Here is a 56,099-nt window from a genome sequence, read left to right as displayed (position 1 = left end):
CTGAATGGTGCAACCTCAGCCGTGCTCAGCAGTGAAGTCAGTTACCTGGCGATGCACCTTGCGGCGTTTTGTACACACGCGGCTTCCGTATCGGCGGCGAATCCTGATGACGACGTCGCCGAACTGACGATCATGAACCATTTTCTCAGCTACGTCAGCGCATCCTGGTTTTGCGATGTTTTCTACGACGATGTATCCCGCGCCAGCCTGCTGAGCCATATTAAAGCGATGCGCATTCGGGTAAACCACGGAATTACGATTATCAACCCGCTCATCGAGCAGATAAAGCGCCACTACCCGCTGATGTACGAAATGACCCTGGCGGTTTTCAGCGAGCTGGAACATTTTTTCTCTGGCCCCATAAGCGATGATGAAATTGGGTATCTGGTCATGCACATTGGCGCCATTCTGGAAGAGACACATCTCAAGAACGCCGATTGTACCCTGAGCGCGCTGGTGGTCAGTGAGCAGGGCGGTGCACCGGCCAGGTTGGTATGCCAGAAAATAATCCGCATGTATCCACAGTTGGCGATTGCGCGCTGTATCTCGGTGGAGCAGTACAATGCCGCCGAGTATATTGACGAAAATCTGGTCATTAGCCTGGTGGCGGTGACGGAGAAAAACCGGCGGGTGATTCATCTGCCGCCTTTACCCGAACGCTGGCAGTTGGAAAATATGAAGTATTTTCTGAACGCACAATCGCCGCCGCCGCCGACCATGGCGAACTATTTCTCTGCCGAACACTTTTTTATATTTACCGACTGCCCCCATGATAAAGCGTCGCTGATGCAGTTTCTCTGCGCCGGGCTCGTGCGTCAGGGGCGGGTGGATGAACACTATCTGCCATCCGTGCTGGAGCGGGAGAGCCGGGCTTCAACGCTGCTGGATGACAAAATGGCTATCCCGCATCCGCTGGGGCTAGTGGCGTTGAGCACCATGGTGACCGTTGCGGTATTTCCGCAGGGGATTGAGTGGGATGAGGGAAAAACGGTGAAGCTGGTATTTATGCTGGCCATCAGCGAGGATGCCTTCGTCGATAGTATGCTGATATATGACTATCTGACCAACATTCTTGATGATGATGTGATTGACGCGTTGAGCCAGTGCACAAGCTATGCGGCGTTTATGGCGCTGTCGCAGAAGTATTTTTTGTAGTATTTATCCTGAATCATGCCTTTCCCCTGCGGGGAAAGGCATGCTGAAATTACACCCGGCAGCCCCACAGGTCGTATTCGTCGGCGTTTTCTACCTTCACACGCACGACGTCGCCCGGCTTCACGTTGCTTTCGCCGTTCAGGTATACCGCGCCATCGATTTCCGGAGCGTCGGCCATGCTGCGGCCAATCGCGCCTTCTTCGTCGACTTCGTCAATCATAACCAGAATTTCGCGGCCGACTTTCTCCTGCAAACGCTCAGCAGAGATCTGCTGCTGCAGCTGCATGAAGCGGTTCCAGCGTTCTTCCTTAATGTCATCCGGTACCTGGTCCGGCAGATCGTTGGCGGAGGCGCCGTCAACCGGGCTGTACTGGAAGCAGCCGACGCGGTCGAGACGGGCTTCCTTCAGGAAGTCGAGCAGCATCTGGAAATCTTCTTCCGTCTCGCCCGGGAAGCCGACGATAAAGGTCGAACGCAGGGTCAGCTCTGGGCAAACTTCGCGCCACTGCTTAATACGTGCTAGCTGGCGGTCAACGGCACCCGGGCGTTTCATCAGCTTCAGGATACGCGGGCTGGCGTGCTGCAGCGGGATGTCGAGATACGGCAGGATTTTGCCTTCTGCCATCAGCGGGATGACATCATCAACGTGCGGATACGGATAAACGTAGTGCAGACGGACCCAAACGCCCAGTTTAGCCAGCTGTTCGCACAGGCTGGCCATGCTGGTTTTCACCGGTTCACCGTTGTGGAAGCCGGTGCGGTGCTTCACGTCAACGCCATAGGCGGAGGTATCCTGAGAAATCACCAGCAGCTCTTTCACGCCGGCATCAACCAGACGTTTCGCTTCGGCAAGCACTTCACCAATGGGACGGCTTACCAGATCGCCGCGCATAGATGGGATGATGCAGAATGCGCAGCGGTGGTTACAGCCTTCAGAAATTTTCAGATAGGCGTAATGACGCGGCGTCAGCTTAACGCCCTGTTCTGGCACCAGGCTCAGGAACGGGTTGTGCTGAGGCTTCGGTGCGTAGTGGTGTACGTGTTCCAGCACCTGCTCGTAGCTGTGCGGACCGGTAATTTCCAGTACCTTCGGGTGCACTTCGCGAATTTGATCTTCTTTAGCACCGAGGCAGCCGGTCACAATCACCTTGCCGTTTTCTTTCAGCGCTTCGCCGATAGCTTCCAGGGATTCCTGGACTGCGCTGTCGATAAAGCCGCAGGTGTTGACGATAACCATGTCGGCGTCATCGTAGCTGGGCACGACGTCATAGCCTTCAGTACGCAGTTCGGTCAGGATGCGTTCGGAATCCACGAGGTTTTTCGGGCAGCCTAAAGATACAAAGCCAATTGTGGGCTGGCGATGAGGTGATTTGTCTGACATATGTACATTGCTCAAAAGTTGGGGCCAGGAAAAGCGGGGATTCTACCATGATGGTAGGAAAACTATACGTCAATAATACGCGATGAACGCTGATGATGCAGGCGAAGAAAATCGCCAGCAGCATCAGCGGAGAAGGGCCGCCGACCTGGATAGGACTACGGTTTTGTCACCGTGTCTCCCCGGACAATAAAGGGGACGGAGTCGCGAAGCGACGGGTTGACGGTACCGCTGTGATCAAGCCCTTCATAAATATGCACTTCCGTTTGGGTACCTGCGGCTTTAACGGCGTCGGAGAAGCGCATCTGCATGGCGGTGGGGACATTGATATCGACGCTGCCAATGCCAATAAATACCGGATGCTGAATATGCATCGTTGGATACAGCATGGTGTTGATACCCGCACTCAGCAGGGATTCAATGGCCGGTTTCAGCGTATTGCCGGCGTTAAGACCGGCCTGCATGGTTTTTTCCGTCAGCGGCGTAATACACAGATTTTTCGCCTGTTCCAGCAGGGGGAGCGCGCTGTCCTGGAAATAATCTGACGGCTTCAGCGACGGGTCTGCGTCGGCGGCCGCAAGGTAGATATAGAAAATATAGGGGATTTTAGGATCACCGGCCTGCGCATTGCCTGCACTCGCAGGTGGCAGAATATCCGCTGCGGTGGTGTTGGCGGCAAAATACGGCGTGCCGGTCAGCACCGTTGAACGGATGTTCAGCTCAGGTGCGTACTGCGGCTGAAAACCTGCGCTTGAAAATGCCGCATGTGCGCCCTGCGATTGGCCTACAAGAATGAGTTCATTTTTCAGTGGAAACTGGTGCAGCGCGGCCCGAACGCCGTCCAGTATGCTCCACGCTTCCCCACGGGCATTCAGATAATGGTGCACGCCCTCCGAGCCGAGCCCGGCGTAGTCCGGCGCCACGATGGCGTAGCCCAGAGAAAGCCAGGTGTTGAGATACTGCTTGTCTCTTGCCGCGCGTTCATTGAGCGAGGGGGCGCACTGATTGGCGACGCCAACGGTACCATGCGCCCAAACAACCACCGGCCATCCGCCTTCTGGCGTTTTCCCTTTGGGAAGAAATACCGCCGCAGAGTCGATGCGTGACGAATGCCCGTCCACGCCGCTGCGCGAAGGGTAGTGCATCAGATATTGCTGGGCGGCTTCGCTCAGCCCGTGATTGGCGCTCAGCGTGGTAATACTTTCACGGCTTTTGGTGTCCGTCGGCGCCGCAATGGCGGGAGCGACGCTAACCGACAAGAGCAGTAATGCGGACGCGCCAGCCCGCAGCTTTTCCTGAAATAACATTCATTACATCCTTTTCTGTAGCCTGAATAGTCACAGTGTAGTCGGCGATGCGTGAACGCAGGGTCAATCAAATCAGGATAGTACGGGAAGGCGCAGGGGCCGCTTTTCTGCTGTCAGTCGCGTCGTGAAGTTGTTTCATTGTTAAATATGTTGCAAATAATGAATTGTTGATGTCGCGCAGTATTTTGTACGTTAAGTAATCACATAATGAAAATGCCAATGGGTGGCAAGGGAGGTAAATGCATGACGGAAAGCAAACTGAAACGCAAGCTGGTGAGGCGGCTCATTAGCGCGCGGATTGACCTTGATGCCTATTTGCAGCTGCGGAAGGCTAAAGGGTATATGTCAGTCGGTGAAAACGATCATCTGCGTACTAACCTGCTCGAACTGTGTGGCGAACTGCGCGAAAACGCGGTGGCTTTGAAATTGTGCACTTCGCTAAATGAACTTGAAACAATGCGGCAGGCGGGCGAGGCAATGGCTTCCGCTGCGGTCTGTCTGATGAGCGGGCGCTATGACTGCCCCGCCTATATTGCGGTTAACGTCGAAACGCTGGAACGCTGCCTGACTGCGTTGACAAAAAGTATCCATAAACTGGAGGCCGAGTCTCACGCAGTGCAGGTCTGAAATCAGGGGGAGGTGACTCCCCCTGTATTGTGATGGTTAGCACGGGAATTCGGCATAGGGCGCGAGATAACCGTGTGGATCCGTTTTCCGGCAGTAGGCCTTAATGGGTAATGGATCTTCGGCACGCATCTGCCAGATAGCGAGCCATTGCAGCATTGTTGAGCGCACGTCGCTCAGCGTCGGGTCGTTCCAACGGTTATGTAGCTCAAAGGGATCGTCAGCAATGTTAAACAGGCGAAACTCGCCGGTCATGCTGGCGAACAGTGACCAGTCGCCGCTGCGAATTTTGCGATGTCGACCGCTTTGCGTGATGGCATTCAGTTCATCAAGCCGCGGTATGTTCTCGCCATCATCCCACATAATGCCCGGATGCGAGTGCATTGGAATATCGTCGGCGGTGTAGGGCAGCCCGCCAAATCCCTGCTCGATATAGACGCTGGCAAACTCGGCTTCCGGCCATGACTCACCGCGCAGCATCGGCAGCAGGCTGCGTCCCTGCACGCTCAGCGGCAGCGGCTGGGCCATAGCTTCGCAGAAGGTGGGCATCATATCCGCTAATGAGACAAAAGCGTGTTGTCGCTGCTGTACGATGCCGTCACCGCTCACGATCAGCGGAATGCGGGCAAGCATCTCCGGTATCTCCGCGCCTTTACGCAACAGACCAAATGCGCCGACATAATCGCCGTGATCGGCGGTTATGGCCAATAAGCGCGCACGTTGCTGGTGGCGGTGAGCCAATCCTTCATGCAGCCGTTTTACCTGATCGTCAATCAGTCGCAGCATACCGCAGTAGTTAGCGCGCGCCCGTGCGATGTGATGATCGTAATTTGGGTCCGACTCAACGCCAATGTCATGCAGGTAGTGCCAGGCAAAAGATTGGTTGGCCCGATCGTTGGCGTCTGGGAAAAGCGGCGGCAGGCTGTCGGGGGGAAACAGCGAAAACCACGGTTCCGGCACCTGGTAAGGGTTGTGCGGTTCGGGGAAGGAGACAACCAGCAGCAGCGGTTTATCCGCCGGTTGCTGGTTGGCCCACGCCAGCGCCCGTGACACGATACGGAATTGGTTTTGCTCTTCGACCGGGAACGGCGTGGCCTGGATGGCAGTGCGGTGGCGCAGGTCGTGCAGCCACTGTTCAAAAGCGGTCCATTCACTCTCGGGCACCACGCGGCCTTCGTGTGAAAACTCATCCCAATAGTCGACGTCGCTGGCCGACAGCCAGGTATGGTTTTTCCCGACCATCGCGGTGGCGTAGCCCGCGCGACGCGCGACGGCAAACAGGTTTTCACCCGGCACCGCCAGCTCCGCCGCCGAGTTTTCTACCACCCGATGCGCCGATGGATAGCGGCCAGTAAACAGGCTGGTGCGCGCCGGGCAGCACAGCGGGGCGGTAGTGTAGGCGCGGTCAAAACAGGCACCGTCCTGCGCCAGCGCATCCATAAACGGGGTGGTGTCGAGGGGGAAACCTTCTCGCGCGCAGTGATCGGCACGCTGCTGATCGGTGATGACCAGCACAATATCAGGACGTTCATTATGCGCCATGGTGGCTCCTTTGGTAGTCGGTGGCGGTATCGCGACGCACGCTGGGACGCATGGCAATGCCGCACAGTGCGGAAAGTGCGCAGACAACGGTGAGTACCAGCGCCAGCACGTAAGCATTACCGTCGGCCCAGATAAGAAGGGTCAGGCAGGCGGCCGGGGTCAGGCCGCCGATAATGGCAGACACCTGATATACCAACGAGACGCCGGTATAGCGCACCTCTACCGGAAAAATATCGGCGAGGAACGCCGACTGAACGGCAAACGGCATCATGTTGCAGATGCGCATGACGATGACGCCGAGCACCATGACCGGCACGAATTTGGTATTGAGCATGGCGAACATAGGCAGCATCGACAGCGCAACCAGCACCATGCCCAGAACGAAAATACGTTTGCGCCCCACGCGGTCAGAAATTTTGCCCGTAATCAGCATGAGCGGGATGGCAATCAACGTGGGGACCAGCGTGGCGACAAGGCCAATGGAGTTACTCATGTGCAAATAGGTGGCGACGTAGGCGATGACTACTGAACCGGCCACGTTGCCGGAAATGGCATCGGAGGCGCGGGCGCCAAGCCCTAGCAGCAGCGCTTTCCAGTGATGGCGTAGCACCGCCATGACCGGGCTTTTTTCGACCTTATTTTCTTTAACCAGCCGGGAAAAATCACCGGTTTCCTCCATGCGGACGCGGACAACCATCGCGTACACCAGCAGGATAGCGGACAGCAAAAACGGCACGCGCCACAGCCAGGCGGCGAACAATTCGTCACCGGCGAAGTAGGTGCAGCAGAGTACCAGGATGGTTCCTAACGCGCCGCCGACCGGGTTGCCCAGTTGGGGGATCGCGCCATAGAAGCCGCGCTGCGATTCCGGCACCGATTCTATGGTGGCCAGCGCCGCCCCGGCGTATTCACCGCCGAGGCCAACACCCTGCAGGATTCGGCAGATAATCAGGATAACCGGCGCGGCGGTGCCGATTTGCGCGTAGCTCGGCAGGCAGCCGATAATCAGCGTCGGAATGCCCATAATCAGCATGGTGGCGACCAACAGCTTTTTACGCCCGACGCGGTCGCCGAAATGGCCGAAGATTACCGCGCCCAGCGGGCGCGCAACGTAGCCCATCGCCACCGTTACCAGCGAGGAGAGCGTGCCGACGGCGGCGCTTTGTTCCGGGAAAAACACCTGATTAAAGACCAGCGTCGACACGGTGGTATACAGCACGAAGTCATACCATTCAAAGGTTGAACCAAGAAAGCTCGCCAGCACGGTGCGTTTTGCGGCAGCGGACAGACGGCCTGAAGCAGCGGAATTCATAATCAATCCTTTCGTCCCCGATGGGGGCGCGGTGAGAAAAGCAAAATGAATGAAGCGGTGATTCAGATGTTGGGAAGGATGTTGTGTAGGCCCGATAAGGCGCAGTGCCCCCGGTAAATCGGCGCAAGATTCGCGGATGGCGGTTTTGCCTTACCAGGCCTACGACAACAAGGGTTTTGGGCGGATGACGTGCATCCGCCCCGTCGCGCTTAACGCATAATGCGGCGCAAAATGCGGTTAGCCTGTTCCTCAAAGTTGCTGGCGGCCTGATCGATCGTCGCCTTACCGTAGTCGATGCTTTGCAGCGCGGCGCTGAACTGCGCGCCAAACTGCGGATCTTCCAGATAAGGCAGCGCTTTCGATTTGTTTGGCAACGATGCGGACTGAAGCAGGCCCGAAATCACCGGGTCGTCGTCGGTCAGCAGGCCCGCTTCACGCAGAATCGTTTCGCCAGCCTTGCTCAGCGGCACGCCACGCTCCAGCGCCACGGGGATGACGCCGTCTTTTTCGCTCATCAGGAAGTTAATCAACATGGCCGCTTCCTGGGGATGGCGGGTGTTTTTGCTCACCGAGAACATCAGCGCCGTTTTATGGAACTGACCGGCATCTTTGGCACCTTCACGCATTGGGTAGGGCCCCATCACCAGATCCGACGGATTCGGCAAATTCTGCGACTCGGCGGTATACAGCACGTTCCAGTTGTAGACGCCGCCCCACTCTCCGTTAATCCACGGTTTCATCTCGTAGGCTACGCCTTTACCAAACGAGGCCATGGTGCGGGCATCCGGCACCGCGTGGGCGTCAACCAGCTTACGGTAGAAGGTGAACGCTTCAACCAGATCGGCGTGGCTCCAGCCGAGCTTGCGGGTTTTTTCATCCACCATCGGTTTCTGATTACCCTGATAAACGTAGGAGTTCAGCAGCAGCAGCGCGTCCTGTTCGGTCAGAATGAGCGGGAAGTAGTTATCGCCCAGCTTCTCTTTGAATACCGGACCGGCTTTCAGCAGCTCGTCCCAGGTTTGCGGGAGCGCAACGCCGGCTTTTTTCCAGGTGGCGGCGTTGTAGTAAAAGAGCATCACGTTAGCGGAAATCGGAATCGCGTTTACCTTGCCGTCGACCGTGGTGCTGGCCAGTGACTCGGGGGAAAACTGGTCAAGGCCGATGGGTTTACTGAGCTTATTCAGATCGTAAAAGCCGTCGCCGGTTTTCGACAGCAGCGTCAGCCAGTTCCAGTTGGTCTGGATAACGTCGGCTTCGGTATTGCTGTTGATCTGCGTTGTCAGACGCGAGTAGAAACCGTCCCAGCCGGTGTATTCCGCCTTCACTTTGATGTTGGGATATTGGGCTTCAAAGGCTTCCAGCGCTTTTAAGGTTGCCTGGTTACGGGCTTTGCCGCCCCACCAGGCAAAACGGAGTTCCACCTGATCGGCGCTGTGCGCAATCGGCATCGCGGCGAAACTGCAGCAGGCAAGCAGGAACAAAACAGACTTTTTCATGGATGAATCCTCCGTGTTCAACGAGTTAGTGTTGCTGCCGACGCCAGGTTGTTAAGCCTTTTACCAGCCGCATCTCCTGTTCGCACCACGGCTTACCTTCTGGCGTCAGCACGTCGTGGAACCAGAGCGACTGCGGGTCCGGGTGGTTTTTATTGACGCTGGTCCACGGGATCCAGGTCTGGGTGCGGCCCTGTACCAGACCCCACTGATAGCAGCCAGCAGCAAAGGCGCAAAACAGCGGTAGCTGTTCGCTGAAGACGCAGTCCATATGGCGAGCCAGCCACTCTGTGCACAGGATGGGACGATTGCGCGCCGTCAGGCTTTCCAGCACGCTGAGCTGACGAGCGGCGGTGTTGTAGTTGTGGTAGGTGATGATGTCTGACAAATCCATGGCGGCCGCGTCGATCGGGTGTTCCAGCGTGCCGTATTTTTCATGGTCGATGTGCCATGCGCCGACGGTCAGCGGCTGAGTCGGGCCGACTTCACGCGCCCAGCCGAAAGTCGCGGTCATTAGCTCCAGCGCGAAGGTTTCCAGCGCTTCGTCATACTCCATCGATTCCGTCGGCGACAGGTTGATGCCGCGGTTGCCCGGTTCGTTGTAAAGATCCCAAATGGTGATGCGGTCATCGTCTTTGAAGCGGGTCAGGACGTCGCGCACGTAGGCTTCTACGCGCGGCCACTGGGCGGGGTCTATCACAATAGCGCGCCCCGGGCTGGCGGCCGCCTGGCTGTTATGTACGCCGTCACGCGGCTGTTTTTGCGGCCCGAGGTACGGCTCGTCGCCGGAAAAACCACAGTCGTCCATCAGCGTTAGCATCACCTGAATATTGTGCTTTGCCGCCACGCTGAGGAAGGTGTCGATGCGCGCCAGTAGGCCGTCGCGATCGGCCTCCCAGACGATAAACGGCAGGTTGGTGCGTAGCGCGTTGTAGCCATAGTCATGCGCCCAGCCCAGTTCCTGGTCGATCGTGGCAATATCAAAGGTCTCCGCCTGCCACATTTCGGTCCAGTTTACCGCGCTGCGCGGGAGGTAGTTGAAGCCACAGGCCCAGCCATGCTGTTGAAACCATGCTTGCGCCTGAGATTCGGTCCATTGCGAATGCATTTCTGTATCTCCATCACTAATAATTATTAGCTAATATTTATTAACTGACGAGAGATACGCAATCCCAAAGCTGCCAATATGCTGGGGCGTTCACAAAAAAACCGTTGGATAACTGTGCTATAGTCGGCGACGTCAAGGAGTAATCATGCAGAAAAAAAATAAGATAACGATGAGTGATATCGCCAGGGAAGCCGGTGTCTCGCAGGCGACCGTTTCGCTGGTGCTCAACAATAGCCGCGCCATTCGCCTGAGCGATGCCACGCGCGAGCGGGTATATGCCGCCGCGCAGGCGCTGGGCTATCAGAAGATTATCGTGCCGCACCGTCAGGACGGGCAGGAAGAGATAGCCATGCTGCTGTGCGGGATGCCGAACTATGACCCGTTCGTTGACGCCATTAGCGAAGCCAGCAGCACCGCCTGGCAGCGGGATACGCTGCTGAGCGTGTACGACTATGGCGACGATATGGAGCTGGCTGCGCAGATTCTGCGCCAGCTTGATCGACGCAACTGCGCAGGTGTGATCCTGGCCAGCTCCGTGACGCGCGCGTTTGATTTTTCACCCTTTGAACCGTTGCTGAATAAGCCGGTGGTGCTGCTGAATCAGTACGATCCTCATCGTCCGCTGCTGCCGACCTTTTTGCCGGACGATCGGGCTAACGCCTGCCAGACGGTCAACCATCTGCTGGCGCAGGGTGTGACGCGTATCGCCCACATCATGGGCGATGAGTGGATGGACGCCAGCGTGCTGCGTCTGGAAGGCTATCGTCAAACGCTGGAACAGGCGGGGATCGCGGTCGATGAGGCGCTCATCAAACAAACCGACTGGTCGCTGGACGCGACCTTTAAAGCCACGCTGGAGCTGATGCGTCTGCCGCAGCCGCCGCAGGCGATTTTCTGCGCCAGCGACTGGATGACGCTGGGCTGCTACCAGGCGCTGGCCACCTTAAACGTGTCGATTCCGGGAGACGTGCTGGTGTGCGGTTATGACGATCAGCGCATTGCGCACCAGCTGACGCCAGCGTTAACCAGCGTGCAGCTGGCTTATAATGAACTGGGCAGAATGGCGGTGAGTTACCTGTGCGAGGGCGACGATACCGCCGCGCACATCCGGCTGGTGGGGAAATTACAGGTGCGTGGCAGCAGCCAGCGCACCTGAGGGGCTAGCTGACCGGAATCATCACCACCTCGCGGAACGCCGGGCGCTCGGCGAGCTGCTGATACCAGCGGGTGAGATGCGGGCGCGGCTGCCAGGTGTTGACCGTTTCCAGCAGGTTATAGACGAACGGCGCGACGGCAATATCGCCCACGCCAAAGCGGTCGCCAGACAGCCAGCGCTGCCCGGCTAGCGTGTTGTCGAGTATCGCTAGCAGCGGCTCGCAGGCGACGATCGCGCCCTCAATCTCCGCCATGTTGCGCTGCTCGGCGGGGGTTCTCACCAGCCCGATGAGAATCTTACGGTGCACCGGCGACAGCGTCTCGTTGGCCCAGTCCATCCATTTTTCGCTTTTGGCGCGCGCGATCGGTTTGCTCTGCCACAGCCTGTCCGCGCCATACTGTGCCGCCAGATAACGCACGATGGAATTGGACTCCCACAGCACGTCTTCGCCGTCCTTTAGCATCGGCACCAGGCCGTTCGGGTTGAGCGCCAGGTAGGCCGCGTCGCGGTTCACGCCAAAGCCCTGGCCCGCCATAATCTGCTCGTAGGGCAGGTCGAGCTCGGCCAGCGTCCAGCGTACTTTCTTCACGTTTGTTGAATTATTTCTTCCCCACAGCGTAACCATAGTCACTCCCGTTTTTTTCGCGAAAGTTCAATGTGAGCCAAAGTTAACGCTTACGCAATCTTGATCAAAAAAAATGTCAGGTTTTAAGCACAAGCCGGGGATCTTGCGTAAACTTAAAAAACTTTACCAACTCACTGTTTCTTTGAGAGAGTTTCTACGCTATTACTCACGGCCTGGTGCAACACGGTACTGTCGTGGCGTGTTTTTGGGAATGGATACTTGGGTGGCTTCTATGATGTGTAACGCTAACGCCTTTCGCAGCCTGATGGCAGGCTCTGTGCTTTTACTTTTGGTCGCGCCGATAGCGCAGGCGGCAGAGCAGCTTCCTGATGCTCCGGCCATCGATGCCAGGGCGTGGATTTTAATGGATTACGCCAGCGGTAAGGTGCTGACGGAAGGCAATGCCGATGAAAAACTGGATCCGGCCAGTCTGACAAAAATCATGACCAGCTACGTCGTCGGCCAGGCGCTGAAGGCGAATAAAATCAAGCTGACCGATATGGTGACCGTGGGCCGCGACGCATGGGCCACCGGCAACCCGGCGCTGCGCGGGTCATCGGTGATGTTCCTCAAGCCCGGTGAACAGGTTTCCGTTGAGAACCTGAATAAAGGGGTGATCATTCAGTCGGGTAACGATGCCAGTATTGCCATCGCTGACTACGTCGCCGGCAGTCAGGACTCTTTCGTTAGCCTGATGAACGGCTATGCGCAAAAAATCGGCCTGACCAATACCACCTTTAAAACCGTGCATGGCCTGGATGCCCCGGGGCAGTACAGTACGGCGCGTGATATGGCATTGCTGACCAAAGCGATGATTCACGATGTGCCGGAAGAGTACGCGGTACACAAAGAGAAAGAGTTCACCTTTAACAATATCCGCCAGCCGAACCGCAACCGCCTGTTGTGGAGCAGCAACCTTAACGTCGACGGGGTGAAAACCGGCACGACGGCCGGGGCAGGGTATAACCTGGTCTCGTCGGCTACTCAGGGCGATATGCGGCTGATTGCCGTGGTGCTGGGCACCAAGAGCGATCGCGTGCGCTTTAACGAATCGGAAAAACTGCTGACCTGGGGCTTCCGCTTCTATGAAACCGTCACCCCAATTAAACCAGATGCCACGTTCGTCAGCCAGCGCGTGTGGTTTGGCGATAAGAGCGAAGTGAATCTGGGCGCCGGTGAAGGCGGGTCAGTGACCATTCCGAAAGGCCAGTTGAAAAACCTGAAGGCCAGCTTTGCGTTGACCCAGCCTCAGTTGACGGCGCCGTTAACCAAAGGTCAGGTGGTCGGGACCATTGACTTTAAACTCAACGACAAAACCATCGAGCAGCGCCCGCTGATCGTGATGGAAGCCGTCGAAGAGGGTGGTTTCTTCAGTCGTATGGTGGATTTCGTGTTGATGAAATTCCACGACTGGTTTGGCAGTTGGTTCGCTTAATCGCCGACTAATACAGCAGCGAGATTTGCTGCTGTTTCGCCAGCGTCACCAGCTCGTCGTCCGGGCAGATGTCGCTGGCAATCACATCAAAGCGCGTCAGGTCGCCCATGCGGGCAGGGCGCACTTTGCCAAATTTGCTGTGATCCGCCACCAGCACGTGATAGCGCGACTGGCGCATCGCCCAGTGCTTCACCGGCAGCTCTTCAAGGTTAAAACAGGTTGCCCCCATCTCAACGTCGATACCCGCCGCAGAGTAGTAGGCGATGTCCGGACACAGGTGCGACAGCGTATCTTGCTCGCTGATCGGTTTGAAAATGGCGTTGCTGGCGTGAAACTCACCGCCGCAGAGAATCGGCCGGCAGTGAGGTTTATCCTGTAGCGCAAGGAACGTGTTCAGCGAGTAGCACACGGCGGTAAAGGGTAGGTCATTATCAATGGCGTCGATGATCCACGGCGTGGTTGTACCGCAGTCAAAAAACGCCATCTGGTGCGCTTTTAACAGCTTTGCCGCATGACGCGCCGCCAGCTTCTTTTCTTCGACCAACCGCGTTTTCTGGTCGCTGAGCAGGTAGTGCGGCACGCTGCGTGGTTCCAGCACCACGTAACCACCCAGCAGAACCACCGGGCCGCTCTCGCTGTTCAGATCGCGACGAATGGTCATTTCCGACACGCCAAGCAGTGCCGCCGCTTCTTTAAGATGCAGCTTGTCGCTACGTTTCAGTGCCTGAATCAGTTGACCAATTCGCTCGTCGCGTCGTGTTTCCATAGTGCCTCTGATGGACGTGTCCCGGCAAAAAGGCCGGGGTTCAGCGCGCTATTTTACCTGCGTGCGCGGTGCTAGTCACGTACCCAGCCTTTACGAATTGGCAGGGAGAACACCAGACGATAAATCTGCTGCAAACGCGGGTAAACCGCCGCGCCGATGTACTGCCAGAGCATTTGTGCCACCAGGCAGCCAACGAGGCCGCTGAGGAAACCGCCCAGCATATCCATTGGCCAGTGCACGCCGAGGTAGACGCGAGACCAGGCAATGGCCACGCCAATGGCCATCAGCACCAGGCCAGACCACAGTCGATGCCAGAACAGGAACGCCAGCGCGAAGGTGAAAATGACCGTGCCGTGATCGCTGGGGAAAGAGTTGTCGGGCGCATGATGCAGGAACGTGTGGCCGACGTTCGCCACAAAAGGACGGGCGTGCGGGAACAACTGCCCCATTGTCCAGGACAGCGTCAGGCTGACGGCAATAGCCAGTGCTACCTTGACCACCAGGTGCCGCTGGGCGTGGACCTGCTTACGTTCTCCCCACAGCCACATGGCGGCGGCGAGCAGCGGGACAATCAGAATCAGATCCTGTGCGATAAAGGTCGCTAATGCTATCTCCCAAGCCGCAGAGGCGGGCGTGGCGTTGATCAGCAAAAACAGCGTGTTATTCAGGTTTTCCAGCATAACGTTCCGGCTTTATAGATGACGGTTTGATGACAGCTACCTTAAAAATCCTTTTCCGGACGGTAAAGCGGCATTGTCTGAATCGCGCTACCGTCGTGCAAGTGACTGATATTAAGGTGGCGTATGGCGTGGGTACAGTATAGCGTGCGCTACCTTAAGCCAATCTTAACAACATCAATTTGTGCGAAATCGTTAATTGACGTGATAATTAACTATCACCACTACTGTGCATTGATTAAACTTGCGCGTTTTTATAATGGTTACGAGTCATCTATGGATACTTCCTCTCCTTCCCGGAAACGCTTAGGGCGCAAGGCGATTCTGTTTCCGCTTTGCCTCGTGCTCTATGAATTTTCCACTTATATCGCTAACGATATGATTCAGCCCGGAATGCTGGCGGTGGTGAAAGAATTCAACGCCGGCGACGAGTGGGTGCCGACGTCCATGACCGCCTATCTCGCGGGCGGCATGTTTCTGCAATGGCTGCTGGGGCCGCTGTCCGACAGGATTGGCCGCCGCCCGGTGATGTTGACCGGGGTCATCTGGTTTATCGTGACTTGCCTGGCCACCCTGATGGTGCAAAATATTGAACAGTTCACCTTCCTGCGTTTTTTACAGGGCGTCAGCCTGTGCTTTATTGGCGCGGTAGGGTATGCAGCGATTCAGGAATCTTTTGACGAAGCCACCTGTATAAAAATCACCGCGCTGATGGCTAACGTTGCGCTGATTGCGCCTCTGCTGGGGCCGCTGGTGGGGGCCGCATGGATTCACGTAGCGCGCTGGGAGAGCATGTTTGTGCTCTTCGCGGTACTGGCGGTCATCGCCTACGTGGGGTTGCATAAAGAGATGCCGGAAACGGCGACCCGCATTGGTGAGAAGCTGTCGATTAAAGAACTGGGGCGCGACTATCGCGAAGTGCTCAAAAACGGCCGTTTCGTGGCCGGAGCGCTGGCAACGGGGTTTGTCAGCCTGCCGCTGCTGGCGTGGATTGCGCAATCTCCGGTTATTATTATCAGTGGCGAACAGGCCAGCAGCTATGAATACGGGCTGCTGCAGGTGCCGATTTTTGGCGCGCTGATCCTGGGCAATCTGGTGCTGGCACGGTTGACCTCACGCCGTACGGTACGTGCGTTGATCATCGCCGGTGGCTACCCGATTATGTTTGGCCTGCTGTTGGCCTCCGTTGCGACGGCGGCGTCGTCCCACGCTTACCTGTGGATGACCGCCGGGCTGAGCTTCTACGCCTTCGGGATTGGCCTCGCTAACGCCGGGCTAGTGCGTCTGACGCTATTTGCCAGTGAGATGAGTAAAGGAACGGTGTCGGCGGCAATGGGCATGCTGCAAATGCTGATCTTTACCGTAGGGATTGAGCTGAGTAAGCATTGCTATCTGCTGGGCGGCATTGGCTTATTCAGCCTGTTTAATCTGGCGGGTGGCATACTGTGGCTAGTGTTGATGGTGATGTTCCTGCGGGATAAAACCGTCGGCAGCGGCTTACAGCCAGGATAATAGTCCGGCCGGATAAAGCAACGCCGCCATCCGGCAGCCGGAATGAAATGGCCCGATAGCGCTTTGCTTATCGGGCCTGGCGTTGGGTCAGGCAAACGGCGCTTCGCCTTTCAGTACCTTATCGATAATGGCCAGTACGCCTTCCTCGTTATTGTGCGGTGCAGCATAACCGGCAACGGCCTTCACCGCGTCGGCCGCGTTGGCCATCGCGAACCCGAAGCCGGCCTGGCTTACCATCTCGATATCGTTGCAGCTGTCGCCAAACGCCACGACTTCATCGTCACGGATCCCCCAGCGCGCCTGCAGCAGGCTCAGGCCGTGGGCTTTATGTACGCCCGGCATGATCAGATCGATACTACCGTGGCCGGTGGTGACCGCGGTGAGCATATGGCCGAGCTGGTTATCAAGCAGCACCTGCATTTGCGGCACCTTGTCGTCCGGAATATTGAGGGCGAACTTGAGGATGGTGTCATTAAGGCTATCGAAATTCTCCACCCGTTCCAGACGGTGATAGTAGTGGGCCGCGATATCATGAAAGCGCGCATCATACTGTTTCAGCGTGTAGGCACTCTGTTTTCCGCAGGCGATAATCTCGATTTCCGGACGCGTTTGCAGGAACGCTACGATCTGCTGGAAACAATCGCGCGGCATGTCGCAGTTAAAGATATCTTCACCGGCATCCCGTACCCAGCCGCCGTTCTCAGCGACGAACGCGATCTCACCGGCGATCTCCGGGAAGAACGACGCTAATTGATAGTACTGGTTGCCGCTCGCGACCACGAAGCGAATCTGCTGCGCTTTCATCTGCGCATACTGCTGAAGAAAACGCGCGCGGTTATAGGTTTTTTTGTCGCTTAAAAACGTGCCATCCATGTCGACAGCGATCAGTTTAACGCTCATCAATGACTCTCCATTACAACGCGGGGCTCGGGTTTGGCCACCGCTTTCGCCACCAGAGCGGCAATCAGAACCAGCGACAGTACGGCCAGCATGGCGCTACGCAGGCCGTAATGTTCGCCAAGGAAGCCGAGCAGCGGCGGCCCGACCAGGAACGCCAGATAGCCGGTGGTGGCGACCACGCTGACGCGGGTAGGCGCATCCGGGCCGGTATCGCTGGCGGCGGAAATGGTTAGCGGGAAGCCAAGCGAGGCGCCCAGCCCCCAGAGGATCACCGAGACGCCGGCAACCCAGGCGCTGTCGACAAAGATAATCAGCGCGATGCCCAGCGCTCCCATCAGCGCGCTGGCGCGCACGACGGTGACGCGGCTGTAGCGGTCGATAAACCAGCCGCCGGTAAAGCGTCCCACGGTCATCCCCAGCGTGAAGCCCGCGTAAATCAGCGAGCCGGAGGCAGGGCTAAAGCCGTGACCGTCAACCATCAGCAGCGGCAGCCAGTCGTTGGCCGAACCTTCGGCGAAGGCCATTGCCAGCACCACCACGCCAATCAACATCAGCTGCATATCGCGCCAGAAAGGCACGCCTTTTTCCTGATGCTGCGCGTCTTCAGCGACGTTTTTGCCGGTGCCGTCGGGAATGGCCTTGATGGCGATAGCGATGGGGGCGATTCCCACCAGCGCTGCCAGCAATATATGCCACATTGCCGGCAACCCGAAGGCGGTAACCGCCATGCCGACGCCCGCGCCGACCAGCGTACCGAAGCTGTAAAAGCCGTGCATCATGGGGAGCACGGTTTTTTTCATCTCGCGCTCGACGGCCGCGCCTTCCACGTTGATGGCCACCTCCGCCGAACCGAAGCTGGCGCCAAAAATGGCGAGCCCCACGGCGAAGATCCACGCTGAAGCTTCATGTAGCGCCAGGCTTAAAATCATCATTCCGAAGATAGCGCATGACATGGTGGTACGAATAACCGCCCGGGTCCCGAATCGTTTCACTAAAAACGCCGAACAAAGGATGCCGCTCATTGAACCAATCGACAGGCCAAACAGCACGATGCCCATTTCGGCGGTAGAAACGGACAAAATATCGCGGATCGCCGGCGTACGCGTGGCCCACGAGGCCATTAATAAACCGGGTAAAAAGAAGAACATAAACAGCGCCCACATGCGCAGCTGCAGGGTTTTACGGGAGGTTAAGGTTGTCATCCATTCGCGTCGGGTCGGAAAGTGTGCAGACAACACTAACAAGGTTGTGTACATTTGTACATAATCAGAAAGAGGAGAATTATGGCTCGCCGACCGAATGACCCGCAGCGCCGGGAGCGCATCCTTGACGCCACGCTTGAGACCATCGCAACCCATGGGATCAGTGCGGTTACGCACCGAAAAATCGCGACCTGTGCCGACGTGCCGCTGGGCTCGATGACCTATTATTTTGACGGCATCGATGCGCTGCTGGGCGAAGCATTCCGCACGTTTACCGAGCGAATGTCAGAAGAGTACAGCGCCTTTTTTGCCCGCGTAGAGACGCCCGCCGATGCCTGTGATGCCGTGGCCGAGCTGATTTTCACCAGCCAGGTGACCACCCCCAGAAATATGACCCTGATGTACCAGCTTTACGCGCTGGCAAGCAGTACGCCATCGATGAAAGCGATTATGCAAAACTGGATGCAGCGCAGCCAGCAGACGCTGGCGCAGTGGTTCGATCCGGTAACCGCCCGCGCGCTGGACGCATTTATTGAAGGGATGACGTTGCATCTGGTCACCGACCGCCAGCCGCTGGCGCGCGAGGATATTCGCAAAATGGTCGGGCGTATTGCCGGAGAGAGTTAAGGCGCGCCGTCGGCAGCAAAATGTGAGCATCGTGCCCTGTGCGGCATCAACCTGCAACATAAGACAACGCGTGATTGTGACGCTCTTAATCCGTATGAATTAAGGGAAAGAGGATCCGCGCGATGGGCGAAGGGGTGTTTTTAACTTATTGATAGTTAGATTGTTGGTGAAGTTCAGGCAACAAAAAACCCATCAACCTTGAACCAAAGATGGCGGGGTTGATGGGCTCCACAAAATGGGGACATCAAAGAAAAGCAGTGGCACTAATTAAGACTCACACCCTGATAAAAAGTTCTGCATTGCGCAAAAATATTTTTCTTTTCTTTGTTTTTGTGGTCAGGGCTAGCCCCCAAGCCCTGGCCAGATAATGATGATAAGCGTACCGGCAAGCGTTAATAACACGTTGGCTATCGCGTAAGTGCCCGCGTAGCCGAGCGCCGGGATGTTGCTGCGCGCGGTGTCGCTGATGATTTCCATCGCCGGGGCGCAGGTGCGCGCGCCCATGATGGCACCGAACAGCAGCGCGCGGTTCATGCGCAGCACGTAGGCGCCAAACAGGAAGCAGATAACGACCGGGATCAGGCTGACAAACAGACCCGCCACCAGCATCTGGCCGCCAACGACGCCGAGACTTTTGCCAATGCCGCCGCCTGCGCTCAGGCCAACGCCCGCCATAAACACCATCAGGCCGAACTCTTTGACCATGTTCAGCGCGCCCTGCGGAATGTAGCCGAAGGTCGGGTGGTTGGCGCGCAGGAAACCGAGCATGATACCTGCGAACAGCAGCCCGGCGGCGTTACCGATGCCGAAGTTAAAGTTGCTGAACTGGAAGGTGATCATGCCGATCATCAGGCCGACGATAAAGAAGGCACAGAAGGCCAGCAGATCGGTCACCTGGCTGTGGATGGACACAAAGCCGATGCGATCGGCAACGGTTTTCACGCGGCGCGCGTCGCCGCTCACCTGCAGCACGTCACCTTTGTTGAGCACGATGTTGTCGTCGATTGGCATTTCAATCTGGCTGCGAATCACGCGGTTAAGGAAGCAGCCGTGGTCGGTCAGCTTCAGCTGCGCCAGGCGACGGCCCACCACATTGTGGTTTTTCACCACGATCTCTTCGGTAACGATGCGCATATCCAGCAGGTCGCGGTCGAAGACCTCTTTACCGTTACGGAAGCTGGGGTCCAGGCGCGCGTGCGCGTCCGGGTAGCCCACCAGCGAAATTTCATCGCCCATTTGCAGCACCGCATCGCCGTCGGGGTTGGCGAGAATGCCGTTGCGGCGGATACGTTCGATATAGCAGCCGGTCTGGCGATAGATGCCCAGCTCGCGCAGATTTTTACCGTCAGCCCACGCCACCAGCTCCGGCCCCACGCGGTAGGCGCGGATGACCGGCAGATACACTTTACGATTGGTGTCGGTGTCCAGGCCGCGCTCGCGGGCGATTTGCTGGGCGCTGGTCTGCAGATCCTGATGCTGGAACTTCGGCATATAGCGGGCGGCAACGATCAGGCTGACTAGGCCAATCAGGTAGGTCAGCGCATAGCCAAGGCTCAGGTGATCCTGTGCCTGAGCCAGCAGAGTACCTTCCATGCCGGAGTGGCGTAGGGTATCGCCCGCGCCCACCAGTACCGGGGTTGAGGTCATTGAACCGGCGAGCAGACCCGCCGTCAGGCCGATATCCCAGCCGAAGAGTTTACCCAGCCCCAGCGCAATCAGCAGCGCGCTGCCGACCATCACCAGGCCCAGCATCAGATAATTTTTGCCGTCGCGGAAGAAAATAGAAAAAAAGTTCGGTCCGGCTTCGACGCCGACGCAGAAAATAAACAGCATAAAGCCCAGATTCAGCGCGTCGGTGTTAATACTGAAATGCTGCTGCCCTAATAACAGCGAGACCACTAAAACGCCAATGGAATTACCAAGTTGGATGGAGCCAAGACGTAATTTGCCAAGACAAAGCCCCAGCGCTAATACCACGAATAATAACAGGATGTAATTCCCATTTAACAAATCTGCGACGTTTATATTCACGGAATCTAACTTATCGTTTACCAGTAACGTGTTGAAAGAAATGGCTATTTGGTCTACCTTTGGACCAAGGGCGGTGGTAGGCTTGCTGCTATCCTGTACCCAAAAATAACCAGAAAATAGCGTTCAGTAGTTTAATCGTTCCTGATCGTTACGGCTAGCAACAATCGCTTTTAGCACCGAAGTGTTTTGGCAAGGAAAGCCAGAAACTTTATCTGACTGGGCGTCCGTAAGGGCGATAAATGGAGTTTGATAGAGAATTTTTCAGGAGATGCGTGTGAGGAATGAACGCGGTTGGGCAGGTATAATCTGCTGCTTTTTACTCTTTATAGTGGTTTTCTTTTCACTGGTTCTGCACGTGAAGGGTGCCTTTCGCGCATCCGGAAATCCTGAACTGGGCCTGCTGTTTTTTATTATTCCTGGCGCCGTGTCGAGCTTTATCTCTCCGCGTCAGCGGGTAATGCTTCCGCTGGTGGGGGCCATTCTGGCAGCACCCATTTGTCTGGTGTTGACGCGGCTGTTTTTCGATAACGGCGGGTCGTTCTGGCAGGAGCTGGCGTGGCTTTTCAGCGCTGTTTTCTGGTGTGCGCTTGGCGCGCTGTGCTATCTGTTTGTCAGCTCAATGCTGCACGACAAGCGACGGGAAAACAAACGCCCGCTGTAGGCGCGGGCGTCGTGGTGTTATCGGCAGAGCGACTCAGGCAAACAGGCCAAGATTCTCTTTCGCCCAGGCTTCAAAATCCGTGCAGCCGCCGATGTGTTTCTGGTCGACGAAAATCTGTGGCACGGTTTCCACCGGTTTACCCACGGTTTTTTCCAGATCGGCTTTGGTGATGCCTTCCGCGTGAATGTCTACGTAACGGTAGTTAAAATCGTCGCGTTCCTGAGTCAATTTCTCCGCCAGCTCTTTTGCACGAACGCAGTAAGGGCAGCCCGGACGACCAAAAATTACGGTAAACATAGTGTCTCTCCTCAAACGAGCGGAATAATCAACGTGCCTGTCGGCGAATGGCGCTTATGATGCCGCGCTCAGCAGCGGAGGGAAAGAAGGTTCTGCCTGTTACTCTGATTCATCCAGGCTATGTTTGGCTAATTATTTTTCCCCGGCTTGCCGTTATACTCGACGTAAATTGGCAAGATAAAAACGCGAAAGGTTCACAGGAGAAGAGGCATGCGTACGCTGGGAGCACTACCGAAAAGCGTATTGATACTGGAGGCCATCGGGATGGTGGTACTGGCGGTGGCCTGGCTATCGCTCAATCAGTACATTACGCTGCCGACGCCGTTGGCCAGCCCGCTGGCGGCGGTGATCATGATCTTCATTGGCATTGCGCTGATGCTGCCCGCCGCTGGCGTTCTGTTTTTGGGGATTGCCCGTGCCGCAGCGCCGCAGCTGATGAATCCTGGTTCCGCGCGAAAAAAGGAAAAAAATGATGACACCGACGATTGAAGTTCTGCTCAACCACCGCTCTATCCGTCAGTTTACCGACGAGCCCATCAGCGATGAACAGCGTGCGGCGATTATCGACAGCGCGCGGGCAACGTCCAGCTCCAGCTTTTTGCAGTGCACTTCTATTATCCGCATTACGGATAAAGCGATGCGCGAGCAGCTGGTTGGCCTAACCGGCGGGCAGGCGCACGTGGCGCAGGCGGCCGAGTTTTGGGTGTTCTGCGCCGACTTTAACCGCCATTTGCAGATTTTACCTGACGCACAGCTGGGCCTGGCTGAGCAGCTGCTGCTGGGCGTTGTTGATACCGCGCTGATGGCGCAAAACGCGCTTACTGCGGCGGAGTCCCTGGGGCTGGGCGGCGTGTACATCGGCGGCCTGCGCAACAATATTGAAACGGTTACCGCGCTGCTTAAGCTGCCAAAACATGTGCTGCCGCTGTTTGGTCTGTGCCTGGGCTGGCCGGCCAGCAACCCGGATCTCAAGCCGCGCCTGCCTGCCGCGCTGCTGGTGCATGAAAATCACTATCAGCCGATGGACCGTGAGGTGTTGGCGCAGTACGACGAAGATCTTGCCCGGTACTATTTGTCCCGCAGCACCAATGCCCGCCGCGACACCTGGAGCGACCATATTCGCCGTACGCTTATCAAAGAGAGCCGCCCGTTTATTCTGGATTATCTGCACCAGCAGGGGTTTGCTACGCGCTGATTTATCCTGCCCGATGGCGCTTCGTTTTTCGGGCCTGCAAGAGAAGGCACGGCCGGGTATGCACTGTGCTACCCGGTGGCGCAAATGCCAGAATCTGTGTCTGGACGCAAGCATCCATCGATGTGAAAGCGGTATGATACGCTGATTTTTAAGCGGCTTTTTTTGGAGAGGTAAAGGGTGAAAATCGCCATTTTGTCCCGGGATGGAACGCTCTACTCGTGCAAGCGTCTGCGTGAGGCCGCCCAGCGTCGCGGCCATATTGTTGACATCCTCGACCCGCTGTCGTGCTACATGAACATCAACCCGTCGGCGTCGTCGATTCATTACAAAGGCCGCCAACTGCCGCATTACGATGCGGTGATCCCCCGTATTGGCTCGGCGATTACCTACTACGGTATGGCGGCGCTGCGGCAGTTTGAAATGCTGGGCAGCTATCCGCTCAACGAATCGGTGGCGATTACCCGCGCCCGCGATAAGCTGCGATCGTTGCAGCTGCTGGCGCGCCAGGGGATCGATCTTCCCGTCACTGGCATCGCCCATTCGCCGGACGACACCAGCGATCTGATCGACATGGTCGGCGGCGCGCCGCTGGTGGTGAAGCTGGTCGAGGGGACGCAGGGCATCGGCGTCGTGCTGGCCGAAACCCGTCAGGCGGCGGAGAGCGTGATCGACGCCTTTCGCGGTCTGAATGCGCATATCCTGGTGCAGGAGTACATCAAAGAAGCCAAAGGGCGTGATATCCGCTGCCTGGTGGTGGGCGATCGGGTCGTTGCCGCGATTGAGCGCCGGGCGAAGGAGGGCGATTTCCGCTCTAACCTGCACCGCGGCGGCGTGGCGACGGTCGCCGACATTACGCCTGCCGAGCGCGAGGTGGCCATTAAAGCCGCTCAGACGCTTGGCCTCGACGTGGCTGGGGTGGATATCCTGCGGGCGAAACGCGGGCCGCTGGTGATGGAGGTTAACGCGTCGCCGGGGCTGGAAGGGGTGGAAACCACGACCGGTATTGATGTCGCCGGTAAGATGATCGACTGGATCGAGCGTCAGGCCCACCCCGGTTTTTGCCTGAAAATCGGCGGCTAGTGCGGCTTTCGTAGTATGTAACGCTTTTTTTGCGTAAGCTATACATCATCTCGTCTGATACCGGGCGCTGCCCGGTAGCATGTTTTTTCTGGAATGTTACTTTACCGCATGAGGTCATAGGCAATATGGATTCTCTCGTCGTCCCGAGTCTGGATAAGTTACGTCAGTGGCTCGACGAAATGGGCATGAGCTTTTTTGAGTGCGACACCTGCCAGGCGCTGCACCTGCCGCATATGCAAAATTTTGATGGTGTCTTTGATGCCAAAATTGACCTCATTGATAACGTCGTGCTTTTCTCGGCGCTGGCCGAGGTCAAACCGTCGGCGCTGCTGGCGCTGGGGGCCGATCTCTCTGCCATCAATGCCAGCTCGCTGACCGTCAAAGCGTTTCTGGATATGCAGGATGATAATCTGCCGAAGCTGGTCGTTTGCCAGTCGTTGTCCGCCTCGGTGGGCGTGAGCTTTGAGCAGTTTGCGGCCTTTGTGCAGCAAAGCGAAGAGCAGGTTTCGATGGTGATTCTTGAGGCTTCCGCCCAACAGCTACTGTATAAGCCGGAAGAGGAAGAGCTGCCGCCGGAAGATATCCAATACCATTTTCTTCACTAATCCTCCCCGCTAAATAGCGCAGTCACTGCCACGGTGGCTGCGTATTACATGCATTTATTCTACTCTTAACCTCTTTTTAAAGATTCTTTCACTACCTGATTGGCGCTTTTGGCTTATCGGATAGAGTGATCTTGCATAAAAAATTGATAAAAGGCGTTTTTTACACTGACCTATAGCCTCCGGGCCGGGCTACAGTTATTCTTGCGACATATCGGTGCACCCCCTAATTATTGCCAGTGATAATCATAGTTGGCGAGAATTTTGCATCGATAGCGCGAGCAATGACTGCAGGGGAGCCCGGTCTCTTCTCTTTCATGCAGTACGAAAAAATATGCATGATTTCTGCATACTCTAAATTGCGTATATTTAGTCCGTTTGTTAACGGGCGCTGAGAAGGATAAGAGATATGGCCGCCTTAAATAAAAAATGGTTAACAGGTCTGGTGACGGGTGCGCTGATGGCTGCCTCGGCAAGCGTGCTCGCTGCAGAACAAAAAACGCTGCATGTCTATAACTGGTCCGACTATATCGCGCCGGATACCGTGGCGAATTTTGAAAAAGAGACCGGGATTAAAGTCGTATACGACGTCTTCGACTCCAACGAAGTACTGGAAGGTAAACTGATGGCGGGTAGCACCGGTTTTGATCTGGTGGTGCCGTCGGCAAGCTTCCTGGAACGCCAGCTCACCGCCGGCGTGTTCCAGCCGCTGGATAAGAGCAAGCTGCCAAACTGGAAAAACCTCGATCCGGACGTGCTGAAGCTGGTGGCGAAGCATGACCCGGACAACAAATATGCGATGCCTTACCTGTGGGCGACCACCGGTATTGGCTACAACGTCGATAAAGTCAAAGCCGTGCTCGGCAAAGACGCGCCGCTGAATAGCTGGGATCTGGTGATGAAGCCGGAAAACCTGGAAAAACTGAAGAGCTGCGGCGTCTCCTTCCTCGATGCGCCGGAAGAAATTTTTGCCACCGTGCTGAACTACCTGGGCAAAGATCCTAACAGCATGAAGGCCGATGATTACACCGGCCCGGCGACCGACCTGCTGCTGAAGCTGCGCCCGAACATTCGCTACTTCCACTCCTCACAGTACATTAACGATCTGGCCAACGGTGATATTTGCGTGGCGATCGGCTGGGCGGGCGACGTCTGGCAAGCAGCGAACCGCGCGAAAGAAGCGAAGAACGGCGTCAACGTTTCTTACTTCATTCCAAAAGAAGGGGCACTGGCGTTCTTCGATGTCTTCGCGATGCCTGCTGATGCGAAAAACAAAGACGAAGCCTATCAGTTCCTCAACTATCTGATGCGTCCGGACGTGATTGCCCACATCAGCGACCATGTGTTCTATGCCAACGGCAACAAAGCATCAACGCCGCTGGTCAGCGCCGAAATTCGCGATAATCCGGCGATTTATCCGCCGGCTGACGTCTTCGCCAAGCTGTTCACGCTGAAAGTCCAGGATCCTAAAATCGACCGCGTCAGAACGCGTGCGTGGACCAAAGTGAAAAGCGGGAAATAATCCTTCACCTTGCTGGTGAGGGTATTGCACCGGGGCAGTGCAGCTGCCCCAATCTGGACGCCTGCCGGACGGCGGGTGTCCAGGGGTTGATATGACAACCGGGTCATATTGATATTCGTATTTTGCCGGAGAGCACCAGATTGAACGACGCTATTCCCCGCCCACAGGCGAAAACCCGCAAAGCGCTGACCCCGCTGCTGGAAATCCGTAATCTGACCAAATCCTTCGACGGCCAGCACGCCGTAGACGACGTTAACCTCACGATTTATAAAGGCGAAATTTTTGCGCTGCTGGGCGCATCTGGCTGCGGCAAGTCAACCCTGCTGCGCATGCTGGCGGGTTTTGAGCAGCCGACCGCCGGGCAGATTATGCTCGATGGCGTCGATCTGGCGCAGGTGCCGCCGTATCTGCGGCCAATTAACATGATGTTCCAGTCCTACGCGCTGTTTCCGCACATGACCGTTGAGCAGAACATCGCCTTTGGCCTGAAGCAGGATAAGCTGCCGAAAGCGGAAATTAACGCCCGCGTCGCCGAAATGCTGGCGCTGGTGCATATGCAGGAATTTGCGAAGCGCAAGCCGCATCAGCTTTCCGGCGGCCAGCGTCAGCGCGTGGCGCTGGCGCGAAGCCTCGCTAAGCGTCCGAAGCTGCTGCTGCTGGATGAACCGATGGGCGCGTTGGACAAAAAGCTGCGCGACCGGATGCAGCTGGAAGTGGTGGATATTCTTGAACGCGTGGGCGTGACCTGCGTGATGGTGACCCACGACCAGGAAGAAGCCATGACCATGGCCGGACGTATCGCCATTATGAACCGCGGCAAGTTTGTCCAGATTGGTGAACCGGAAGAGATTTACGAACACCCGACGACCCGCTACAGCGCGGAGTTTATCGGCTCGGTCAACGTCTTTGAAGGGCTGCTTAAACGGCGCGACGAAGATGGTCTGATCATTGAGTCGCCGGGGCTGGTGCATCCGCTGAAGGTTGACCCTGACGCTTCCGTAGTGGACAACGTACCGGTGTACGTCGCCCTGCGCCCGGAAAAAATCATGCTCTGCGAAGACCCGCCGGCGGACGGCTACAACTTTGCCGTCGGGGAAGTTGAGCACATTGCCTACCTCGGCGATCTCTCCATTTATCATGTCCGCCTGAAAAGCGGCCAGATGATCAGCGCGCAGCTGCAAAACGCCCACCGTTACCAGAAAGGCTTACCGACCTGGGGCGATGAGGTACGTTTGTGCTGGGATGCTGACAGCTGCGTGGTATTGACGGTTTAGGAGGGGCTATGAGTACATATGAACCACCGGCCCGCCCGCATAAACCGGGCGGCTTCGCCCTGTGGCTGGCGCGGGTCAATATGAAACACGGGCGCAAGTTTGTCATTGCGATGCCGTATCTATGGCTGATCCTGCTGTTTTTACTGCCGTTCCTGATCGTCTTCAAAATCAGCCTTGCGGAGATGGCGCGCGCGATCCCGCCGTATACCAACCTGATGGAATGGGCCGACGGCCAGCTGACGGTTGCGCTCAACTTTGGCAACTTCCTGCAGCTGACCGACGATCCGCTCTATTTTGAGGCTTATTTGCAGTCGCTGCAGGTGGCGGCAATCTCGACGATTTGCTGTCTGCTGCTGGGCTATCCGCTGGCCTGGGCGGTGGCGCACAGTAAACCATCAACGCGCAACATCCTGCTGCTGCTGGTGATCCTGCCATCGTGGACGTCGTTTCTGATTCGTGTCTACGCATGGATGGGGATCCTGAAAAATAACGGCGTGCTGAACAACTTTCTGATGTGGCTGGGGGTGATTGACCAGCCGCTGACGATTCTGCATACCAACCTCGCGGTCTATATCGGGATTGTGTACGCCTATCTGCCGTTTATGGTGCTGCCTATCTACACTGCGCTGACCCGCATTGACTACTCGCTGGTTGAGGCGTCGCTGGATCTCGGCGCACGTCCGCTGAAGACCTTTTTCAGCGTCATCGTACCGTTAACCAAAGGCGGGATTATCGCGGGCTCCATGCTGGTCTTTATCCCGGCGGTAGGGGAGTTTGTGATCCCGGAACTGCTCGGTGGCCCGGACAGCATCATGATTGGGCGCGTGCTGTGGCAGGAGTTCTTTAACAACCGCGACTGGCCGGTAGCCTCGGCGGTGGCGATCGTCATGCTGCTGCTGCTGATCGTGCCGATCATGTGGTTCCATAAATATCAGCAAAAACAGATGGGGGAACACGGATGAACAACCTACCGGTCGTACGATCGCCGTGGCGAATCCTGATTCTGGTGATTGGCTTTACGTTCCTGTATGCGCCAATGCTGATGCTGGTGGTCTATTCGTTTAACAGCTCAAAGCTGGTGACCGTCTGGGCGGGCTGGTCAACGCGCTGGTACGGCGAACTGTTCCGCGATGATGCGATGATGAGCGCGGTGGGGCTAAGCCTGACCATCGCGGCGGCGGCTGCCACGATGGCGGCCATTCTTGGCACCATTGCCGCGGTGGTGATGGTGCGCTTTGGCCGCTTCCGCGGTGCCAACGGCTTTGCCTTTATGATCACCGCGCCGCTGGTTATGCCGGACGTCATTACCGGGCTGTCTCTGCTGCTGCTGTTCGTTGCTTTGGCACATGCCATCGGCTGGCCGGCGGATCGCGGTATGCTGACCATCTGGTTGGCGCACGTCACCTTCTGTACTGCCTACGTGGCGGTGGTTATCTCCTCGCGTCTGCGCGAGCTGGACCGCTCGATCGAAGAGGCGGCGATGGATCTGGGCGCGACGCCGCTGAAGGTCTTCTTCGTGATTACGCTGCCGATGATTATGCCGGCGGTCATTTCCGGCTGGCTGCTGGGCTTTACGCTGTCGCTGGATGACCTGGTCATCGCCAGCTTCGTATCCGGCCCGGGCGCGACGACGCTACCGATGCTGGTCTTCTCCAGCGTGCGCATGGGGGTGAACCCGGAGATTAACGCGCTGGCGTCTCTGATCCTTGGCGTAGTCGGAATTGTCGGATTTATCGCCTGGTATTTGATGGCGCGCGCGGAAAAACAGCGGGTGCGCGATATCCAACGTGCAAGACGCGGATAATCCTCTTAAAATCGATACGGATGTGCAGTCGATGCCGCGAATGTTCGCGGCATCGTTTTCATGGAAGGCAACACATTGGAACTGTTTACTCGAAGCCGTCGGTCGCATGCCCGTCTGAACGTTCCTGCTTTGGTGCAGGTGGCGGCGCTCGCCATTATTTTAATCCGCTGTCTCGACCTGTTGATGATTATCAATCTGCTCGGGCTGAATGGGATTGGCGAATTTATTCATCGCAGCGTTCAGACCTGGACGCTGACGCTGGTGTTTCTCTCCAGCCTGGTGCTGGTGTTCGTTGAAATCGCCTGCGCCTTTTCGTTGGTCAAAGGGCGTAACTGGGCGCGCTGGGTGTACCTGCTGACGCAGGTGATTGCCGCCAGCTACCTGTGGGCTGCATCGCTTGGCTACGGTTACCCGGAGCTGTTTAGCATCGCGGGCGAGTCGAAGCGGGAGATTTTCCGTTCGTTGGTGATGCAAAAAATGCCGGATCTGCTGGTGTTATGCCTGCTTTTTGTACCCGCAGCCTCCCGGCGATTTTTCCGCTTACAATAACGGTGATACAATCCACGCCCCTCTTTGTCTCAAGGTTTTTCTATGCAGTGCGCACTCTATGATGCCGATCGTTGCCGTTCATGTCAGTGGATTGAGCAGCCCGTCGCCGAACAGCTGGCCGCCAAAATGGCCGACCTCCAGACGCTGCTGGCGGCGTTTCCCGTGGCGGGATGGTGCGCACCCGTGTCTGGCCCCGAGCAGGGGTTTCGCAATAAAGCCAAAATGGTGGTCAGCGGTAGCGTAGAACGTCCGCTGCTGGGCATGCTGCATCGCGACGGGACGCCGGAAGATCTGACCGACTGTCCGCTGTATCCGGCCTCGTTTGCCCCGGTATTTGCTGCGCTCAAACCGTTTATCGCCCGCGCCGGGCTGACGCCCTACAACGTGGCGCGCAGGCGCGGCGAGCTGAAGTACCTGCTGCTGACGGAAAGCCAGCTCGACGGCGGCATGATGCTGCGCTTTGTGCTGCGTTCGGACAGTAAGCTCGCGCAGCTGCGCGCCGCATTACCCTGGCTTCAGGCCCAGCTGCCGCAGCTTAAGGTGATCACCGCCAACATTCAGCCGGTACACATGGCGATTATGGAAGGCGAACAGGAGATTTTCTTTACCGAGCAGCAGGCGCTGGCGGAGCGGTTTAATGACGTTCCGCTGTGGATTCGCCCGCAGAGCTTCTTCCAGACCAACCCCGCTGTCGCCAGCGCCCTGTACGCCACGGCGCGCGACTGGGTGCGGGCGCTGCCGGTCGATCATATGTGGGATCTGTTTTGCGGCGTCGGCGGCTTTGGGCTGCACTGCGCGACGCCGGACATGACCCTGACCGGCATTGAGATTGCCCCGGAGGCTATTGCCTGTGCGAAGCAGTCGGCGGCAGAGCTGGGGCTGGGCAAGCTGCATTTCCAGGCGCTGGATTCGACCCAGTTTGCCACCGCCCAGGCCGCTACTCCGCAACTGGTGCTGGTCAACCCGCCGCGCCGCGGCATTGGCAAAGCGCTGTGCGACTACCTCAGCGCGATGGCGCCGCAGTACCTCGTCTACTCCAGCTGTAATGCGCAGACCATGGCCAAAGATTTTGCCCATCTGCCGGGGTACCGTATCGAGAAAGTACAGCTGTTTGATATGTTCCCGCACACCGCCCATTACGAGGTGTTGACGCTGCTGGTTCGCTGCTAGCGTGCCCAAGCCCGGCAGGTGCAGCGCTGCCGGGCGGTTACAATGGCTAGTGGCTCATGGTCTGAGGCGACATATTGCCTTGCTTCATCTTCTCTCCTTTCATGGCCTCTTTTTTCATGCCGTCTTTTTGCATACCGTCTTTGGCCATCTTCTCTTTGCACATCGTGTCCTGGCACATTTTATCGTGGGGTTTGGCCATGCCGTCATGCATTGGCTCGGCGGCGTGCACGCTCGCCATCAGCAGGGCGCCGAGCGCGGCGGTAGCAATCATTATCTTTTTCATCGTCTGTCCTCATGGTTGATGTTGTGCACCGACAGCATCGCGCGCAGCTCATCACCATGTCCTCACGGAAGTTTAAATAAAATGTGATAACTCACGGCGCCCGGCTGGGTTAAGCTTGAAAAAAAGCGTGGGTGGAATGTTATGAATAGCGCAAAGAAAATCTTGCTGGTGGAAGACGACCAGGACATCGCAACTCTGCTGCGGCTCAATTTGCAGGATGAAGGATACCAAATCGTTCACGAGGCGGACGGCACGCGCGCGCTGGCGCAGCTTGAGGCATCGGTCTGGGACGCGGTGATCCTTGATTTAATGCTGCCCGGCGTCGACGGGCTGGAGATCTGCCGCCGCATCCGGCAAATGACGCGCTATTTACCGGTGATCATTATCAGCGCCCGCACCAGTGAAACGCACCGTGTCCTGGGGCTGGAGATGGGGGCCGACGACTACCTGCCGAAACCTTTTTCGCTGCTGGAGTTGATTGCCCGCGTTAAAGCGCTGTTTCGCCGTCAGGAAGCGATGGGGCAGAGCATCCGCCTGGAGAGCGGGGCGATTGCCTGCCACGGTCTGACCATCGATCCGCTCTCCCGTGAAGTGCGGCTGCACGGCGAGTCCGTTGAGCTAACCCCGCGTGAATTTGATCTGCTGTACTGGTTTGCTCGCCATCCGGGAGAGGTCTTTTCGCGTCTGTCGTTGCTCGATAGCGTGTGGGGCTATCAGCATGAAGGGTATGAACACACGGTCAATACCCATATCAACCGCCTGCGGGTGAAAATAGAGAAAGACCCCGCCGAGCCGGAAATCATTCTCACCGTCTGGGGAAAAGGCTATAAGTTTGCCACCGACAAAAGGAAACCTGCACCATGAGCCGACGGTTGAGCCTGAGCCAGCGGCTGACGCTGGTGTTTACCGCCATTTTGCTGCTGTGCGCGATTGCGGCGTGCAGCGTGCAGCTTTACAACAGCAGCCAGTTCGGTAATGCGATGGTTCAGCGGCTGTCGGCGGGCCTGGCGCAGCAAATCGTCAATCGCGAGCCGCTGCTGGATGCGCAGGGTGGCGTTAATCGCCAGACCCTGAAAACGTTGTTTGACCGCCTGATGACGCTTAACCCGAGCGTAGAGCTGTACCTTATCTCGCACGACGGTACGATTGTCGCCGATGCTGCACCGCCTGGCCACATCAAGCGCCAGCAGATTGACCTCGCGCCGCTGCGGGCCTTCCTCGACGGCGCGGCGTGGCCGGTGTACGGCGACGACCCGCGCAGCCAGGATAAACAGAAAGTCTTCAGCGTGGCACCGGTTTTGCTCAACGGCAACCTGCACGGTTATCTCTACATCATTCTTGAGGGGGAAAACCTCAATGCGCTGGCGGAGAGCGCGTGGCACAAGGCGCTGTGGAGCACCTTCCTTTGGTCGCTGCTGCTGGTGGCGCTGTTTGGCCTGCTGGCGGGAACGCTGGTGTGGTACTGGGTCGCCCGTCCGGTGCGCCAGCTTACCGCCCATGTGCAAGGGGTGGATCAGGACAGCATCAGCGCAATCAGGCAGCTGGCGCAGCAGCCGCTGCAGGCCGATGGCTCTAATGAAGTGGCAATATTGCGTAATACCTATATTGAGCTGGCGCGCAAAATTGCCAGCCAGTGGGATCAGCTTTCCGATAGCGATCGTCAGCGCCGCGAGTTTATTGCCAATATTTCCCATGATTTGCGCACTCCGTTAACCTCACTGCTGGGCTATCTGGAGACGCTATCGATGAAAGCCGACACGCTCTCACCGGAGGATAACCGGCAGTACTTGGCCGTGGCGCTACGCCAGGGGCACAAGGTTCGTCATCTCTCACAGCAGCTGTTTGAGCTGGCGAAGCTGGAGCACGGCGGGATCAAGCCACAGCTCGAACCGTTTGCGATAGGTGAATTAATTCAGGATGTGGCACAGAAATTCGATCTGGCGATTGAGACCCGGCGCTTAACCCTCAAGGTCGAGATCCCGCGCGCGCTGCCGCTGCTGAACGCCGATGTTTCGATGATTGAGCGGGTGGTCACTAACCTGCTGGATAACGCCGTGCGTCACACGCCGCCCGGTGGCACGGTGATGCTGCGCGTCTGGCAGGAAAATGAACGTCTTCAGGTGGAGGTTGCTGACAGCGGGCCTGGCGTCGATGAAGCGCTGCGTGAGGCGTTATTCCAGCGTCCTTCCGCGCTGAGTGCGCAAAGCGTGAGAGAAAATCGCGGTGGCCTGGGGCTGCTGATTGTGCGGCGTATGCTGGAACTGCACGGCGGCAGTATTCGCCTGATGGAGGCCTCTGCGGGCGCTTGCTTCCGCTTTTTCGTGCCGTTATAGATGAGAAAACCCGGTAAGCAGGGCGCTTACCGGGTGAGGGCACTTACTCAGCGAACCATTTGTCGCTGATTTTCTGATAGGTACCGTCTGCTTTAATCGCTTTGAGTGCACCGTTCAGCTGCTCCAGCAGCGCTTTGTTGTCCGGGCGTACCGCGATGCCAAGGCCAATGCCGAAGTACTGCGGATCGGTGACTTTCTCAGTGGCCGCACCCAGCTGCGGGTTCGTTTTCAGCCATTCGTTGACCACGGCGGTATCGCCGAAGACGCCGTCGATACGGCCATTTTTCAGGTCGATAATCGCATTCTGGTAGCTGTCATAGGCGACGGTTTTCACTTCCGGATGCTTGTCCATCAGGTATTTCTGGTGGGTCGTCCCGTTTTCCATACCGATACGTTTGCCTTTCAGGTCATCAAAGGTTTTGAATTCGCCTTTTTTGGCAATTACCAGCGCCGAGTTAGCATAGTAGGCATCGGTAAACGCGACCTGTTTGCTACGCTCAGGCGTGATGTCCATACCGGAGATCACCGCATCGTATTTCTTAAATTTCAGCGCCGGGATCAGGCTGTCAAACGCGTGGTTGGTAAAGGTACATTCGGCCTGAATTTGTTTGCACAGCGCGTTAGCAAGGTCGATATCAAAGCCGACGATCTGGTTGTTCGCATCCATGGACTCAAACGGCGGATAGGTAGCGGACACGCCGAAGCTGATTTTTTCTGCGGCCTGGGCGCCTGCGGCAACGGTGGCCAGTAAGGCGGCCAATACTAATTTTTTCATGGATGAGCTCCTGTCTGTCTCGCTTATGGTTGCTGCCCTGCGTGTGGCATGGAGCTACAATGCCACTTAGTGAATTTATATGCAATATAGTTGAGTAAATATTTTCATTTTTGCAAAAAAAAACGGATAGACCAGCGGCTTATCCGTTTCGGAATTTAATGGTTATGCAAAAACTAGTCGCGGCGCTCAAAGGCCAGCGCTTTGCGCTCAATCAGGCGCATCAGCAGCGTCAGCAGGCCGTTGACGACGAGATACACCAGCCCGGCGGCACCAAAGACCATCACGTCATAGGTGCGTCCGTACAGCAGCTGCCCGTGGCCCATTACCTCCATCAGCGTGATGGTATAGGCCAGCGACGTACTCTTGAACACCAGCACCACTTCGTTGGAGTAGGAAGAGAGCGCACGTTTAAAGGCGTACGGCAGCAGGATCGCCAGCGTATCTTTCTTACTCATCCCCAGCGCGTTACAGGACTGCCACTGGCCTTCCGGAATGGCGCGGATCGCACCAAAGAACAGCTGCGTGGTATAGGCGGCGCTGTTGAGCGACAGGGCAATCAGCGCGCATAGCCACGGCTCGGAGAGCAGATGCCACAGCACCGGATAGTTTTGCAACGTCGGGAACTGACCCGGGCCGTAGTAAATCAGGAAGATCTGCACCAGCAGCGGCGTGCCGGTAAACAGCGTGATGTAGCCGCGTACCAGCCACACCAGCACCGGCGTTTTCAGCGTCAGGATGATGGTGAAGATCAGCGCCAGTACCAGCGCCACCACAATGGAGGCGACGGTCAGCGTCAGGCTGGTATGCAGCCCTTTCATCAGTTCCGGTAAATACTCGAGCATCAGCCTGGTCTCCGTTCGAAGCGAGTGGTACGCAGGTCAATGCGTTTGAGGATGTACTGGCTCAGCAGCGTGATCACCAGATAGATAGCCGCCGCCACGATGTACCAGGTAAACGGCTCCTGGGTACGCGTCGCGATGCTTTTGGTTTGCAGCATCAGGTCGTTCACGCTAATCAGCGATACCAGCGCGGTATCTTTCAGCAGTACCAGCCACTGGTTGCCGAGGCCCGGCAGCGCGTGTCGCCACATCTGCGGCATCACCAGACGGAAGAAGATAGCACTTTTCGACATCCCCAGCGCCTGGCCGGATTCCCACTGGCCCGCCGGTACCGCTTTCAGTGCGCCGCGCAGGGTCTGCGAGGCGTAAGCGGCATAGAGCAGGGAGAGGGCAATCACGCCGCACAGGAACGGGCTGACGTCGAAGTTTTCGATCTGCATCTGAACCGGAATCTGCACGATGCCGAGGTTAATCGTAAAACCGTCGGACAGCGTCAACAGCAGCTGTGAAGAGCCGAAGTAGATAAACAGCACCACCAGGATTTCCGGTAGACCGCGCAGCACGGTGACCAGCGCGGAGCCGAGCCATGCGATAGGGCGCCATTTAACCGACTCCCACACCGCAAAGAACATTGCCAGCGCGAGCCCGATAACCAGTGCACAAACGGCAAGGCCGACGGTCATACCGGCGGCGCTTGCTAAAGGAAACATTTCGTTCATCAAGTCTTACTTCTGGAACCATTTAGCGTAGATGGTTTGGTAAGTGCCATCTTTTTTCACTTTTTCCAGCGCAGCGTTAAATTTCTGCTGCAGCTCGGTGTTGCCCTGACGTACGGCAATGCCCAGGCCGGTGCCGAAGTAACCTTTGTCGGTCACCTTGTCGCCAACGGCGGCCAGCTTGTCGTTATCTTTCAGCCATTCGGTAACCACGGCGGTGTCGCCGAAGACGGCATCAATACGGCCGTTTTGCAGGTCCAGCTTCGCGTTCTGATAGCTGTCGTAAGGCACGGTGGTAATTTCCGGATGTTTATCCATGATAAATTTCTGGTGCGTGGTGCCGTTCTGTACGCCGACTTTTTTGCCTTTCAGCTGATCGATGCCGGTGAACTTGCCCTTCACGCCGACAAACAGCGCGGAGTTATCATAGTACGGAGTGGTGAACAGAACCTGTTTTTCACGCTCAGGGGTGATATCCATACCGGCCATCACCGCGTCAATACGGCGGAACTTCAGGCTAGGGATCAGGCTATCGAAAGATTGGTTGCTGAAGGTACAGGTCGCGTCGATCTCTTTACACAGCGCGTTGGCCAGATCCACGTCGAAGCCGACGATCTGGTTGTTGGCATCCATCGACTCAAATGGAGGGTAGGATGCTTCGGTCGCAAAACGGATAGTTTGAGCAGCGGCAGCGGAGAGGCTGACGCTAGCGAGCAGCGCGGCAATCAGTACTTTTTTCATGATCATTGTCCTGTTCTCAGTGAGAAAGATAATTTCTAAAAGCCTCGGTCTGTGGGCTGTTAAAGCAGCTTGCATCGCCTTGTTCGACGATATAACCGTTTTCCATGTACACCACGCGGCTGGCGGTCTTGCGTGCCACTTCCACTTCGTGGGTGACGATGACCTGGGTAATGTTGGTTTCAGCCAGTTCATGAATGATGCTGACGATTTGGGCGGTGATTTCCGGATCAAGGGCGGCGGTGGGCTCATCAAACAGCAGCACCTGCGGCTCCATCATCAGCGCGCGGGCGATCGCCACACGCTGCTGCTGACCGCCGGACAGGTGCAGCGGATAGCGGTCGCTGAACGGTTTGAGGCGTAAACGCTCGAGCAGTTTTTCCGCGCGCGCCATCGCCTGATCTTTACTCAGCCCCAGCACGCGGCACGGCGCTTCGATCAGATTCTGAACCACGGTCAGGTGCGGCCAGAGGTTGTACTGCTGGAAGACCATGCCGACGTTTTGACGCAGTTCGCGAATCGCTTTATCTGACGGCGTTTTGGCAAAATCGAAATGATTACCCGCAATCGCCAGAGTACCGGACTTCGGCATCTCCAGCAGATTCAGCACGCGCAGCAGGGAGCTTTTACCCGCGCCGCTTGGGCCAAGCAGTACCAGCGTTTCGCCCTCCGGGCACTGCAGCGTGATGTCGAACAGCGCCTGATGCGCGCCATAAAAGCAGTTAATGCCGTCTAATTTAATGCTCATTGATACCCGTCACGAAAGAGTTGTCCTCGCCCTGGAAACGCCAGGTGCTTACTCTGCTGCCGCTCTTACATTTCCCCGCTGAAGGTATCAGCCGTAGAGGAATTATCAGCAATTGAGGCCGCAAATAGTACCTTTGACAGAATAGTTATGCAATATTTGTGCGTTAAAACTTAAATATAAACCAACTTTTCTTTTAAAGTTAGCACAAAATAACGGTCGGGGTGGGCGCGGGGTATAAATGTCGGCATTCCACGGAGAATGCCAGACATTTTGCCGGGATAAAGGATATAGCAGAATTTGTTTACACTTTATTAACGTTTTTCGAGAGATTGGCGCAGCGTGCCCGCTGGCGCATGGCTATTGTTGCCGAGATAACGCACGTCATCCACCGCCCAGCACTGACCTTCGCGAATCATCAGCACTTCGTCTTTCCAGCTTTGGGTTCCCTGTTTCAAGTCGACGCGTAGCGGAATATTGCGCGCGTCGGTGTTAGGAATGGTCGAGGCGCTGGCGACGTCGGCGCTATCCGGTACGGCGGTGCTGCTGGAGAACAGCCCCGACTGCATCAGCGTGCGCGTGCTGGCGTCCTGGCTGCTGTCGCTCAGCAGTTTGGCCAGCCCATCGCTCAGATACGGCCGCAGCGCGGTGTAGTCGCTGGTCCGACGCTGGATCTGGCTGTCATAAAATTTTTGTGCCACGGTGTCCGGGCCGCCTTCCACGCATTGCCCGACGCGCGCGCCGGTATCTTTGTAAGCAGGGGTGACAGTGGTGCAGGCGCTCAGCAGCAGCGCGGCAGGGAGGATAAATGCAAGGTTGGAGTAACGCATAGTGATTCCTTGTTAGCCGTCTCAACATTAGTCGCTTCTACGCCGGGGGCCGGCGTATCAACCGCCGCCATGCGGCGGGCGAGATTTACGTATACGATAATGGAGTAATCCCTTTTCAAGCATAGCGTATCGGTCCGATAATGTGTTTAGCACTAAGCGCTAAGGCATTGAACGTTAACGAAGGAGCTGTCCATGCAATTTTCAACTACCCCCACCCTCGAAGGGCAACCAATTGTCGAATACTGCGGCGTGGTGACCGGCGAGGCGATTCTGGGCGCGAATATTTTTCGCGATTTCTTCGCTGGCATTCGCGATATTGTTGGCGGACGTTCGGGCGCGTATGAAAAAGAGCTGCGCAAAGCGCGTGAGATTGCCTTTAAAGAACTCGGCGAGCAGGCCGCAGCGCTGGGCGCTGATGCGGTTGTCGGGATTGATATCGATTATGAAACCGTGGGCAAAGACAGCAGCATGCTGATGGTGAGCGTGAGCGGTACGGCGGTCAAAACGCGCAAATGAAACGTTTTCTGACCGTAATGATGCTGGCGATGCTGCTGGCGGGGTGTGCCGGGGAAGAAAAAAAAGCGGTCATTGAAAAGCCTGGATACGTGCTGGATACCAGCCGTTCCGCGCCTGCCGCTTATCCACGCGTTAAGGTACTGGTTATTCACTATACGGCGGATGATTTCGACGGTTCGCTGACCACGCTAACCGGTCAGCAGGTCAGCGTGCACTATCTCATTCCCGCGGTGCCGCCGCTAACGCGCGGCAAGCCGCGAATCTGGCGGCTGGTGCCGGAGTCAGAGCTTGCCTGGCATGCCGGTGTGAGCTTCTGGCGCGGCGCGACGCGCATCAACGACACGTCAATCGGTATCGAGCTGGAAAACCTCGGCTGGCAGAAGTCGGGGGGGACGAAGTCCTTCACGCCGTTTGAACCGACGCAAATCCAGGCGTTAATACCGCTGGCGAAAGACATCATCAAGCGCTACAACATTGAGCCGCAAAACGTGGTGGCGCATTCGGATATCGCGCCGCAGCGTAAGGATGATCCGGGCCCGCTGTTCCCGTGGCAGGCGCTGGCGCAGCAGGGGATTGGCGCGTGGCCGGATGCCAGCCGCGTGGCCTTCTATTTGAACGGCCGCTCGCCAAATGCGCCAATTGCCTCATATACCCTGCTGGATTTGCTGGCGCGCTATGGCTACGACGTCAAACCGAATATGACGCGAATGCAGCAGATGCGGGTGATTGCCGCCTTCCAGATGCATTTCCGCCCGGCGCGCTATGACGGCGTAGCGGATATGGAAAGCCTGGCGATTGCCGAGGCGCTGCTGGAAAAATACGGCCAGGGCTAAGCCCTAACGGTGCAGCTTGCCGTGATCCTCAAGCCAGGCGGCGGTACGAATAATACCGTCGTCCAGCGAAACGACCGGCTCGTAGCCTAGCTCTTCGCGGGCGCGGCTGATATCGAGCGTAAAGTCAAAGCTGAGCTTCGATACCCCGTAGTGGGTCAGCGACGGTTCTTTGGCAGATTTATTGCCAAACCGCTCCATGCTGCGGGCAATCATATCCAGCATGGGGTAAGGCACGGAGCGAATGCGGCAGGTGATATCCAGTTCGTCAATTAAGCGCTCAACGATGCTGCGCAGCGTGCGGGGTTCGCCGTTGGTAATGTTATAGGCGCGGCCTGAAGGCAGGTCGTCACAGCGCGGCTGGCTGGCGAGCCACATGGCGTGGGCGGCGTTCTCGTAGTAGGTCATGTCGACCATCGCGTGGCCGCCGCGCGGCAGCAGCACGCTGCCGTAATGGTGCATCATCTGCGCCAGGCGCGGAATAAACACTTTATCGTGCGGGCCAAAGACGCTCTGCGGACGCAGAATGGTGAAACGCGTGTTCGGGTTAGCCTGCGCCAGCATCTGAATGACCTCTTCGCTGGCGGCTTTGCTGCGGGCAAATTCGTTGGCAAAACGGTGAGGACGAAAATCTTCTTTGATGTCCCGATGATGGTGGTAGTCAAAGTAGAGCGACGGCGACGAGATATGGATAAAGTTGCGTACGCCCCAGGCGACAGCCCATTCTCCCAGACGGCGGGTGGCACGGACGTTGGCGAGGTCAAACGCGGCCTGGGTGCCCCACGGCGAGGTGAAGCTAGAGCAGTGCCACAGGGTGTCGACGCCGGCCAGCATCACTTTGGCCTGAGAGGAGACCAGCTCGGTCAGGTCAGCATGGACGAATTCGGCGCCCATTTTCTCCAGCAGTTTGCCCATCGCTTCATTGCGACCGCTCGCTCTGACGCTAATGCCCTTACGGCGCAGATACTCAACTGCGTTTCTGCCTAATCCGCTCGTGGCGCCGGTGACCAGTACCTTCATAATCATCCACAGTGTTAAAAAAGAGTTTCGTGCGCATTCTTCCGTTTATTTCACTCGTATGCAATGGGAAACTAAGACGAAAAAGGGTTAATGCGCATTTTTTCCTGTGACTTCTTCTGCCAGGCGGGCAATACGCCGTGCCATTCCGCGGAAGATGAACAGATGTGCTGGAATCATCAACAACCAGTAGAGTAATCCTGGCATACCGTGCGGATGCCACCAGGCGCGCACGTCAAGTTCCCGATGGCTGCCTTTGTCGACCATCGTGAAGCTCAGGCGACCAAGGCCGGGCGCCTTCATGCCGAAGAGGAGCGTCAGCGCTTTTTCGGGTTCAACAATGATCACTTTCCAGCTGTCGACCGCATCGCCGGGCTGAAGCAGCGGGCGCTCCGGGCGCCCTTTCGCCAGTCGGTGTCCCACCAGCAGATCCATTGCCGCGCGCGTTTTCCAAAGTATATTGCCAAAGAAATAGCCTTCTTTACCGCCCAGACGGTTAACCACCGCCCATAGTGCGGTCAGGCTGGCGGACGTGCTGACGGTAAAGCCGGCCTGTTTGGCAAAAAATCCGTATTCCGGACGCCAGCGAGCGAAAGCCTGCGCGTCGTAGCCCCAGTCGCTGGAGTTGACCAGGCTTTTCTCTTCTTCAAGCGTACGGCGTACCGCCTCATCGAACGGGATCAGCGTTTGTGGGATCAGCGCGCGCAGGGTGCGATCGTCAGCCAGCAGATCGTGCTTCAGCCCCTGGATCAGGGCCTTGGCGATCGTGGGCGGAACGGAGGTGATCACGTTAAGGAACCACACCGAGATCCAGCGAGTGGGGAAGGGAATCGGAATCAGTGGGCGATGACGGCCGCTGACCGCCATAAAATGTTCAAACTGCTGCTGGTAGGTCAGCTCTTCCGGCCCGGCGGCTTCAAACACGCGATGCTCGGGAGACGGATGGTTGAGCAGTTCGACCAGATAGAACAGCAGATTTTCCAGCGCAATCGGCGTGGTGCGCGAGCGCACCCAGCGCGGCGGCGTCAGTATCGGCAGGTTGTAGACCATGTCACGCATCACTTCAAACGCCGCGGAGCCCGCGCCGACGATGATCCCGGCACGCACTTCGCTTACCGGTACGCCCGCATCGCGCAGAATATCGGCGGTTAACTGACGGGCGCGCAGGTGCGGCGATTGTTCGTGCGCCGGCGCTTGTAAAGAGCTCAGGAAAATCAGCTGGTTAACCGGGCTTACCCGCAGCGCAGCGCGCACGTTTTCCGCTACCCGGCGTTCGTGCTCGAGAAAATCCTGGCTCTCGCCCATGCCGTGAACCAGGTAGTAGACGGTCTCGACGCCGCTCAGCAGCGCCGAGAGGTCGGCGGTTTTTTCGAGATCAACCGAATGGCAGGTGACGCCGGGCAGATTGCGCTTTTGTAGCCGTTCAACGCGACGTGCCACCGCCCGCACGGCATAGCCGCGCTGGCTTAATTCAGACACCAGATGCTGGCCAATGTAGCCGCTGGCGCCAAAAACCAGAACAGACTGCGACACGTTGTCTCCTTAGCGGGCTAAAAAGGCTTTCCAGTGACCCACGACTTCCGTCAGCTGCTGGCGGTTGACGTCGAGATGCGTCACCAGGCGTACGATCGGCGACGCGTTTATCAGCACGCCGCGCGCCTGCATAAATTCGCCCAGCGCCGCGGCGTTTTCTTCACCCACCCGGACGAACAGCATATTGGTGTCGTGGCGCATGACATCGGCACCGGCCTCGCGCAGTTCGGCGGCAAGCCAGGCGGCGTTATCGTGATCGTCCTGCAGGCGAGCGACGTTGTTTTGCAATGCGTACAGCCCTGCGGCGGCTAAAATCCCGGCCTGGCGCATGCCGCCGCCGGTCATTTTACGCCAGCGGTTGGCGCGTTTGATGTAGTCGTGATCCCCGACCAGCAGCGAGCCGACCGGCGTGCCCAATCCTTTGGACAAACAGATGGTGAACGAGTCACAGTATTGGGCGATGTCCTTCAGCTCACAGCCGTAGCTGACCAGCGCGTTGAAAATACGCGCGCCGTCGACGTGCAGCGCCAACCCGCGCGCACGGGTGAAGTCCCAGGCCTCTTTGAGATAGGCGCGCGGCAGTACTTTGCCGTTGTGGGTGTTTTCAATACTCAACAGCCGGGTGCGGGCGAAGTGAATATCGTCGGCTTTGATTTTGGCTGCGACTTTATCCAGCGGCAGCGTGCCATCACCGGCGGCGTCAATCGGCTGCGGCTGAATACTGCCCAGCACCGCCGCGCCGCCCGCTTCGTACAGATAGTTATGCGCCCCCTGGCCGACGATGTACTCCTCGCCGCGTTCACAGTGGCTCAGCAGCGCCACCAGGTTGGCCTGGGTGCCGGTAGGCAGGAACAGCGCCGCCTCTTTGCCGGCCAGCTCGGCGGCGTACTGCTGAAGGGCATTCACGGTGGGATCATCACCATACACATCATCGCCGACCGGCGCGGCCATCATGGTATCCAGCATGGCGCGCGTCGGGCGGGTTACGGTATCACTGCGTAAATCAATCACGGCATTTCCTTTTTAAACTCGGAAGAATGCCCTCTGTTTTACCTGAGCCAGTTGGTTTTCGCCAGTTCGATCACTTCATCACCGCGTCCGCTGATGATGGCGCGCAGCATATACAGGCTAAAGCCTTTTGCTTGCTCCAGTTTGACCTGCGGCGGAATGGCCAGCTCCTCTTTCGCGACAACGACGTCGACCAGCACTGGGCCATCGATGCTGAAGGCGCGCTGCAAAGCCTCGTCGACGTCAGCGGCTTTCTCCACGCGAATGCCGGGAATACCGCAGGCTTCAGCAATGCGCGCAAAGTTCGTGTCGTGCAGCTCGGTACCGTCGGTCAGATAACCGCCAGCCTTCATCTCCATCGCCACAAAGCCCAATACGCTGTTGTTAAAGACCACGATTTTAATCGGCAGCTTCATCTGCACCACTGAAAGGAAATCGCCCATCAGCATGCTAAAGCCGCCGTCGCCGCACATCGCCACCACCTGGCGCCCCGGTTCTGTCGCCTGCGCGCCCAGCGCCTGCGGCATGGCGTTGGCCATGGAGCCATGGTTGAAGGAGCCGAGCAGGCGGCGCTTGCCGTTCATCTGCAAATAGCGGGCGGCCCACACCGTTGGCGTGCCAACGTCGCAGGTGAAAATGGCGTCTTCGGCAGCAAAATGGCTAATCTGCTGCGCCAGATACTGCGGGTGAATCACTTTGTCGCTGGGCTTCGCCAGATCGTCGAGTCCCTTGCGCGCGCTGTGATAGTGCTCCAGCGCTTTGTCGAGGAAGCGGCGATCGTTTTTCTCTTCCAGCAGCGGCAGCAGCGCGGCTAAGGTGGCTTTGACATCGCCAACCAGCGCCATATCCACTTTGCTGTGCGCGCCGATGCTGGCAGGGTTGATATCTATCTGAATGATGGTGCTTTCTGTGGGATAGAACGGGCGGTACGGGAACTGCGTGCCGAGCAGTATGAGCGTATCGGCGTTCATCATGGCATGGAAGCCGGAGGAGAAGCCGATCAGCCCGGTCATGCCGACGTCGTAAGGGTTATCGTATTCAACGTGTTCTTTACCGCGCAGCGCGTGAACAATCGGGGATTTAAGCTTTTCGGCAAACGCCGTCAGCTCGTCGTGCGCCCCGGCGCAGCCGCTGCCGCACAGCAGCGTAATATTGCGCGACGATTTCAGCTTCTCGGCCAGCTTTTCCAGCTCGCTGTGTGGCGGCGTAACAATAGGATGCGGGGCCGGGTACCACTGGCTGCTGGCATTTTCCGGCGCGGCCTTCAGCGCCACGTCGCCCGGCAGAACCACCACCGACACGCCGCGATTAAGCACCGCCTTGCGCATCGCAATCGCCAGCACCTGCGGAATTTGTTCCGGCGTGGAGACCAGCTCGCAATAGTGGCTGCATTCACGGAATAGCTCCTGCGGGTGCGTCTCCTGAAAATAGCCGCTGCCAATTTCACTCGACGGAATATGTGCGGCGATGGCGAGCACGGGAACGTGGTTACGGTGACAGTCAAACAGCCCGTTAATCAGGTGCAGGTTGCCCGGCCCGCACGATCCTGCGCAGACCGCCAGTTCGCCGGTCAGCTGCGCTTCGGCCCCGGCGGCAAAGGCAGCCACCTCTTCATGGCGCGTGGGCATCCAGGCAATCGTGCCCATCCGGTTCAGGCTGTCGCTCAGGCCGTTGAGCGAATCGCCCGTCACGCCCCAGATACGTTTGACGCCTGCCTGTTCGAGCGTTTTGGCGATGTAGTTGGCTACGGTTTGTTTCATGGTTTTCCATCTCCTGAAGTGTGATAGCGGTTACAAGTTTAGATGAATCTCATCGTTTCGCCGGAAAAATACCCTTATTTTCAGCGGGTATATTTTGTAAATGAGAAGCAGTAACGTGGTGTTCTACAGGGATAAAACAGGGAAAAACGAAAATGATCACAACATTGTTAAATGCGGTAAATCGCACGCTGGCGTGCGATGATTTCGGCAAGCTGCTGCTGCGTCTGGTGGTCGGCGGGCTGATGCTGTTCCACGGGCTACACAAATTGTTTGACGGCGTGGATGGTATTAGCGCGATGCTGGTGGCCAAAGGACTGCCGGGCTTTATTGCCTATGGCGTACTGATGGGGGAAGTGGTCGCACCCGTCCTGCTGATCCTCGGCGTGCTGACGCGCCCGGCGGCGCTGGTGCTGGCGTTTACGATGGTTGTTGCCTGGCTGATGGTTGGCCTGGATAAAACGGCCGCGCTGGATAAAACCGGGGCGTGGGCAATTGAAAGCCTGGTCTATTTCTTTGTCGCCGGACTGGCCATTGCGTTTCTGGGGGCGGGGAAATACGCGCTGGGCACAAAGTCGTCCTGGCAGTAGCCCCCTCTGGTCACACCGTTTCAGAGCTGAAGACGCGTTTCTTCGGCTCTTTTTTTTGCGCTATATAGCGCTTGTTCAGACGGTGAGTGAATAACATTCTCAGCGTAAAAAGTGATATATTTCACATATAATTAACATTCATTTTACTTTTGAGTAAACCCCGCCGCGCGTTATGTTAGCCTGTTTCAAGCCAGCCTATGCTCGATGTGTGCGCCAGGGCAGGGGCCGGTGTTTCGCCCTATGTACTGACAATTCACAGGAGAATATGAATGACGCTGATATCCGTCACAATCCTCACCGGTTTTTTGGGTGCGGGTAAGACGACGCTGTTAAAACGCGTTCTGCATGAAGCGCATGGGCATAAATATGCGGTGATTGAAAACGAGTTTGGCGAAGAAAATATTGATAATGACATTCTGGTGTCCGACGGCGAAGAAACAATCGTCCAGATGAGCAACGGCTGTATTTGCTGCTCAATACGCGATGATTTGCGCACGACGCTCACCATGCTGGCGGCTAAAAGGCATGATGGAACGCTGGATTTTGACCGCGTATTTATTGAAACCACGGGGCTGGCCGACCCGGGGCCGGTGGTGCAGACATTCTTTATGGATGAAGAGATTGTCGCCAATTACCACCTGGATGCGGTGATTACGCTGGTAGATGCGAAGCACGCGGAACAGCAGCTTGATGAACGCCCGGAAGCCCGGCGACAGGTGGGGTTTGCCGATCGGATTTTTATCAGCAAAGCGGATTTGGTCAGCGAGGCGTCGCGGCAGCGTTTGATCGCCCGGCTGCGAAAAATGAACCCACGGGCGGGGGTCGAAACCGCGCATTTTGGTGACGTACCTCTGGACAACGTGCTGAATGTACAAGGGTTTAACCTCAATGCGGTACTGGATATTTACCCGGAGGAAGACAACCACGGGCACTGTCATCACGAGCACGGTCACTGTGAGCATGACCACCATCATGATGATGTGAGCAGTTTTGTTTACCGCGCGGAGAAGCCCTTCGATCCCGCACGGTTAGAGCGTTTCCTCGGCGCGGTGGTGCAGGTACATGGGCCGCAAATGCTGCGCTATAAAGGGGTGCTCAATATGCAAGGCACCGATCGCAAGGTCATTTTTCAGGGCGTGCATCAGGTAATGGGCAGCGACCTGGGGCCGACGTGGGCGGTGGATGAGCGGCGTGAAAGCCGGATGGTGTTTATTGGCGTCTCTCTTCCGCGAGATATTCTGGAGGCGGCGCTAGATCAGTCACTGGCTTAAGGCTATGATCGGCGAGAATTTAATATCGTTACGGTTAGCAAAGGAAACGCTTAATGAAGTTTGCTCTCGATCGGACCTCATCCGTCCCGTTGTACAGCCAGATCAAACAGGCCTTGATTGAGGAACTGCAGGATACCGAAAAAGTCGCGGATATCGTGCTAACGGAAGACAGTTTGATCAAACGGTTCCATGTCAGCCGGGCGCCGATACGGCAGGCATTGAAAGAGCTTGAGGATGAAGGTTATGTCGTCAGGCACAGAGCGAAGGGGACGTTTCCCGTACGGGGCGTCAATGTCAGTCTCTCTCCGGCCCTGGAGCTGGGAGGCATCAGCCGCTATTTAACCGAGCAAGGGCTGAAGCCGACGTCTCGCGTTGTGACGCTGGCGCGCGTGGCGGCACCGCAAGAGGTGAATGATATTCTGGAACTGGATGCATCGACGAAACTGCTGTTTGTTCAGCGGGTTATTTTCGTCAAGGGGACGCCTTTAGTCTGGAGCTCGACGTATCTGCATACGCCGTCCGACTATCTGCCGAATATCAACGAGCTTGAAGAAGCCGGAACGATGTTTGCGCTCGTGGATAAGCAGCTTGGGCTGACGTTCACCCGTGGGGTGCAGAATATCTGGGCGACGGCGGCCAGTCAGGAAGAAGCAAAGGCGCTGGATGTTGCACCCGGCTCGCCGGTGATGGTGGCGGTAACCACGTTGTATTCCCGCGAAGGCAAACCGGCAGGGTGGCGTCGCGCGGTGCATCGCGCCGATGATTTTAAGTACACGTTTGGGTTAAACCGATAGCTAATTTTTTTAAATGCTATTGTTATAATAATCTAACATTAGACTAATCTATTGTTAGGTTACCTGAGGAAAGGTACCGCTTATCAGTGGGCTGTCGGCAAGCGAACCCTTCCACGTTGAATGGAGGTTAAGAGGTAAAAATGTGCATTAAACACAGCAAGGGGATACCCGAGCCGACGCTACCGTTCACATCGCTATTTTTAGAACGCGCAAAGGGCAAGGGTTACAGCAATGCGACTGTCAACACGGTGCTTGGGCCGGTGGCGGCTGACCAGCTTGGCGTGACGTTAGTCAGCGAATCGCTGATGTATGTGTTACCCGGCGCACAGTACGCTTTCGATATCGACATCGACAGAGCGGTATGTTTTGAGGCGATTGCTGAGAAACTCCGGGCCTTCCGGGCAGCCGGTGGCGGTACGATTGTCGATATCACCGGGATGTTTGAAGGACGGGATCTGCGCTTGTACGAGGCGCTTTCCCGAGAGACCGGCGTGCATATCATCGCCTCAACCGGGATGGGCCCGGAAGCCATGCTGGGCGGCTACTTCCTGACGCCGCAGACCAATCCTCCCACCCCGTGGTCGGCGAAGAAGTTTGCCGAGCTGTTTGGTCAGGAAGTGAATGAAGGGATGGTCGTGCCGCGCATTGAGCGCCGCGCCGCCGCCGGCATCATTGCCACGGCGACCACGCGCGATGGCATGACCCCGACCGATGAAAGCCTGGTACGCGGCGCGGCGCGGCGCGAGCAGGGGCCGCTTATGGCGTACCGGTGCGGATCCGCTGCGGGGCAGATGCACCGGCAGAACTGCAGCTCGCGCTGGGGGAATCGCTGGCGCCGCAGCGCATCGTCATGGCGGATATCGACAGGCGCGATGCGGTTGAAAACGGCTGGCCGTTTGCCATGGTGCAGGCGGGGGCGATGATTGCCATCGATCATATCGGTTCTGATGACGCCGATTACATTGATGACGCGGCGCGTGTGTCTTTGATCCGAGAGCTGATTGCCGCAGGTTATGTCGAGCGCATTTTACTTTCTTCCAGTGCGACCGGCGTCGCGTTCGGCGCGCCGGGCAACGATCGCGGCTATGTCGATGTGCTGACGCGGTTTGTCCTGATGCTGCTGGAGGCTGGTGTCTCAGCCGAGCATCTCAATCAGATTTTAATCACCAACGTCGCGGCGCTGCTCAGCGTCATGGGGGAAGATAAATGACACGCGTAAACACGGTACTGGGGACGATCTCGGCCGCAGAACTTGGATTTGTCGCCATCCATGAGCACATTGGCTATGGCATGCCGGGCTGCGAACTGGATAGCCGCTGGTGGAAAACCCCCGAAGCGCGCTATGAAGAGACGGTGCCCAAGCTGCGACTGTTCCGCGAAAACGCACGGCCTTGGGGCGCGGCGACCTTTGTGGAGGCGACGGGCATCTGTAACGGCCGTGATATCGATTATTACAAATCGCTTTCTGATAAAACGGGCGTGCACATTGTGGCCAGCACCGGTTTTGTCGGCGGTGATACCGCGTTGCCTTTTTTTGAACAGGCCAGCGTGGAATACCTGACCGATCAGTTCGTTCACGAAATCACCGTGGGTATCGGCAAGTCCGGCGCGAAGGCCGGCATTATCAAAGTTGGGGTCAGCCGCGGCTTTAAGATGAAAGCGTTGGATAAACGCATTTATCGTGCGGCTGCCCGCGCCTCTCGCATCAGCGGCGCGCCGATTTTCACCCACCTTTCGGTGGATTCTCAGCCGGCGCTGGATATTTTTGCCGAAGAAGGGCTGCCGTGCCATCGCGTGCTGTTTGGCCATGCGGATGATGGCGTCAGCCAGGGAAAAATCAACGAACAGGCGCTGCTTGCCTCCGGTGCGCGCATCGGCTTCGACACCTTTGGCTACGATCTTGAGCTGCCTGACCCACCGTTCTGGGGCCGCCATCGTCAGGAGCGTTTGCAGCATTTCTTACGCTTCCTGCGCGAAGGACGTGTGCATCAGATACTTGCCTCGGCGGATGCCAACTGTTCGCCGTTAGGGTGGCCAGGCGTGAAGGGGCATACCGTCAATTACCTCTTCGAACAGCTGATTCCTGATCTGCAGGCCGAAGGTATCGGTGCGGAAACGATCGATAAGCTGTTTATTCGCAACACGGCTGAGTTTCTTACCCTACAGCCGTTCAGCGATGCGACACCACAGCCACACCCGGGAGTGTAAACCTCATGACGCCACAAATAATAAAAAATCTGAACGTTGCCGTGATTGGCGCAGGCTATGCGGGCGCGACGGCGGCCCACGCGTTGAAGCTGCTGGGGGCCAACGTGACGGTCTATGAACAGGCGCAAGAGTCGCGAGAAGTGGGCGCGGGTATTGGCCTGCGGCCCTCCACGATGGCGCAATTTCAAAAGCTCGGCATTGTTGAGGTGATTAAGGCCGTCACCTCCGCAAGCGACTATTTCGAAATTTTAACCAAGGACGGGCAGCGTATTGCGATGGAAGAGTGGCCGGAAAAGCACACGTACGGCGCCTCAACGCATTTCGTGCATCGCGGTGACTTTATTCAGGCGCTGTTAAGCGTACTGCCGCCGGAGATGGTGAAGTTCGATCACCGCCTGACGCGTATTGTGGATAACGGCACGGGGGCTCGCGTGGAATTCGCCAACGGCGTCGCCATCGACGCTGATCTGGTGATCGCCGCCGACGGTATTCGTTCGCAGGTCCGCCAGCAGCTGTTCAGCGATAAACCGCCGATATTCGCCGGTGAACATGCCTATCGCGTGGTGATCCCGGCGCGCGATACCTTCGGAATGGTGGACGACGGCAACCTGCGCATGTACGTGGGAATGGGCACCAAGATTTATCTGCTGCCGCTGCTGCACCGCCATGAAGTGTCGTTTGATGTGACCTGCCTGTCAGCGGATGCGTCGCCGGTGCCGGTTCTGAATAAAGCGGAGCTGCTCAGAGTCGTACAGGGGTTCGATCCGCGGCTTATTCACATCACCGAAGGGCTGGATATGGCGCAGGTGAACCTGCGCGCGGTGTATGACATCGACCCGGTGGATACCTGGAACAGCCGCTGCGTGGTGCTGATTGGCGATGCGGCGCACGCCATGTGCCATCACCAGGGGCAGGGGGCAAACTCGGCGGTGCTGGATGCCGGAATTCTGGCCGATTGCATTGCGCAGGAACCGTCCCTCGCCCAGGCGCTGGCGAACTTTACCGCGAAACGTAAACCGATGACCGATGAATTACAGCGCTTATCCCGCCAGGGGTGGAGCGAAGATGAAATTCAGAGCGTATTTCCAAATCAGCACGAAGGCGAGATTGCCACCTGGGGATAATATGACACTGCACACGACAATTGCCGATTTTCTCAGCACCCTCCCGCCGCCACCGCCGGGGCCGTTAAACCCACAGGCGATGCGCGCGGGGGAAGAGCAGCAGGCGGCGCGGCAGGAGAACCGTCTGCCCATGGCGTCGGTTGAGGACCGCACGCTGCCAACACAGGCCGGTGAAGTTAACGTACGTCTCTATACGCCAGACCACCAGGCGACGCACGGCGCAGTGGTTTATTTTCACGGCGGTGCCTTTTTCCTCGGTAGCCTGAATACCCACGATCACGTCGCGCGTGAGCTCGCCCGCGCCACGCAGTGCGTCGTCGTGGCCGTGGACTACCGGCTGGCGCCTGAACATGCTTTCCCTGCCGGTCTGCAAGACTGCTATGCGGTCGTAAAATGGCTGGCGCAATACGGCGCGCAGGCGGGAACGGGAATGGGCTGGGACGGTCAGACACTGGCCGTGGCGGGCGATAGCTCGGGCGGTAACTACGCCGCTGCGGTCGCCGCCATGGCGCTTGATGACGGACTGCAGTGTATTACGCATCAGGTGCTTTACTACCCGTCCGTCGATCTGGATTTCGATAGCACGCGTTATGCATCACGGATAACCAACGCGGTTGGCTATGGTCTGGAAACCGCCATGCTCAAACCGTTTAATGCATTTTACCTCGATAGCGGGGCCGATCCGCAAAACCCGCTGGTCTCGCCAATCAAACGGCAGAATCTGGCCGGGCTGCCTGCGGCCCTGATTGTTACCGCGCAGTACGATCCTTTGCGCGATGAGGGGGAACGGTATGGGCAAAAGCTGGCGCAAGCGGGTGTGGCGGTGAAGGTGCATCGCTATGAAGGGGCTGGACACGGATTTATTCAGCACTTTTCCTGGCTGCCTGAATTTCAGGGCGTTTACGCTGAAACGGCGGCGTTCCTGCGGGGGACGCGATGAGCAAGGCTGTGGACATTCATCCGCTGTACTCCGAGTGGGGGCGCTTTGGCCTGTACAGCTTTTTTATTGATAGCAGCGAACCGGTGATTATCGATACCGGGATCGCCAGTTCGCCTTCGGTCGGGATTGCACCGGGCCTCAGCGCACTCGGGCGGCGGGTGGAAGATATTCGCTGGATCCTGCTGACGCATGGCCATATTGATCACATTGGCGGCGCCTGTGCGCTGTGGGAAATGACCGGCCGAAAAGCGAAGGTCGTGATTCATGAAGCCGATGTGCCGTTCCTGCGTTCGCGGCGGACCCACGTCGAGGAGTATCTGCAGGGACGAGGGCGCTATATCAACGATCCGCAGGGTGAGGCCAAGCTCTCGGCGGCCTGTCTGGCCGCCATTTCCGGTGAAATGGAGCCCGACGTGATCGTTCGCGATGGCGACGAGCTGTCGCTGGGGGCGGATTTGCGCATCAGAGTGCACTCCGTGCCCGGCCATTCGGCGGGCTCGGTGGCTTATGAAGTCATCGGGCAGGGGGATGTTTTTGTCGGTGATGCGGTGCAGATCCACGGGGCGGCTAACGGTTTTCCGGGCTATGTGGATCCGGACGCCTATCGCGTCAGCCTGCGGCATCTGCGCGATACCGTCCAGCCGGAACGTCTGTTCCTCGGGCATCCCTATCGCAGCCAGGGGGAAGCGCCGCTTGGCGTGGTGCTCAATCGACAGCAGGCGGCGGATAAAATCCAGGAAAGTCTCGATATTGAAGCCCGGGTGCGTCATGCCGTCGTCGAAGTCGGGGCGGACGCCGGGGATATTGCCCAGGCCCTATGTTCGCCGTACTGCTGCATCGCCGAAGCGCTGTTATATGAAGGCGACCCGCGGCTTGAACCTTCTCCTTTTTTCACTACGATGCACGGCTATTTTAACCAAGGATATCGCTCATGATTGTTTTGAAAGACTTACGTGTCCCTATGCGTGATGGCGTTCACCTGGCCGCAGACGCTTATCATGCGGAAGGTGATGAACCGCGTCCGGCGTTAATCGCGCTGAGCCCGTATGGCAAAGAGCTGCAGGCCCTGGCGTTGACTATTCCTCCGCAAAAACGTCCCTCCCCGCTGTGGGACGGCTGTATTGAAGCGGGTGATATTACGCGGGTCGTGAAGGAGGGGTATGTCCATGTGATTGGTGATGTGCGCGGCTCCGGGGCGTCTGAAGGTGAACACATCGGTAATTACAACGCGGGCGGCGTACCGCTGGGTCAGGATGCCTACGATTTTATCGAATGGGTTGCCGCGCAGCCGTGGTGTAATGGTTGCGTCGGGATGATCGGTATTTCCTACTTTGGTTCCATGCAGGTGTTTGCCGCCTCTGAGCGGCCGCCAAGTCTGAAAGCCATTTTCGTCAGCGGCGGTCACTTTGATTTTTATGAAACCACCTACCATGGCGGCATTATGTGGCTGATGCCGCGCGCGGCTCGCGAAGGGCGCGGAGGCGATTCCGGCTGGGCCTTTACGCACCGTCATAAGTCGCGGATGCTGGAAACCTATACCCCGGAAGAAATCAAGGCGCGCGTTGCCGCACGGCTTGCGGACCCTGACGTCGCCGCCTGGCCCAATATGGTGCACATTCTTCATTACCCTATTCACCATGAATCCTGGTTCGATATCATCACCAATGAGGTCGACGGCGAATGGTATGAAGAACAGAATCCGATTAACCTGGCAAAAAACATAGATATTCCCGTTTATCTGCAAATCAATCAGGGGCGTGGCTGGACCGTTGACGGCACGATTGCGCTGTTTGACCAGTTACAGTGCCCCAAAAAGCTGGAGATCGGGCCCTACCCGCCGATGCAAACGCGGCCGTGGGTGGATGAGCATGACACCATGTTCCGCTGGTATGACTATTGGCTGAAAGGGATCGATAACGGCATTATGGATGAGCCCGCCGTCAAGGTGCACGTTGAGGGAACCCGCCGCTGGAGTACCGGCGAGCAGTGGCCGGTGAAAGCGGTCGGCTATCAACCGCTTTATCTGCGCACGCGCGGCAAGCTGAGCCCTGAGCCAGAGGCTTACGGCGCCGATATTTCTTACCCGGAAGGTTTTTTCCAGGCGCCGCTCACCATTACCGACAAAGTCGAGAAATTGACGTGGTCCACCGATCCTTTTGACGCGGTGACGTCGGTACATGGCGTGGGGGCTGCGCATCTGTTTGTCGAGATCGACCAGCCTGATACCAACTTAATTCTGCGACTGTGGGATGAAGCGCCATCCGGCAAGCGTCAGCTGGTTTCAACCGGTTTTCTCAAGGCGTCGCACCGCGAGCTGGACGCCCGGACGACGGAAGGCAACCCGCATCATCCGCATACCCGCAGCGTGCCCGTGGAACCGGGAACCATCAACGAATATGTGGTGCGCATTTATCCTTTTGCCAATGATTTTTGTATCGGGCACAAGCTGGTGGTCGAGCTGATGTGCAATGAGCCGATGGTGGATGAGCATAATTCTCTGCTGCCGCCTGACGCCTATCATCTGCCGGTAGGGCAGCCGGTCACGCATATCATTTATCGGGATGCCGCACACCCGTCGCGTTTAGTCTTGCCGTTTGTTGCCCAGCCGAAGGCGAATCACAGACCGCACGATAGCGTCGTTAACGAATATCACTTACTGAGAAAATAATAAAAAAACGATCCGACTTTTATTAACAATAAATAGAGCCCGTCAGGCGTTAATGATTAACGTCAGGTGAATCGTTGTCTTCAAAAAAGGAGTGTGAATGAAAGCCGTCCTCTGAGAGAGATGTAAATTTCATTGTAGTCATATATAAAACGTTATAGCTCAGGGTTAATTGCCGCCAGCGAAGGCTTTTGATGTCTGAGTTATAATGGCTTTCTTTACAAGGAAAGTTAATTTCCTTGGTTTTGCTGTGCGCTATTTTTACGCGCTGCAGGAATATTTATGACGGTGGCCCGAGATATCCATTTATTATCGTTAAATACAACGGTAATAAATGTCGGTATTCATTATGGCTGCCTGATGTATGAGAAAAGAGGTTTATTCTAACGGTCTTAAATAAAGAGGGTTATATCGTGACATCCAGAGTTCATGTCAATAAACGCGGCATTGCCGCCATTATGCTCGCGCACTGCGCCGGGATGGTCGATCTGGTCGCGCTGCCGGTTTGGGTGGGGACGCTGGTCGGGCTGTATGGTTTCGACCCGCAGGCTTCCGGTGGGCTGCCGACGCTATTTTTGCTCGGCGCGTCTTTAGCGAGCATTACGATTGCCCCGCGGCTCAATCAGTTAAACGGCCGGCGGGTGGTGGTGGCCGGTTTTGGCTGCGGTGCGCTGCTGCTGATGGCCAGCGCGCTGACGCGGGATTATAGCCTGCTGGTGGCCCTGCATTTTGTCTGTGGCCTGGCGGTAGGGGCCGCGCTGAGCGTGACGCACGGCACGGTTGGGCACTGTGCTAACCCGCACCGGCTATTCGGACTGGCAGGGTTGGCTATCGGTATTCTGGGGATCGTGTTTCTTGGCGTGGCGCCGGGGATGATTGCCCGGTTCGGCGGGCCAACTTTGTTTCTGATGTTAAGCGGCCTGATGGCGCTGGCCGCGGTGGCATCGCTGCTCTTTTTCCCCGTTGCCTTCGCCATCAGCGAGACGAAAACTGCCGCCGCCACCGCGCCGCTTGGCCGGGAAGTGTGGTTCTGCATCGTCGGGATAGCGCTACTCTGTACCGCACAGGCTATGACGTTATCTTTCTACGAAAGGTTGGGCATTGCCAGAGGCTTCGGCGTTGAGCTGGTTACCCTGGCTTTGGTGGGGTACGGCATCGTTGCCATTTTCCCCTCGCCGATTGCCGCGCTGCTCGAAAAACGGCTCAGCGCCACGGTGGTTATCTGTATTGGTCCGCTATTTCAGGCATTTTTCGCGATGATGGCGACCCACAGCGATAACTATCTGCTGTATGCGCTGAGCGGAGGGGGAATGGCGTTTACGATTCTGTTTACCCATACCTTCGCGTTTGGTCTGCTCGCGCGCCTGGATTTATCCGGCCGCGCCGTGGCGGGAACGCCGGCAATGATGATGGCCGGCGCCGCAGTAGGCCCCTTCCTTGGCGGAACCTTAGTGAAACTCTTTAGCTTTGAGGCCATTGGTATTGCCGCATGTTTTATTGCCGCAGTACAGGTCATTTTATTTAATGCGACACGGCTACGCGTGCGCAGCAAAACAATAGCGCTGCCGGAACCCGTCGAATAA

At 57.1% G+C, this 56,099-nt stretch carries 56 protein-coding genes (1 of these 56 cut by a window edge); 32 read left to right on the top strand and 24 right to left on the bottom strand.

From position 1 onward, the window contains the following. Positions 1-1,155 carry the 3' portion of a BglG family transcription antiterminator gene (locus tag H7R56_RS16200; RefSeq protein WP_106924520.1) on the top strand. The gene continues 756 nt to the left of window position 1, outside the view, so only the last 1,155 of its 1,911 coding nucleotides appear in the window; the start codon falls outside the window, past its left edge; its stop codon occupies positions 1,153-1,155. Between the two features lie 49 nt (positions 1,156-1,204). Here H7R56_RS16200 and rimO read toward each other — a convergent pair whose 3' ends face one another. Continuing rightward, positions 1,205-2,536: a 30S ribosomal protein S12 methylthiotransferase RimO gene (gene rimO / locus H7R56_RS16195; protein WP_106924519.1), complete on the bottom strand. Its 1,332-nt coding sequence runs from the start codon at positions 2,534-2,536 to the stop codon at positions 1,205-1,207. Between the two features lie 155 nt (positions 2,537-2,691). Next, the gene (locus H7R56_RS16190; protein WP_106924518.1) at positions 2,692-3,840 is read right to left on the bottom strand and encodes a lipase family protein; all 1,149 of its coding nucleotides are present in this window, start codon (positions 3,838-3,840) and stop codon (positions 2,692-2,694) included. Positions 3,841-4,083: 243 nt separating this feature from the next. On the opposite strand from H7R56_RS16190, the gene H7R56_RS16185 reads away from it, so the two are divergent. After that, entirely contained in the window at positions 4,084-4,467 is a 384-nt protein-coding gene (locus tag H7R56_RS16185; RefSeq protein ID WP_106924517.1) for a biofilm formation regulator BssR, read from the top strand. A 36-nt stretch (positions 4,468-4,503) separates the two neighbouring features. Here H7R56_RS16185 and H7R56_RS16180 read toward each other — a convergent pair whose 3' ends face one another. The 4 genes from H7R56_RS16180 to H7R56_RS16165 form a co-directional block, all read right to left on the bottom strand. Continuing rightward, complete coding sequence (locus H7R56_RS16180; RefSeq protein ID WP_181357955.1) at positions 4,504-6,006, bottom strand: sulfatase-like hydrolase/transferase; 1,503 nt, start codon at positions 6,004-6,006, stop codon at positions 4,504-4,506. Next, positions 5,996-7,318 carry an MFS transporter gene (locus tag H7R56_RS16175; RefSeq protein ID WP_106924515.1) on the bottom strand — a complete coding sequence of 441 codons (1,323 nt, stop codon included), beginning with the start codon at positions 7,316-7,318 and terminating at the stop codon, positions 5,996-5,998. Before H7R56_RS16175 ends, H7R56_RS16180 begins: the two co-directional genes overlap by 11 nt. Before the next feature lie 209 nt (positions 7,319-7,527). Next, positions 7,528-8,814, bottom strand: coding sequence for an ABC transporter substrate-binding protein (locus H7R56_RS16170; protein WP_106924514.1), 1,287 nt, complete (start codon positions 8,812-8,814; stop codon positions 7,528-7,530). A 25-nt stretch (positions 8,815-8,839) separates the two neighbouring features. Next, positions 8,840-9,919 carry a cellulase family glycosylhydrolase gene (locus tag H7R56_RS16165; protein ID WP_106924513.1) on the bottom strand — a complete coding sequence of 360 codons (1,080 nt, stop codon included), beginning with the start codon at positions 9,917-9,919 and terminating at the stop codon, positions 8,840-8,842. A 145-nt stretch (positions 9,920-10,064) separates the two neighbouring features. Here H7R56_RS16165 and H7R56_RS16160 point away from each other — a divergent pair, with 145 nt between their 5' ends. Beyond that, positions 10,065-11,075 carry a LacI family DNA-binding transcriptional regulator gene (locus H7R56_RS16160; protein ID WP_106924512.1) on the top strand — a complete coding sequence of 337 codons (1,011 nt, stop codon included), beginning with the start codon at positions 10,065-10,067 and terminating at the stop codon, positions 11,073-11,075. A 4-nt stretch (positions 11,076-11,079) separates the two neighbouring features. On the opposite strand, the gene H7R56_RS16155 is transcribed toward H7R56_RS16160, so the two are convergent. Continuing rightward, positions 11,080-11,700, bottom strand: coding sequence for a glutathione S-transferase family protein (locus tag H7R56_RS16155; protein ID WP_106924511.1), 621 nt, complete (start codon positions 11,698-11,700; stop codon positions 11,080-11,082). A gap of 232 nt (positions 11,701-11,932) precedes the next feature. Here H7R56_RS16155 and dacC point away from each other — a divergent pair, with 232 nt between their 5' ends. Then, positions 11,933-13,135 (top strand): serine-type D-Ala-D-Ala carboxypeptidase, encoded by a 1,203-nt coding sequence (gene dacC / locus H7R56_RS16150; protein ID WP_106924510.1) that lies wholly within the window; start codon positions 11,933-11,935, stop codon positions 13,133-13,135. A 7-nt stretch (positions 13,136-13,142) separates the two neighbouring features. On the opposite strand, the gene deoR is transcribed toward dacC, so the two are convergent. Continuing rightward, positions 13,143-13,901: a DNA-binding transcriptional repressor DeoR gene (deoR, locus tag H7R56_RS16145; protein WP_106924509.1), complete on the bottom strand. Its 759-nt coding sequence runs from the start codon at positions 13,899-13,901 to the stop codon at positions 13,143-13,145. 71 nt (positions 13,902-13,972) lie between these two features. Next, positions 13,973-14,581, bottom strand: a complete 609-nt coding sequence (gene ybjG / locus H7R56_RS16140; protein WP_106924508.1) for an undecaprenyl-diphosphate phosphatase — start codon at positions 14,579-14,581, stop codon at positions 13,973-13,975. 273 nt (positions 14,582-14,854) lie between these two features. On the opposite strand from ybjG, the gene H7R56_RS16135 reads away from it, so the two are divergent. Further along, the gene (locus H7R56_RS16135; RefSeq protein WP_106924799.1) at positions 14,855-16,090 is read left to right on the top strand and encodes an MFS transporter; all 1,236 of its coding nucleotides are present in this window, start codon (positions 14,855-14,857) and stop codon (positions 16,088-16,090) included. A gap of 87 nt (positions 16,091-16,177) precedes the next feature. On the opposite strand, the gene H7R56_RS16130 is transcribed toward H7R56_RS16135, so the two are convergent. Then, a complete protein-coding gene (locus H7R56_RS16130; protein ID WP_182928306.1) occupies positions 16,178-16,990 on the bottom strand; it encodes a Cof-type HAD-IIB family hydrolase in 813 nt (270 codons plus the stop codon). Beyond that, positions 16,990-18,192 carry an MFS transporter gene (locus H7R56_RS16125; RefSeq protein WP_106924506.1) on the bottom strand — a complete coding sequence of 401 codons (1,203 nt, stop codon included), beginning with the start codon at positions 18,190-18,192 and terminating at the stop codon, positions 16,990-16,992. The genes H7R56_RS16130 and H7R56_RS16125 overlap by 1 nt, the downstream gene beginning before the upstream one ends. Before the next feature lie 81 nt (positions 18,193-18,273). On the opposite strand from H7R56_RS16125, the gene H7R56_RS16120 reads away from it, so the two are divergent. Then, entirely contained in the window at positions 18,274-18,819 is a 546-nt protein-coding gene (locus H7R56_RS16120) for a TetR/AcrR family transcriptional regulator (protein WP_106924505.1), read from the top strand. 342 nt (positions 18,820-19,161) lie between these two features. Here H7R56_RS16120 and H7R56_RS16115 read toward each other — a convergent pair whose 3' ends face one another. Further along, entirely contained in the window at positions 19,162-20,850 is a 1,689-nt protein-coding gene (locus tag H7R56_RS16115; RefSeq protein ID WP_106924504.1) for an aspartate:alanine antiporter, read from the bottom strand. 274 nt (positions 20,851-21,124) lie between these two features. Here H7R56_RS16115 and H7R56_RS16110 point away from each other — a divergent pair, with 274 nt between their 5' ends. Next, entirely contained in the window at positions 21,125-21,511 is a 387-nt protein-coding gene (locus tag H7R56_RS16110) for an inner membrane protein YbjM (RefSeq protein ID WP_106924503.1), read from the top strand. 33 nt (positions 21,512-21,544) lie between these two features. Here H7R56_RS16110 and H7R56_RS16105 read toward each other — a convergent pair whose 3' ends face one another. After that, positions 21,545-21,808: a GrxA family glutaredoxin gene (locus tag H7R56_RS16105; RefSeq protein WP_035894505.1), complete on the bottom strand. Its 264-nt coding sequence runs from the start codon at positions 21,806-21,808 to the stop codon at positions 21,545-21,547. A 210-nt stretch (positions 21,809-22,018) separates the two neighbouring features. On the opposite strand from H7R56_RS16105, the gene H7R56_RS16100 reads away from it, so the two are divergent. From H7R56_RS16100 to rlmC, 10 genes are all read left to right on the top strand, one after another. Continuing rightward, a complete protein-coding gene (locus H7R56_RS16100) occupies positions 22,019-22,297 on the top strand; it encodes a DUF1418 family protein (protein WP_106924502.1) in 279 nt (92 codons plus the stop codon). Continuing rightward, positions 22,281-23,003, top strand: a complete 723-nt coding sequence (gene nfsA / locus H7R56_RS16095; RefSeq protein ID WP_106924501.1) for an oxygen-insensitive NADPH nitroreductase — start codon at positions 22,281-22,283, stop codon at positions 23,001-23,003. Before H7R56_RS16100 ends, nfsA begins: the two co-directional genes overlap by 17 nt. 177 nt (positions 23,004-23,180) lie before the next feature. Further along, positions 23,181-24,083, top strand: a complete 903-nt coding sequence (gene rimK / locus H7R56_RS16090; RefSeq protein ID WP_106924500.1) for a 30S ribosomal protein S6--L-glutamate ligase — start codon at positions 23,181-23,183, stop codon at positions 24,081-24,083. Positions 24,084-24,208: 125 nt separating this feature from the next. Next, positions 24,209-24,688 carry a type III secretion system chaperone family protein gene (locus tag H7R56_RS16085; protein WP_106924499.1) on the top strand — a complete coding sequence of 160 codons (480 nt, stop codon included), beginning with the start codon at positions 24,209-24,211 and terminating at the stop codon, positions 24,686-24,688. Between the two features lie 406 nt (positions 24,689-25,094). Further along, the gene (gene potF / locus H7R56_RS16080) at positions 25,095-26,207 is read left to right on the top strand and encodes a spermidine/putrescine ABC transporter substrate-binding protein PotF (RefSeq protein WP_106924498.1); all 1,113 of its coding nucleotides are present in this window, start codon (positions 25,095-25,097) and stop codon (positions 26,205-26,207) included. A 140-nt stretch (positions 26,208-26,347) separates the two neighbouring features. After that, on the top strand, positions 26,348-27,481 hold the full coding sequence (gene potG / locus H7R56_RS16075; RefSeq protein ID WP_106924497.1) for a putrescine ABC transporter ATP-binding subunit PotG: 1,134 nt from the start codon (positions 26,348-26,350) through the stop codon (positions 27,479-27,481). An 8-nt stretch (positions 27,482-27,489) separates the two neighbouring features. Next, entirely contained in the window at positions 27,490-28,443 is a 954-nt protein-coding gene (potH, locus tag H7R56_RS16070) for a putrescine ABC transporter permease PotH (RefSeq protein ID WP_106924496.1), read from the top strand. After that, positions 28,440-29,285 carry a putrescine ABC transporter permease PotI gene (gene potI, locus H7R56_RS16065; protein WP_106924495.1) on the top strand — a complete coding sequence of 282 codons (846 nt, stop codon included), beginning with the start codon at positions 28,440-28,442 and terminating at the stop codon, positions 29,283-29,285. The genes potH and potI overlap by 4 nt, the downstream gene beginning before the upstream one ends. A gap of 60 nt (positions 29,286-29,345) precedes the next feature. After that, positions 29,346-29,834, top strand: coding sequence for a YbjO family protein (locus tag H7R56_RS16060; protein WP_106924494.1), 489 nt, complete (start codon positions 29,346-29,348; stop codon positions 29,832-29,834). A gap of 42 nt (positions 29,835-29,876) precedes the next feature. Next, positions 29,877-31,004, top strand: coding sequence for a 23S rRNA (uracil(747)-C(5))-methyltransferase RlmC (rlmC, locus tag H7R56_RS16055; protein ID WP_106924493.1), 1,128 nt, complete (start codon positions 29,877-29,879; stop codon positions 31,002-31,004). A gap of 46 nt (positions 31,005-31,050) precedes the next feature. Here rlmC and H7R56_RS16050 read toward each other — a convergent pair whose 3' ends face one another. Beyond that, entirely contained in the window at positions 31,051-31,287 is a 237-nt protein-coding gene (locus H7R56_RS16050; protein WP_106924492.1) for a pentapeptide MXKDX repeat protein, read from the bottom strand. A gap of 141 nt (positions 31,288-31,428) precedes the next feature. Here H7R56_RS16050 and H7R56_RS16045 point away from each other — a divergent pair, with 141 nt between their 5' ends. Continuing rightward, the gene (locus H7R56_RS16045) at positions 31,429-32,151 is read left to right on the top strand and encodes a response regulator transcription factor (RefSeq protein ID WP_106924491.1); all 723 of its coding nucleotides are present in this window, start codon (positions 31,429-31,431) and stop codon (positions 32,149-32,151) included. After that, positions 32,148-33,620: a sensor histidine kinase gene (locus H7R56_RS16040; protein WP_106924490.1), complete on the top strand. Its 1,473-nt coding sequence runs from the start codon at positions 32,148-32,150 to the stop codon at positions 33,618-33,620. Before H7R56_RS16045 ends, H7R56_RS16040 begins: the two co-directional genes overlap by 4 nt. Before the next feature lie 43 nt (positions 33,621-33,663). On the opposite strand, the gene artJ is transcribed toward H7R56_RS16040, so the two are convergent. From artJ to H7R56_RS16010, 6 genes are all read right to left on the bottom strand, one after another. Then, positions 33,664-34,395, bottom strand: a complete 732-nt coding sequence (artJ, locus tag H7R56_RS16035) for an arginine ABC transporter substrate-binding protein ArtJ (RefSeq protein ID WP_106924489.1) — start codon at positions 34,393-34,395, stop codon at positions 33,664-33,666. 173 nt (positions 34,396-34,568) lie between these two features. Further along, on the bottom strand, positions 34,569-35,237 hold the full coding sequence (artM, locus tag H7R56_RS16030) for an arginine ABC transporter permease ArtM (RefSeq protein ID WP_106924488.1): 669 nt from the start codon (positions 35,235-35,237) through the stop codon (positions 34,569-34,571). Further along, complete coding sequence (gene artQ, locus H7R56_RS16025) at positions 35,237-35,953, bottom strand: arginine ABC transporter permease ArtQ (RefSeq protein ID WP_106924487.1); 717 nt, start codon at positions 35,951-35,953, stop codon at positions 35,237-35,239. Before artQ ends, artM begins: the two co-directional genes overlap by 1 nt. 6 nt (positions 35,954-35,959) lie before the next feature. Next, on the bottom strand, positions 35,960-36,691 hold the full coding sequence (artI, locus tag H7R56_RS16020) for an arginine ABC transporter substrate-binding protein ArtI (RefSeq protein ID WP_106924486.1): 732 nt from the start codon (positions 36,689-36,691) through the stop codon (positions 35,960-35,962). 16 nt (positions 36,692-36,707) lie between these two features. Then, positions 36,708-37,436, bottom strand: a complete 729-nt coding sequence (artP, locus tag H7R56_RS16015; protein WP_106924485.1) for an arginine ABC transporter ATP-binding protein ArtP — start codon at positions 37,434-37,436, stop codon at positions 36,708-36,710. A 311-nt stretch (positions 37,437-37,747) separates the two neighbouring features. Then, entirely contained in the window at positions 37,748-38,263 is a 516-nt protein-coding gene (locus tag H7R56_RS16010) for a lipoprotein (protein ID WP_106924484.1), read from the bottom strand. Positions 38,264-38,455: 192 nt separating this feature from the next. Between H7R56_RS16010 and H7R56_RS16005 the strand changes: the two genes are divergently transcribed. Continuing rightward, positions 38,456-38,779 (top strand): heavy metal-binding domain-containing protein, encoded by a 324-nt coding sequence (locus H7R56_RS16005; RefSeq protein ID WP_106924483.1) that lies wholly within the window; start codon positions 38,456-38,458, stop codon positions 38,777-38,779. After that, the gene (locus H7R56_RS16000) at positions 38,776-39,612 is read left to right on the top strand and encodes an N-acetylmuramoyl-L-alanine amidase (RefSeq protein WP_106924482.1); all 837 of its coding nucleotides are present in this window, start codon (positions 38,776-38,778) and stop codon (positions 39,610-39,612) included. The genes H7R56_RS16005 and H7R56_RS16000 overlap by 4 nt, the downstream gene beginning before the upstream one ends. A 3-nt stretch (positions 39,613-39,615) precedes the next feature. Here the strand turns inward: H7R56_RS16000 and H7R56_RS15995 are convergent, their stop codons facing one another. The 4 genes from H7R56_RS15995 to poxB form a co-directional block, all read right to left on the bottom strand. Next, the gene (locus tag H7R56_RS15995; protein WP_182928305.1) at positions 39,616-40,629 is read right to left on the bottom strand and encodes an NAD-dependent epimerase/dehydratase family protein; all 1,014 of its coding nucleotides are present in this window, start codon (positions 40,627-40,629) and stop codon (positions 39,616-39,618) included. An 87-nt stretch (positions 40,630-40,716) separates the two neighbouring features. Then, entirely contained in the window at positions 40,717-42,159 is a 1,443-nt protein-coding gene (locus H7R56_RS15990; protein WP_106924481.1) for a DUF2867 domain-containing protein, read from the bottom strand. Between the two features lie 9 nt (positions 42,160-42,168). Further along, positions 42,169-43,170 carry a low-specificity L-threonine aldolase gene (ltaE, locus tag H7R56_RS15985; RefSeq protein ID WP_106924480.1) on the bottom strand — a complete coding sequence of 334 codons (1,002 nt, stop codon included), beginning with the start codon at positions 43,168-43,170 and terminating at the stop codon, positions 42,169-42,171. Positions 43,171-43,208: 38 nt separating this feature from the next. Further along, positions 43,209-44,927, bottom strand: a complete 1,719-nt coding sequence (gene poxB / locus H7R56_RS15980; protein ID WP_106924479.1) for a ubiquinone-dependent pyruvate dehydrogenase — start codon at positions 44,925-44,927, stop codon at positions 43,209-43,211. Positions 44,928-45,079: 152 nt separating this feature from the next. Between poxB and H7R56_RS15975 the strand changes: the two genes are divergently transcribed. The 11 genes from H7R56_RS15975 to H7R56_RS15930 all read left to right on the top strand — a co-directional run bounded on the left by H7R56_RS15975 (position 45,080) and on the right by H7R56_RS15930 (position 56,099). Further along, on the top strand, positions 45,080-45,514 hold the full coding sequence (locus H7R56_RS15975) for a DoxX family protein (protein WP_106924478.1): 435 nt from the start codon (positions 45,080-45,082) through the stop codon (positions 45,512-45,514). Between the two features lie 269 nt (positions 45,515-45,783). Continuing rightward, on the top strand, positions 45,784-46,785 hold the full coding sequence (locus tag H7R56_RS15970; protein WP_106924477.1) for a CobW family GTP-binding protein: 1,002 nt from the start codon (positions 45,784-45,786) through the stop codon (positions 46,783-46,785). Positions 46,786-46,838: 53 nt separating this feature from the next. Further along, entirely contained in the window at positions 46,839-47,579 is a 741-nt protein-coding gene (locus tag H7R56_RS15965; protein WP_106924476.1) for a GntR family transcriptional regulator, read from the top strand. A gap of 140 nt (positions 47,580-47,719) precedes the next feature. Beyond that, complete coding sequence (locus tag H7R56_RS27875; RefSeq protein ID WP_197974891.1) at positions 47,720-48,502, top strand: phosphotriesterase family protein; 783 nt, start codon at positions 47,720-47,722, stop codon at positions 48,500-48,502. After that, entirely contained in the window at positions 48,385-48,789 is a 405-nt protein-coding gene (locus tag H7R56_RS27870) for a phosphotriesterase family protein (RefSeq protein WP_413782712.1), read from the top strand. The genes H7R56_RS27875 and H7R56_RS27870 overlap by 118 nt, the downstream gene beginning before the upstream one ends. Beyond that, the gene (locus H7R56_RS15955) at positions 48,786-49,787 is read left to right on the top strand and encodes a phosphotriesterase family protein (RefSeq protein ID WP_106924474.1); all 1,002 of its coding nucleotides are present in this window, start codon (positions 48,786-48,788) and stop codon (positions 49,785-49,787) included. The genes H7R56_RS27870 and H7R56_RS15955 overlap by 4 nt, the downstream gene beginning before the upstream one ends. A gap of 5 nt (positions 49,788-49,792) precedes the next feature. Beyond that, positions 49,793-50,911 carry an FAD-dependent oxidoreductase gene (locus H7R56_RS15950; protein ID WP_106924473.1) on the top strand — a complete coding sequence of 373 codons (1,119 nt, stop codon included), beginning with the start codon at positions 49,793-49,795 and terminating at the stop codon, positions 50,909-50,911. 1 nt (position 50,912) lies between these two features. Then, positions 50,913-51,851 (top strand): alpha/beta hydrolase, encoded by a 939-nt coding sequence (locus H7R56_RS15945; protein ID WP_106924472.1) that lies wholly within the window; start codon positions 50,913-50,915, stop codon positions 51,849-51,851. Beyond that, on the top strand, positions 51,848-52,786 hold the full coding sequence (locus H7R56_RS15940; RefSeq protein ID WP_106924471.1) for an MBL fold metallo-hydrolase: 939 nt from the start codon (positions 51,848-51,850) through the stop codon (positions 52,784-52,786). The genes H7R56_RS15945 and H7R56_RS15940 overlap by 4 nt, the downstream gene beginning before the upstream one ends. Further along, on the top strand, positions 52,783-54,519 hold the full coding sequence (locus H7R56_RS15935) for a CocE/NonD family hydrolase (protein ID WP_182928304.1): 1,737 nt from the start codon (positions 52,783-52,785) through the stop codon (positions 54,517-54,519). Before H7R56_RS15940 ends, H7R56_RS15935 begins: the two co-directional genes overlap by 4 nt. A 410-nt stretch (positions 54,520-54,929) precedes the next feature. After that, positions 54,930-56,099 carry an MFS transporter gene (locus H7R56_RS15930; RefSeq protein ID WP_197974890.1) on the top strand — a complete coding sequence of 390 codons (1,170 nt, stop codon included), beginning with the start codon at positions 54,930-54,932 and terminating at the stop codon, positions 56,097-56,099.

The organism is Klebsiella sp. WP3-W18-ESBL-02, assembly GCF_014168815.1.
GTDB classification, from domain to species: domain Bacteria; phylum Pseudomonadota; class Gammaproteobacteria; order Enterobacterales; family Enterobacteriaceae; genus Kluyvera; species Kluyvera ascorbata_B.
Note: the sequence above shows the minus strand (reverse complement) of the source record. Positions and strands in the feature narration are given on the sequence as shown.

What these genes read in the sequence shown, in the direction of transcription:
- H7R56_RS16060 (WP_106924494.1), top strand. Translation starts at nt 29,346, where the DNA reads ATGGAAGGCAACACATTGGAACTGTTTACTCGAAGCCGTCGGTCGCAT.
- H7R56_RS16100 (WP_106924502.1), top strand. Translation starts at nt 22,019, where the DNA reads ATGCGTACGCTGGGAGCACTACCGAAAAGCGTATTGATACTGGAGGCC.
- nfsA (WP_106924501.1), top strand. Translation starts at nt 22,281, where the DNA reads ATGACACCGACGATTGAAGTTCTGCTCAACCACCGCTCTATCCGTCAG.
- potF (WP_106924498.1), top strand. Translation starts at nt 25,095, where the DNA reads ATGGCCGCCTTAAATAAAAAATGGTTAACAGGTCTGGTGACGGGTGCG.
- H7R56_RS16155 (WP_106924511.1), bottom strand. Translation starts at nt 11,700, where the DNA reads ATGGTTACGCTGTGGGGAAGAAATAATTCAACAAACGTGAAGAAAGTA.
- H7R56_RS27875 (WP_197974891.1), top strand. Translation starts at nt 47,720, where the DNA reads ATGTGCATTAAACACAGCAAGGGGATACCCGAGCCGACGCTACCGTTC.
- H7R56_RS16175 (WP_106924515.1), bottom strand. Translation starts at nt 7,318, where the DNA reads ATGAATTCCGCTGCTTCAGGCCGTCTGTCCGCTGCCGCAAAACGCACC.
- H7R56_RS16040 (WP_106924490.1), top strand. Translation starts at nt 32,148, where the DNA reads ATGAGCCGACGGTTGAGCCTGAGCCAGCGGCTGACGCTGGTGTTTACC.
- H7R56_RS16000 (WP_106924482.1), top strand. Translation starts at nt 38,776, where the DNA reads ATGAAACGTTTTCTGACCGTAATGATGCTGGCGATGCTGCTGGCGGGG.
- H7R56_RS15940 (WP_106924471.1), top strand. Translation starts at nt 51,848, where the DNA reads ATGAGCAAGGCTGTGGACATTCATCCGCTGTACTCCGAGTGGGGGCGC.
- H7R56_RS16130 (WP_182928306.1), bottom strand. Translation starts at nt 16,990, where the DNA reads ATGAGCGTTAAACTGATCGCTGTCGACATGGATGGCACGTTTTTAAGC.
- H7R56_RS16005 (WP_106924483.1), top strand. Translation starts at nt 38,456, where the DNA reads ATGCAATTTTCAACTACCCCCACCCTCGAAGGGCAACCAATTGTCGAA.
- artJ (WP_106924489.1), bottom strand. Translation starts at nt 34,395, where the DNA reads ATGAAAAAATTAGTATTGGCCGCCTTACTGGCCACCGTTGCCGCAGGC.
- H7R56_RS16045 (WP_106924491.1), top strand. Translation starts at nt 31,429, where the DNA reads ATGAATAGCGCAAAGAAAATCTTGCTGGTGGAAGACGACCAGGACATC.
- rlmC (WP_106924493.1), top strand. Translation starts at nt 29,877, where the DNA reads ATGCAGTGCGCACTCTATGATGCCGATCGTTGCCGTTCATGTCAGTGG.
- H7R56_RS15995 (WP_182928305.1), bottom strand. Translation starts at nt 40,629, where the DNA reads ATGAAGGTACTGGTCACCGGCGCCACGAGCGGATTAGGCAGAAACGCA.
- H7R56_RS16085 (WP_106924499.1), top strand. Translation starts at nt 24,209, where the DNA reads ATGGATTCTCTCGTCGTCCCGAGTCTGGATAAGTTACGTCAGTGGCTC.
- H7R56_RS16135 (WP_106924799.1), top strand. Translation starts at nt 14,855, where the DNA reads ATGGATACTTCCTCTCCTTCCCGGAAACGCTTAGGGCGCAAGGCGATT.
- poxB (WP_106924479.1), bottom strand. Translation starts at nt 44,927, where the DNA reads ATGAAACAAACCGTAGCCAACTACATCGCCAAAACGCTCGAACAGGCA.
- artQ (WP_106924487.1), bottom strand. Translation starts at nt 35,953, where the DNA reads ATGAACGAAATGTTTCCTTTAGCAAGCGCCGCCGGTATGACCGTCGGC.
- artP (WP_106924485.1), bottom strand. Translation starts at nt 37,436, where the DNA reads ATGAGCATTAAATTAGACGGCATTAACTGCTTTTATGGCGCGCATCAG.
- H7R56_RS16180 (WP_181357955.1), bottom strand. Translation starts at nt 6,006, where the DNA reads ATGGCGCATAATGAACGTCCTGATATTGTGCTGGTCATCACCGATCAG.
- H7R56_RS15970 (WP_106924477.1), top strand. Translation starts at nt 45,784, where the DNA reads ATGACGCTGATATCCGTCACAATCCTCACCGGTTTTTTGGGTGCGGGT.
- rimO (WP_106924519.1), bottom strand. Translation starts at nt 2,536, where the DNA reads ATGTCAGACAAATCACCTCATCGCCAGCCCACAATTGGCTTTGTATCT.
- H7R56_RS15965 (WP_106924476.1), top strand. Translation starts at nt 46,839, where the DNA reads ATGAAGTTTGCTCTCGATCGGACCTCATCCGTCCCGTTGTACAGCCAG.
- artM (WP_106924488.1), bottom strand. Translation starts at nt 35,237, where the DNA reads ATGCTCGAGTATTTACCGGAACTGATGAAAGGGCTGCATACCAGCCTG.
- H7R56_RS16120 (WP_106924505.1), top strand. Translation starts at nt 18,274, where the DNA reads ATGGCTCGCCGACCGAATGACCCGCAGCGCCGGGAGCGCATCCTTGAC.
- artI (WP_106924486.1), bottom strand. Translation starts at nt 36,691, where the DNA reads ATGAAAAAAGTACTGATTGCCGCGCTGCTCGCTAGCGTCAGCCTCTCC.
- H7R56_RS16190 (WP_106924518.1), bottom strand. Translation starts at nt 3,840, where the DNA reads ATGTTATTTCAGGAAAAGCTGCGGGCTGGCGCGTCCGCATTACTGCTC.
- potH (WP_106924496.1), top strand. Translation starts at nt 27,490, where the DNA reads ATGAGTACATATGAACCACCGGCCCGCCCGCATAAACCGGGCGGCTTC.
- H7R56_RS15950 (WP_106924473.1), top strand. Translation starts at nt 49,793, where the DNA reads ATGACGCCACAAATAATAAAAAATCTGAACGTTGCCGTGATTGGCGCA.
- H7R56_RS15955 (WP_106924474.1), top strand. Translation starts at nt 48,786, where the DNA reads ATGACACGCGTAAACACGGTACTGGGGACGATCTCGGCCGCAGAACTT.
- H7R56_RS15975 (WP_106924478.1), top strand. Translation starts at nt 45,080, where the DNA reads ATGATCACAACATTGTTAAATGCGGTAAATCGCACGCTGGCGTGCGAT.
- H7R56_RS16160 (WP_106924512.1), top strand. Translation starts at nt 10,065, where the DNA reads ATGCAGAAAAAAAATAAGATAACGATGAGTGATATCGCCAGGGAAGCC.
- H7R56_RS16010 (WP_106924484.1), bottom strand. Translation starts at nt 38,263, where the DNA reads ATGCGTTACTCCAACCTTGCATTTATCCTCCCTGCCGCGCTGCTGCTG.
- H7R56_RS16185 (WP_106924517.1), top strand. Translation starts at nt 4,084, where the DNA reads ATGACGGAAAGCAAACTGAAACGCAAGCTGGTGAGGCGGCTCATTAGC.
- potI (WP_106924495.1), top strand. Translation starts at nt 28,440, where the DNA reads ATGAACAACCTACCGGTCGTACGATCGCCGTGGCGAATCCTGATTCTG.
- H7R56_RS16170 (WP_106924514.1), bottom strand. Translation starts at nt 8,814, where the DNA reads ATGAAAAAGTCTGTTTTGTTCCTGCTTGCCTGCTGCAGTTTCGCCGCG.
- ybjG (WP_106924508.1), bottom strand. Translation starts at nt 14,581, where the DNA reads ATGCTGGAAAACCTGAATAACACGCTGTTTTTGCTGATCAACGCCACG.
- H7R56_RS16165 (WP_106924513.1), bottom strand. Translation starts at nt 9,919, where the DNA reads ATGCATTCGCAATGGACCGAATCTCAGGCGCAAGCATGGTTTCAACAG.
- H7R56_RS15945 (WP_106924472.1), top strand. Translation starts at nt 50,913, where the DNA reads ATGACACTGCACACGACAATTGCCGATTTTCTCAGCACCCTCCCGCCG.
- H7R56_RS16125 (WP_106924506.1), bottom strand. Translation starts at nt 18,192, where the DNA reads ATGACAACCTTAACCTCCCGTAAAACCCTGCAGCTGCGCATGTGGGCG.
- H7R56_RS15935 (WP_182928304.1), top strand. Translation starts at nt 52,783, where the DNA reads ATGATTGTTTTGAAAGACTTACGTGTCCCTATGCGTGATGGCGTTCAC.
- deoR (WP_106924509.1), bottom strand. Translation starts at nt 13,901, where the DNA reads ATGGAAACACGACGCGACGAGCGAATTGGTCAACTGATTCAGGCACTG.
- dacC (WP_106924510.1), top strand. Translation starts at nt 11,933, where the DNA reads ATGATGTGTAACGCTAACGCCTTTCGCAGCCTGATGGCAGGCTCTGTG.
- H7R56_RS16050 (WP_106924492.1), bottom strand. Translation starts at nt 31,287, where the DNA reads ATGAAAAAGATAATGATTGCTACCGCCGCGCTCGGCGCCCTGCTGATG.
- H7R56_RS16105 (WP_035894505.1), bottom strand. Translation starts at nt 21,808, where the DNA reads ATGTTTACCGTAATTTTTGGTCGTCCGGGCTGCCCTTACTGCGTTCGT.